Annotated in this window: 39 protein-coding genes and 3 rRNA genes (2 of these 42 cut by a window edge); 28 read left to right on the top strand and 14 right to left on the bottom strand. The window is 56.1% G+C overall.

What is annotated here, in order from left to right:
* On the top strand, nucleotides 1-285 hold the final stretch of the coding sequence (gene tatC / locus AC4ICF_RS22230) for a Sec-independent protein translocase subunit TatC (RefSeq protein WP_116343717.1). It extends 486 nt beyond the left edge of the window; the window shows 285 of its 771 coding nt (coding positions 487-771); its start codon lies beyond the left edge, outside the window; it ends in the stop codon at nucleotides 283-285.
* A 41-nt stretch (nucleotides 286-326) separates the two neighbouring features.
* Nucleotides 327-1109, top strand: coding sequence for a 3'-5' ssDNA/RNA exonuclease TatD (gene tatD, locus AC4ICF_RS22225; RefSeq protein ID WP_163330931.1), 783 nt, complete (start codon nucleotides 327-329; stop codon nucleotides 1107-1109).
* Here tatD and rfaH read toward each other — a convergent pair.
* On the bottom strand, nucleotides 1106-1597 hold the full coding sequence (gene rfaH, locus AC4ICF_RS22220) for a transcription/translation regulatory transformer protein RfaH (RefSeq protein ID WP_020882871.1): 492 nt from the start codon (nucleotides 1595-1597) through the stop codon (nucleotides 1106-1108). The genes tatD and rfaH overlap by 4 nt on opposite strands.
* A 170-nt stretch (nucleotides 1598-1767) precedes the next feature.
* Between rfaH and ubiD the strand changes: the two genes are divergently transcribed.
* Nucleotides 1768-3261, top strand: a complete 1494-nt coding sequence (gene ubiD / locus AC4ICF_RS22215; protein ID WP_166712602.1) for a 4-hydroxy-3-polyprenylbenzoate decarboxylase — start codon at nucleotides 1768-1770, stop codon at nucleotides 3259-3261.
* Nucleotides 3262-3303: 42 nt separating this feature from the next.
* Nucleotides 3304-4005, top strand: a complete 702-nt coding sequence (gene fre / locus AC4ICF_RS22210) for an NAD(P)H-flavin reductase (RefSeq protein WP_116343720.1) — start codon at nucleotides 3304-3306, stop codon at nucleotides 4003-4005.
* A gap of 125 nt (nucleotides 4006-4130) precedes the next feature.
* Here fre and fadA read toward each other — a convergent pair whose 3' ends face one another.
* Together fadA and fadB are read right to left on the bottom strand one after the other, a co-directional pair.
* The gene (gene fadA / locus AC4ICF_RS22205; RefSeq protein WP_008501515.1) at nucleotides 4131-5294 is read right to left on the bottom strand and encodes an acetyl-CoA C-acyltransferase FadA; all 1164 of its coding nucleotides are present in this window, start codon (nucleotides 5292-5294) and stop codon (nucleotides 4131-4133) included.
* Between the two features lie 9 nt (nucleotides 5295-5303).
* Entirely contained in the window at nucleotides 5304-7493 is a 2190-nt protein-coding gene (gene fadB / locus AC4ICF_RS22200; RefSeq protein WP_163330929.1) for a fatty acid oxidation complex subunit alpha FadB, read from the bottom strand.
* A 190-nt stretch (nucleotides 7494-7683) separates the two neighbouring features.
* Here fadB and pepQ point away from each other — a divergent pair, with 190 nt between their 5' ends.
* The 9 genes from pepQ (at nucleotide 7684) to birA (ending at nucleotide 18969) form a co-directional block, all read left to right on the top strand.
* Nucleotides 7684-9015 (top strand): Xaa-Pro dipeptidase, encoded by a 1332-nt coding sequence (pepQ, locus tag AC4ICF_RS22195; RefSeq protein ID WP_316380886.1) that lies wholly within the window; start codon nucleotides 7684-7686, stop codon nucleotides 9013-9015.
* Nucleotides 9015-9629 (top strand): IMPACT family protein, encoded by a 615-nt coding sequence (locus tag AC4ICF_RS22190; RefSeq protein WP_063155602.1) that lies wholly within the window; start codon nucleotides 9015-9017, stop codon nucleotides 9627-9629. Before pepQ ends, AC4ICF_RS22190 begins: the two co-directional genes overlap by 1 nt.
* A gap of 41 nt (nucleotides 9630-9670) precedes the next feature.
* Nucleotides 9671-11122: a Trk system potassium transporter TrkH gene (gene trkH / locus AC4ICF_RS22185; RefSeq protein WP_116343725.1), complete on the top strand. Its 1452-nt coding sequence runs from the start codon at nucleotides 9671-9673 to the stop codon at nucleotides 11120-11122.
* 10 nt (nucleotides 11123-11132) lie between these two features.
* Nucleotides 11133-11678, top strand: a complete 546-nt coding sequence (gene hemG, locus AC4ICF_RS22180) for a menaquinone-dependent protoporphyrinogen IX dehydrogenase (RefSeq protein ID WP_192984991.1) — start codon at nucleotides 11133-11135, stop codon at nucleotides 11676-11678.
* Nucleotides 11679-12030: 352 nt separating this feature from the next.
* Nucleotides 12031-13570, top strand: a 16S ribosomal RNA gene (locus tag AC4ICF_RS22175).
* Nucleotides 13571-13768: 198 nt separating this feature from the next.
* Nucleotides 13769-16672 (top strand): 23S ribosomal RNA (locus AC4ICF_RS22170).
* Nucleotides 16673-16741: 69 nt separating this feature from the next.
* Nucleotides 16742-16857, top strand: a 5S ribosomal RNA gene (gene rrf, locus AC4ICF_RS22165).
* Together the 16S, 23S and 5S rRNA genes form the textbook arrangement of a ribosomal RNA operon.
* Nucleotides 16858-16981: 124 nt before the next feature.
* Entirely contained in the window at nucleotides 16982-18010 is a 1029-nt protein-coding gene (gene murB / locus AC4ICF_RS22160) for a UDP-N-acetylmuramate dehydrogenase (RefSeq protein WP_316380201.1), read from the top strand.
* The gene (birA, locus tag AC4ICF_RS22155) at nucleotides 18007-18969 is read left to right on the top strand and encodes a bifunctional biotin--[acetyl-CoA-carboxylase] ligase/biotin operon repressor BirA (protein WP_116342876.1); all 963 of its coding nucleotides are present in this window, start codon (nucleotides 18007-18009) and stop codon (nucleotides 18967-18969) included. The genes murB and birA overlap by 4 nt, the downstream gene beginning before the upstream one ends.
* A 96-nt stretch (nucleotides 18970-19065) precedes the next feature.
* Here the strand turns inward: birA and bcsG are convergent, their stop codons facing one another.
* From bcsG to bcsE, 3 genes are read right to left on the bottom strand one after another with little or no spacing between them, the layout of a single operon-like run.
* Nucleotides 19066-20745: a cellulose biosynthesis protein BcsG gene (gene bcsG / locus AC4ICF_RS22150; RefSeq protein ID WP_316380202.1), complete on the bottom strand. Its 1680-nt coding sequence runs from the start codon at nucleotides 20743-20745 to the stop codon at nucleotides 19066-19068.
* On the bottom strand, nucleotides 20738-20932 hold the full coding sequence (bcsF, locus tag AC4ICF_RS22145) for a cellulose biosynthesis protein BcsF (RefSeq protein WP_014885605.1): 195 nt from the start codon (nucleotides 20930-20932) through the stop codon (nucleotides 20738-20740). The genes bcsG and bcsF overlap by 8 nt, the downstream gene beginning before the upstream one ends.
* On the bottom strand, nucleotides 20929-22491 hold the full coding sequence (gene bcsE, locus AC4ICF_RS22140; RefSeq protein ID WP_491466134.1) for a cellulose biosynthesis c-di-GMP-binding protein BcsE: 1563 nt from the start codon (nucleotides 22489-22491) through the stop codon (nucleotides 20929-20931). Before bcsE ends, bcsF begins: the two co-directional genes overlap by 4 nt.
* 174 nt (nucleotides 22492-22665) lie before the next feature.
* On the opposite strand from bcsE, the gene bcsR reads away from it, so the two are divergent.
* From bcsR to AC4ICF_RS22095, 9 genes are all read left to right on the top strand, one after another.
* The gene (bcsR, locus tag AC4ICF_RS22135; protein WP_116342870.1) at nucleotides 22666-22854 is read left to right on the top strand and encodes a cellulose biosynthesis protein BcsR; all 189 of its coding nucleotides are present in this window, start codon (nucleotides 22666-22668) and stop codon (nucleotides 22852-22854) included.
* 11 nt (nucleotides 22855-22865) lie between these two features.
* Nucleotides 22866-23618: a cellulose biosynthesis protein BcsQ gene (gene bcsQ / locus AC4ICF_RS22130; protein WP_028014760.1), complete on the top strand. Its 753-nt coding sequence runs from the start codon at nucleotides 22866-22868 to the stop codon at nucleotides 23616-23618.
* The gene (gene bcsA, locus AC4ICF_RS22125; RefSeq protein ID WP_316380204.1) at nucleotides 23615-26230 is read left to right on the top strand and encodes a UDP-forming cellulose synthase catalytic subunit; all 2616 of its coding nucleotides are present in this window, start codon (nucleotides 23615-23617) and stop codon (nucleotides 26228-26230) included. The genes bcsQ and bcsA overlap by 4 nt, the downstream gene beginning before the upstream one ends.
* 10 nt (nucleotides 26231-26240) lie before the next feature.
* Nucleotides 26241-28661 (top strand): cellulose biosynthesis cyclic di-GMP-binding regulatory protein BcsB, encoded by a 2421-nt coding sequence (bcsB, locus tag AC4ICF_RS22120; RefSeq protein ID WP_166712598.1) that lies wholly within the window; start codon nucleotides 26241-26243, stop codon nucleotides 28659-28661.
* Nucleotides 28662-28667: 6 nt separating this feature from the next.
* On the top strand, nucleotides 28668-29774 hold the full coding sequence (bcsZ, locus tag AC4ICF_RS22115) for a cellulose synthase complex periplasmic endoglucanase BcsZ (protein ID WP_316380281.1): 1107 nt from the start codon (nucleotides 28668-28670) through the stop codon (nucleotides 29772-29774).
* The gene (gene bcsC, locus AC4ICF_RS22110) at nucleotides 29756-33238 is read left to right on the top strand and encodes a cellulose synthase complex outer membrane protein BcsC (RefSeq protein WP_316380205.1); all 3483 of its coding nucleotides are present in this window, start codon (nucleotides 29756-29758) and stop codon (nucleotides 33236-33238) included. The genes bcsZ and bcsC overlap by 19 nt, the downstream gene beginning before the upstream one ends.
* A gap of 119 nt (nucleotides 33239-33357) precedes the next feature.
* Complete coding sequence (gene hmsP / locus AC4ICF_RS22105; RefSeq protein WP_316380206.1) at nucleotides 33358-35364, top strand: biofilm formation regulator HmsP; 2007 nt, start codon at nucleotides 33358-33360, stop codon at nucleotides 35362-35364.
* A 159-nt stretch (nucleotides 35365-35523) separates the two neighbouring features.
* Nucleotides 35524-36810, top strand: a complete 1287-nt coding sequence (locus AC4ICF_RS22100; protein WP_028014754.1) for a dicarboxylate/amino acid:cation symporter — start codon at nucleotides 35524-35526, stop codon at nucleotides 36808-36810.
* Nucleotides 36811-37036: 226 nt separating this feature from the next.
* Nucleotides 37037-38530 carry a M16 family metallopeptidase gene (locus AC4ICF_RS22095; protein ID WP_116342858.1) on the top strand — a complete coding sequence of 498 codons (1494 nt, stop codon included), beginning with the start codon at nucleotides 37037-37039 and terminating at the stop codon, nucleotides 38528-38530.
* 52 nt (nucleotides 38531-38582) lie between these two features.
* On the opposite strand, the gene kdgK is transcribed toward AC4ICF_RS22095, so the two are convergent.
* On the bottom strand, nucleotides 38583-39512 hold the full coding sequence (kdgK, locus tag AC4ICF_RS22090; RefSeq protein ID WP_316380207.1) for a 2-dehydro-3-deoxygluconokinase: 930 nt from the start codon (nucleotides 39510-39512) through the stop codon (nucleotides 38583-38585).
* Between the two features lie 229 nt (nucleotides 39513-39741).
* On the opposite strand from kdgK, the gene pdeH reads away from it, so the two are divergent.
* Entirely contained in the window at nucleotides 39742-40515 is a 774-nt protein-coding gene (pdeH, locus tag AC4ICF_RS22085) for a cyclic-guanylate-specific phosphodiesterase (RefSeq protein ID WP_166712593.1), read from the top strand.
* Between the two features lie 65 nt (nucleotides 40516-40580).
* Entirely contained in the window at nucleotides 40581-42623 is a 2043-nt protein-coding gene (locus AC4ICF_RS22080) for an AsmA family protein (RefSeq protein WP_316380208.1), read from the top strand.
* A 73-nt stretch (nucleotides 42624-42696) separates the two neighbouring features.
* Here AC4ICF_RS22080 and AC4ICF_RS22075 read toward each other — a convergent pair whose 3' ends face one another.
* The 3 genes from AC4ICF_RS22075 to AC4ICF_RS22065 all read right to left on the bottom strand — a co-directional run bounded on the left by AC4ICF_RS22075 (nucleotide 42697) and on the right by AC4ICF_RS22065 (nucleotide 46256).
* Nucleotides 42697-44019 carry an MFS transporter gene (locus AC4ICF_RS22075; protein WP_116342850.1) on the bottom strand — a complete coding sequence of 441 codons (1323 nt, stop codon included), beginning with the start codon at nucleotides 44017-44019 and terminating at the stop codon, nucleotides 42697-42699.
* Nucleotides 44020-44279: 260 nt separating this feature from the next.
* Complete coding sequence (yhjD, locus tag AC4ICF_RS22070) at nucleotides 44280-45305, bottom strand: inner membrane protein YhjD (RefSeq protein ID WP_116342847.1); 1026 nt, start codon at nucleotides 45303-45305, stop codon at nucleotides 44280-44282.
* A 51-nt stretch (nucleotides 45306-45356) separates the two neighbouring features.
* Nucleotides 45357-46256, bottom strand: coding sequence for a LysR family transcriptional regulator (locus tag AC4ICF_RS22065; protein ID WP_151413439.1), 900 nt, complete (start codon nucleotides 46254-46256; stop codon nucleotides 45357-45359).
* 119 nt (nucleotides 46257-46375) lie between these two features.
* Here AC4ICF_RS22065 and AC4ICF_RS22060 point away from each other — a divergent pair, with 119 nt between their 5' ends.
* Together AC4ICF_RS22060 and AC4ICF_RS22055 are read left to right on the top strand one after the other, a co-directional pair.
* The gene (locus AC4ICF_RS22060) at nucleotides 46376-47134 is read left to right on the top strand and encodes an SDR family NAD(P)-dependent oxidoreductase (protein ID WP_316380282.1); all 759 of its coding nucleotides are present in this window, start codon (nucleotides 46376-46378) and stop codon (nucleotides 47132-47134) included.
* A gap of 173 nt (nucleotides 47135-47307) precedes the next feature.
* A complete protein-coding gene (locus tag AC4ICF_RS22055; protein WP_163331100.1) occupies nucleotides 47308-47910 on the top strand; it encodes a response regulator transcription factor in 603 nt (200 codons plus the stop codon).
* Here AC4ICF_RS22055 and AC4ICF_RS22050 read toward each other — a convergent pair.
* Nucleotides 47889-48227, bottom strand: coding sequence for a glycoside hydrolase family protein (locus AC4ICF_RS22050; RefSeq protein ID WP_316380209.1), 339 nt, complete (start codon nucleotides 48225-48227; stop codon nucleotides 47889-47891). The genes AC4ICF_RS22055 and AC4ICF_RS22050 overlap by 22 nt on opposite strands.
* Nucleotides 48228-48298: 71 nt before the next feature.
* Nucleotides 48299-48838: a GNAT family N-acetyltransferase gene (locus AC4ICF_RS22045; RefSeq protein ID WP_316380210.1), complete on the bottom strand. Its 540-nt coding sequence runs from the start codon at nucleotides 48836-48838 to the stop codon at nucleotides 48299-48301.
* Nucleotides 48839-48985: 147 nt separating this feature from the next.
* On the opposite strand from AC4ICF_RS22045, the gene AC4ICF_RS22040 reads away from it, so the two are divergent.
* Nucleotides 48986-50575 (top strand): STY4199 family HEPN domain-containing protein, encoded by a 1590-nt coding sequence (locus AC4ICF_RS22040; RefSeq protein ID WP_316380211.1) that lies wholly within the window; start codon nucleotides 48986-48988, stop codon nucleotides 50573-50575.
* A gap of 122 nt (nucleotides 50576-50697) precedes the next feature.
* Here the strand turns inward: AC4ICF_RS22040 and AC4ICF_RS22035 are convergent, their stop codons facing one another.
* The gene (locus AC4ICF_RS22035) at nucleotides 50698-52347 is read right to left on the bottom strand and encodes an alpha,alpha-trehalase (RefSeq protein ID WP_116342834.1); all 1650 of its coding nucleotides are present in this window, start codon (nucleotides 52345-52347) and stop codon (nucleotides 50698-50700) included.
* A 185-nt stretch (nucleotides 52348-52532) separates the two neighbouring features.
* Entirely contained in the window at nucleotides 52533-53156 is a 624-nt protein-coding gene (locus tag AC4ICF_RS22030; protein ID WP_192983783.1) for a response regulator transcription factor, read from the bottom strand.
* Nucleotides 53157-53432: 276 nt separating this feature from the next.
* On the opposite strand from AC4ICF_RS22030, the gene AC4ICF_RS22025 reads away from it, so the two are divergent.
* Nucleotides 53433-57671 carry the 5' portion of an Ig-like domain-containing protein gene (locus AC4ICF_RS22025; protein WP_316380212.1) on the top strand. 669 nt of this gene lie beyond the right edge of the window, so only the first 4239 of its 4908 coding nucleotides appear in the window; the start codon lies at nucleotides 53433-53435; its stop codon lies beyond the right edge, outside the window.

Below are 57671 nucleotides of genomic sequence, written 5' to 3'. Positions count from 1 at the left end.
ATGGCGTTCGGCGTGGCATTTGAAGTGCCGGTGGCCATTGTGCTGCTTTGTTGGGTTGGGGTAACCACCCCTGATGACCTGCGTAAGAAGCGTCCGTATATCCTGGTAGGCGCCTTCGTAGTCGGCATGCTGCTGACGCCGCCGGACGTCTTCTCGCAAACGCTGCTGGCAATACCGATGTACTGCCTGTTTGAGGTTGGCGTCTTCTTCTCGCGTTTTTACGTGGGTAAAGGACGCCGGTCGGACGATGAAGACGACGCGTCCGAAAAGACCACTGAAGAGTAAAACCAGCCGCCCGTCAGGGCGGTTGTTCTATGGGGATTCGCATGTTTGATATCGGACTCAACCTGACCAGTTCACAGTTTGCGAAAGATCGTGACGAGGTGGTTGCACGGGCTTTTGACGCCGGCGTCAAAGGACTCCTGCTGACCGGGACCAACCTGCATGAGAGTGAGCAGGCGCAGCGGCTGGCGCAACGTTATCAACGCTGCTGGTCAACCGCAGGCGTTCACCCTCATGACAGCAGTCAGTGGACTGAGGAGGGCGCAGAAACACTGCGCGCGCTGGCGAAAACAGCAGAGGTGGTGGCTATTGGCGAGTGCGGGCTCGATTTCAACCGCAACTTCTCGACGCCTGACGAACAGGAAAAGGCATTCACTGCCCAGCTTGCGCTGGCTGCAGAGCTTGAGATGCCCGTCTTTATGCACTGTCGCGATGCGCATGAACGTTTTCTCGCACTGCTCGACCCGTGGCTGGATAAACTGCCGGGCGCAGTGCTGCACTGCTTCACCGGTTCACGGCAGGAAGCGCTAGATTGCCTGAAGCGAGGGCTTTATCTGGGCATTACCGGTTGGGTTTGCGATGAGCGTCGCGGGCTTGAGCTTCGCGAGCTGCTGCCGGCGATCCCGGCAGAACGCTTGCTTCTTGAAACCGATGCGCCATATCTGCTGCCGCGAGATATGAAGCCCAAACCGGCATCGCGGCGAAATGAGCCCGCCTGGCTGGGGCACATTGTTGAGCGCGTAGCGCACTGGCGCGGAGAGGATCCGCACTGGCTTTCCGCGCAGACGGATGACAACGTGCGTCGCCTGTTCGGGATAAACGTTTAGACTTTGCGGAAGTCGGTGTTTTTCACGCTCTGCAGCACCTGCTTGTTCAGCAGATTGAGCAACAGCATTGAGCGTGCTTCACCGTCCGGCTCGGCGAAAATCGCCTGCAGGCCTTCGAATGCGCCTTCCGTAATGACGACGCTATCGCCCGCGTAAGGGGTTTCCGGATCGGTGATCCCTTCAGGCTGTTGATAAACAGACAGCTGATGAATGACGGTCGACGGAACCGTGGCCGGGTGGGCACCAAAACGAACGAAGTGGCTGACGCCGCGCGTTGCGCTGATGGTGGTGGTGTGGATCACCTCAGGGTCGAACTCCACGAACAGATAGTTCGGGAATAGAGGCTCACTGACGGTTGTGCGCTTCCCGCGCTGCATTTTTTCAAGCGTGATCACGGGTGTCAGACAATTTACTGACTGACGTTCAAGATGTTCCTGCGCGCGCTGAAGTTGCCCGCGTTTGCAATACAGTAAATACCAGGCCTGCATAATCACTCTTTCCCTTAGTTCGGGGCGCAAGCATATCAAAACCCTGGAGGGATCGCTAAGTTGATTATAATGGGGGAAATTCGAACACAACGGATAAGTTCACGCGAATTTAACAAAATTACAGCATCGAGAAGGCTTACGCCGTATAATGAAGCGCTTACAGAGAGGCCATGACTAACTGCATGAAATACCACGATCTCCGCGACTTCCTGACGCTGCTGGAACAGCAGGGTGAATTGAAACGCATTACGCTTCCTGTTGATCCTTATCTGGAAATGACAGAAATTGCTGACCGGACTCTGCGTGCCGGTGGCCCCGCATTACTGTTTGAAAATCCCAAAGGTTACTCCATGCCGGTGCTGTGCAACCTGTTCGGCACTCCGCGTCGTGTCGCCCTGGGGATGGGGCAGGAAGACGTTACCGCGCTGCGTGAAGTGGGTAAACTGCTGGCATTTTTGAAAGAGCCAGAGCCGCCGAAAGGCTTCCGCGATCTGTTCGACAAGCTGCCGCAGTTTAAGCAGGTGCTGAACATGCCCACCAAACGACTGCGCGGCGCGCCGTGCCAGCAGAAAGTGCTGGAAGGTGAGGCGGTGGATCTCACCAAAATTCCGATTATGCAGTGCTGGCCTGAAGATGCTGCGCCGCTGATCACCTGGGGCCTCACCGTGACGCGCGGGCCGCATAAAGAGCGGCAAAACCTCGGTATTTATCGCCAGCAGCTGATTGGCAAAAATAAGCTCATCATGCGCTGGCTGTCGCATCGCGGCGGCGCGCTGGATTTCCAGGAGTGGTGTGCTGCGCATCCGGGTGAACGTTTCCCGGTGTCTGTCGCCTTAGGCGCCGATCCGGCCACCATTCTGGGGGCGGTCACGCCCGTCCCGGATACGCTCTCTGAATATGCCTTTGCCGGCCTGCTGCGCGGGACCAAAACCGAGGTCGTGAAGTGTATCTCTAACGATCTCGAAGTACCGGCCAGTGCAGAAATTGTGCTGGAAGGTTACATTGAGCAGGGTGAAATGGCGCCAGAAGGCCCTTACGGCGACCATACCGGCTATTACAACGAAGTGGATAACTTCCCGGTGTTTACCGTCACGCACATTACCCAGCGTGAAGATGCGATTTATCACTCCACCTATACTGGCCGTCCACCGGATGAACCGGCGGTGCTGGGCGTGGCGCTGAACGAAGTATTTGTGCCGATCCTGCAAAAGCAGTTCCCGGAAATCGTTGATTTTTATCTGCCGCCTGAAGGATGCTCGTATCGCATGGCGGTGGTCACGATGAAGAAACAGTACCCAGGTCATGCTAAACGCGTGATGATGGGCGTATGGTCTTTCCTGCGCCAGTTTATGTATACCAAATTTGTTATTGTCTGCGATGATGACGTTAACGCCCGCGACTGGAATGACGTCATCTGGGCAATCACCACGCGAATGGATCCTGCGCGTGATACGGTGTTAGTCGAAAACACGCCGATAGATTATCTGGATTTTGCCTCGCCGGTTTCCGGTCTTGGCTCAAAGATGGGACTGGATGCCACAAATAAATGGCCTGGCGAAACCGACCGTGAATGGGGTCGCCCGATCAAAAAAGATCCTGCCGTGACCGCGCGAATTGACGCGATCTGGGACGAACTGGCCATAATGAATAACGGTAAACTCTGAGCTGACCGTTAAGCCCTATAGACTTCCCGACAGAGAGAGCGAATGACAACCTTAAGCTGTAAAGTGACGTCGGTAGATGCTATTACCGACACCGTATATCGCGTCCGCCTGGTTCCTGAAGCGGCATTCTCATTCCGTGCTGGCCAGTACCTGATGGTCGTGATGGATGAGCGTGATAAGCGTCCTTTCTCTATGGCCTCTACGCCAGCAGAGCAGGAATTTATTGAGCTGCATATTGGTGCGTCTGAGCTTAACCTGTACGCGATGGCCGTGATGGACCGCATCCTGAAAGAGCGTGAGATTGTGGTCGATATTCCTCACGGCGAGGCATGGTTACGTGATGACGAAGACCGTCCACTGATCCTGATCGCTGGTGGTACAGGCTTCTCATATGTGCGCTCTATTCTGTTGACCGCACTGGCGCGTAACCCGGAACGTGATATCACCATCTACTGGGGCGGCCGCGAAGAGAAGCACCTGTATGACCTGTCTGAACTGGAAGCGCTGAGCATCAACCATCCAAATCTGCGCATCGAGCCAGTGGTCGAGCAGCCTGAAGAGGGCTGGCGTGGACGTAGTGGGACGGTGCTGACGGCGGTACTGCAGGATCACGGTACGCTGGCGGGACATGATATCTACATTGCAGGCCGTTTCGAGATGGCGAAAATTGCCCGCGACCTGTTCTGTAATGAACGTGACGCGCGTGAAGACCGTCTGTTCGGCGATGCGTTTGCCTTCATTTAAATAAAAAACCCGCCCCTGACAGGCGGGAAGAACGGCAACTAAACTGTCTCTCTTCGCCAATGACGCCATAACTGCGTTAGCTGCGCTCGTTTTGACGCCATTGGCTTTGAGATACTTTTCCTGATTTACACTCTTTCAAACACCGTCGCGATACCCTGACCCAAACCAATACACATCGTTGCCAGACCAAACTGGGCATCTTTGCGTTCCATCAGGTTGATAAGCGTGGTGCTGATACGCGCCCCGGAGCAGCCCAGCGGGTGACCGAGAGCGATCGCGCCACCGTTGAGGTTGATCTTCTCGTCGATCTGCTCCATCAGCCCCAGATCTTTAATGCACGGCAGGATCTGCGCGGCGAAGGCTTCGTTCATTTCGAACAGATCGATATCGCTGGCGGTTAACCCCGCTTTTTTCAGCGCCAGCTTCGAGGCCGGAACCGGTCCGTAACCCATGATCGAAGGATCGCAGCCCACCACCGCCATCGAACGTACCCGAGCACGAGGGGTTAAGCCCAGCTCGCGGGCGCGGCTTTCGCTCATTACCAGCATCGCGGCGGCGCCGTCGGACAGCGCTGACGAAGTACCCGCCGTTACCGTACCGGTGACCGGATCAAACGCAGGGCGCAGGGTAGAAAGTGCTTCTACGGTGGTTTCCGGGCGGATGACTTCGTCGTAACTGAACTGCTTCAGTACGCCGTCCGCGTCGTGGCCGCCGGTCGGGATGATCTCATTCTTAAAGGCGCCGGACTGCGTCGCCGCCCATGCGCGAGCGTGAGAGCGCGCGGCAAAGGCATCCTGCATTTCACGGCTGATGCCGTGCAGACGAGAGAGCATCTCGGCGGTCAAACCCATCATCCCCGCGGCTTTCGCCACGTTGCGGCTCATGCCCGGGTGGAAATCGACCCCGTGGCTCATCGGTACGTGACCCATGTGCTCAACGCCGCCGACCAGGCAGGCCTGGGCATCGCCGGTCATGATCATACGCGCCGCGTCGTGCAGCGCCTGCATGGACGAACCGCACAGACGGTTGACGGTGACCGCCGGAACCGAGTGTGGGATCTCCGCAAGCAGCGACGCGTTACGGGCGATGTTGAAACCTTGCTCCAGGGTCTGCTGTACGCAGCCCCAGTAAATATCGTCGAGCGCAGCAGGATCCAGCGCCGGGTTACGCGCCAGCAGGCTACGCATCAGGTGCGCGGAGAGGTCTTCCGCACGCACGTTACGGAACGCGCCGCCTTTTGAACGGCCCATCGGGGTGCGAATCGCATCAACAATGACAACCTTTTCCATTGTGACTCCTTAAGCCGTTTTCAGCTCGCCAACCGGACGGGCTGGCTCAACTGCTGGATAGTAGGGTTCGTTATGGCGCGCTTTGTTACGCAGCCCTTCCGGCACCTCATAAAGCGGGCCGAGGTGCTGGTACTGCTGGGCCATATCGAGATAGCGGGCGCTGCCGAGCGTGTCCAGCCAGCGGAACGCGCCGCCGTGGAACGGAGGGAAGCCGAGGCCGTATACCAGCGCCATGTCGGCTTCTGCCGGGCTGGCGATAATGCCTTCTTCAAGGCAACGCACCACTTCGTTGATCATTGGAATCATCATCCGGGCGATGATCTCATCGTCCGTGAAGTCGCGCTTCGGCTGGCTAACGTCGGCCAGCAGGCCATCGACCACGGCATCTTCTTCTTTCTTCGGTTTACCTTTGCTGTCTTCTTTATAGCGCCAGAAGCCCAGGCCGTTCTTCTGGCCGAAGCGGTTGGCGTCGAACAGCGCGTCAATGGCGTCGCGATAATCTTTCTGCATGCGCTGCGGGAAGCCTGCCGCCATCACCGCCTGGGCGTGGTGGGCGGTATCAATGCCCACCACGTCCAGCAGATATGCCGGGCCCATTGGCCAGCCGAACTGTTTTTCCATTACTTTGTCGATTTTGCGGAAGTCCGCGCCGTCGCGCAGCAATTGGCTAAAACCGGCGAAGTACGGGAACAGCACGCGGTTAACAAAGAAGCCCGGGCAGTCGTTAACGACGATCGGTGTTTTACCCATCTTGCTTGCCCACGCCACCACTTTAGCAATGGTTTCGTCAGAGGTTTTTTCCCCACGGATCACTTCGACCAGCGGCATACGGTGTACCGGGTTGAAGAAGTGCATCCCGCAGAAGTTTTCCGGACGCTTCAGCACGCTCGCCAGCTCGCTGATTGGAATGGTGGAGGTGTTAGAGGCCAGTACGGTCTCAGGACGAACCTTGTCTTCCGTTTCCGCCAGCACCGCTTTTTTGACTTTCGGGTTCTCGACGACGGCTTCGACCACCACGTCGACACGGTCGAAACCGCTGTATTCCAGCACAGGCTGAATGGTGGAGATCACGCCTGCAAGCTTCAGCCCGTCAATTTTTCCGCGTTCCAGCTGCTTATTCAGCAGCTTGGCCGCTTCGGTCATGCCCAGCGTCAGAGATTTCTCGTTGATGTCTTTCATCACTACCGGTACGCCTTTCCAGGCCGACTGGTAAGCGATGCCGCCGCCCATAATACCGGCGCCGAGCACTGCCGCATGTTTTGGCGTCTCAACGTTTTTGGTCAGCTGTTTGGCTTTGCCCTTCACGAACTGATCGTTGAGGAAGATGCCAACCAGCGCGCGGGCTTCATTGGTGTGCGCCAGCGGAACAAAGCTTTGATTTTCGAGCTTCAGGGCTTCGTCGCGGCCAAATCGGGCTGCCGCTTCAATGGTTTTCACCGCCGTAATTGGCGCCGGGTAGTGTTTACCCGCCGTCTGCATCACCATGCCTTTGGCCATGGTGAAGCTCATGGTGGCTTCAATCTTGCTGAGCTTTAACGGCTCCAGCTTCGGCTGGCGCTTGGCCTTCCAGTCGAGATCGCCGTTAATCGCCTGACGCAGTATGGCAAGTGCGCCTTCAACCAGCTTCTCTGGCTTCACGACGCCGTCGACCAGGCCGATTTTCTGCGCCTGTTCCGCGCCTACGTCTTTACCAGCGGCAATGATTTCCAGGGCGCTGTCTGCACCCAGCATGCGCGGCATGCGCACGGATCCGCCAAAGCCCGGCATAATGCCCAGCTTGGTTTCCGGCAGGCCGATGCGCAGGTCCGGCGTCGCCAAACGGTAGTCGGTCGCCAGCACGCACTCGCACCCGCCGCCCAGCGCGTAGCCGTTCACGGCAGAGATCGTTGGAACAGGCAGATCTTCCAGGCGATTAAAGACGCTGTTGGCAAAGTGCAGCCACTGGCTCAGCTGTTCTTCCGGAACCTGGAACAGCGAAAGGAATTCGGTGATATCGGCACCGACAATAAAGGCCGCTTTGTTAGAGCGCAGCAGCAGCCCTTTTAATTCAGATTGCTTTTCAAGCACTTCCAGCGCCTGGCCAAGACTGGCCACCGTCGCGGTATCAAGCTTATTCACTGAGCCGGGGGCATCGAACACCAGTTCGGCAATGCCGTCTTCCAGCCAGTTGAGGTACAGGGTGTCGCCTTTGTAAAGCATGTCAGTCTCCTGAATCCAGCAAGTGGATCTGGTCATACCAGATGAAACGGAGTGTGGAATTTATGTTAATAAAATGCAAATTACTCATTAAGAAAATGCTGCATTGATCACGGTCGGTGGAAATCACGCAGCCGGAGTGAGGTGTGCTAAGATGCGATGACTTGAGGTCAAAAAAACGAAAGGAAGAATGATGGACTCACTGGCTTCGCTTTATAAAAATCATATCGTTACCCTACAGGAACGTACCCGCGATGTACTGGCCCGCTTCAAGCTGGATGCCCTGCTGATCCACTCCGGCGAGCTGATGAATACTTTTCTTGATGATCACGCCTACCCGTTTAAGGTCAACCCGCAGTTTAAAGCCTGGGTGCCGGTGACTCAGGTTCCAAATTGCTGGCTGCTGGTGGATGGCGTGAACAAGCCGAAACTGTGGTTCTACCTGCCGGTCGATTACTGGCACAACGTTGAACCATTGCCGACCTCTTTCTGGACGGAAGAAATTGAGGTTATTGCTCTGCCGAAAGCGGACGGTATTGGCAGCCAGCTGCCAGCGGCGCGCGGCAACATCGGCTACATCGGCCCCGTACCTGAACGTGCGCTCGGTCTGGATATTCCGGCAGATAAACTCAACCCGAAAGGCGTGCTGGATTACCTTCATTACTATCGCGCGTATAAGACTGACTACGAACTTTACTGCATGCGTGAAGCGCAAAAAACGGCGGTGAATGGCCACCGTGCCGCGCACGAGGCGTTCCAGTCAGGCATGAGCGAGTTCGACATTAACCAGGCCTACCTGACCGCAACCGGTCACCGCGACACCGACGTGCCGTACAGCAACATCGTCGCGCTGAACGAGCATGCGTCTGTTCTCCACTACACCAAACTGGATCACCAGGTTCCGTCTGAGATGCGCAGCTTCCTGCTGGATGCAGGCGCAGAGTACAACGGCTATGCGGCCGACCTGACCCGTACCTGGGCGGCAAATGCGGACACCGATTTCGCGCAGCTGATTAAAGACGTGAACGATGAACAGCTGGCGCTGATTGGCACCATGAAAGCCGGAACCAGCTACGTGGATTACCACATCCAGTTCCATCAGCGCATCGCCAAACTGCTGCGTAAGCATCAGGTTGTGAAAGACATGAGCGAAGAGGCGATGGTCGAGAACGATCTGACCGGGCCATTTATGCCGCACGGTATCGGCCACCCGCTGGGCCTGCAGGTTCACGACGTTGCGGGCTTTATGCAGGATGATACCGGCACGCACCTGGCGGCACCGTCTAAATATCCTTACCTGCGTTGCACCCGTATTCTTGAGCCGCGTATGGTACTGACGATTGAACCAGGGATCTACTTTATCGAATCCCTGCTGGCGCCGTGGCGTGAAGGTCAGTTCAGCAAACACTTCAACTGGGAAAAAATCGACGCGCTGAAGCCGTTTGGCGGCATTCGTATCGAAGATAACGTGGTGGTTCACGAAAACGGTATCGAGAATATGACGCGAGACCTGAAGCTGGCCTGATGGAAAGTTGGTTGATACCGGCTGAACCGGTCACCTTTGTCGAGGAAATCAAGAAAAGCCGCTTTATTACGCTGCTGGCGCATACCGATGGCGTAGAGGCGGCAAAGGCGTTTGTCGAGTCCGTCCGGGCCGAGCATCCTGACGCACGTCACCACTGCGTGGCGTGGGTGGCAGGGCCGCCTGACGATTCACAACAACTGGGGTTTTCCGACGATGGTGAACCGGCGGGCACGGCCGGTAAACCCATGCTTTCACAGCTGATGGGCAGCGGCGTGGGTGAAATTACCGCCGTGGTGGTGCGCTACTACGGCGGCATTCTGTTAGGTACGGGCGGGCTGGTTAAAGCGTATGGTGGCGGAGTTCAGCAGGCACTGAATATCCTGACGACCATCCGCAAAACGCCGCTCACCGAATATACTTTGTTGTGCGATTACGCTCAGCTATCGGGCATTGAAACGCTGCTCAAACAATTTAACGGCGTGATTGCGCACAGTGATTACCAGGCAATGGTGCAATTACGCGTGGCGCTTCCTCAGGCGGAACTGGCTGCTTTTTCAGCAAAACTGGCTGATTTCAGTCGCGGTTCGTTGCAATTGCTGCCGATTGAAGAATAATCCCCACCTCACTTTTTTGAATACCAAAGGAAACGGCAGAGATGCATTTTCGTGCCATAACCCGAATCGTTGGACTGCTGGTCATACTCTTTTCGGGGACGATGATTCTCCCTGGACTGGTGGCGCTTATCTACCGGGACGGCGCGGGGCGGGCATTTACCCAGACCTTCTTTGTCGCGCTGGCGATCGGCTCGCTGCTGTGGTGGCCGAACCGTCGTCAGAAAGGTGAGCTGAAATCTCGCGAAGGATTTCTGATTGTGGTCCTGTTCTGGACGGTGCTGGGAAGCGTCGGTTCGCTGCCCTTTATCTTCTCTGAACAGCCTAATCTCAGCATCACGGACGCCTTTTTTGAATCCTTCTCCGGATTAACGACCACCGGGGCGACGACGCTGGTGGGGCTGGATTCGTTACCGCACGCTATTCTCTTTTATCGCCAGATGCTGCAGTGGTTCGGGGGGATGGGGATCATCGTCCTGGCGGTGGCTATTCTCCCGATTCTGGGCGTCGGGGGGATGCAGCTGTACAGGGCTGAAATGCCGGGACCGCTGAAAGACAACAAGATGCGCCCGCGTATTGCCGAGACGGCGAAAACCCTGTGGCTGATTTATGTTCTGTTGACGGTAGCCTGCGCGCTGGCGCTCTGGTTTGCCGGGATGCCTGCTTTCGATGCTATCGGACACAGCTTTGCGACAATTGCTATCGGCGGGTTCTCCACCCACGACGCCAGCGTGGGCTACTTCGACAGTCCAACGATAAACACCATCATTGCCATTTTCCTGCTGATCTCCGGTTGTAACTACGGTCTGCACTTCTCGTTACTCAGCGGGCGTAGCCTGAAGGTGTACTCGCGCGATCCTGAGTTCCGCATGTTCATTGGCGTCCAGCTTACACTGGTCGTCATCTGCACCCTGGTGCTGTGGTTCCATGATGTTTACAACTCTGCGCTAACCACGCTTAATCAGGCGTTCTTCCAGGTGGTGTCGATGGCGACGACCGCTGGGTTTACCACGGACAGCATCGCGCGCTGGCCGCTGTTCCTGCCGGTACTGCTGCTGTGCTCTGCCTTTATCGGCGGCTGCGCCGGGTCTACGGGCGGTGGCCTGAAGGTGATTCGTATTCTGCTGCTGTTCAAGCAGGGGAACCGTGAGCTGAAGCGTCTGGTTCACCCGAATGCGGTCTACAGCATCAAGCTGGGTAACCGCGCGCTGCCGGAACGTATCCTCGAGGCGGTGTGGGGGTTCTTCTCGGCGTATGCGCTGGTCTTTATCGTCAGCATGCTGGCGATCATCGCGACGGGGGTGGATGATTTTTCCGCCTTTGCGTCCGTCGTCGCAACATTGAACAACCTCGGGCCTGGCCTGGGGGTTGTGGCGGATAACTTTGCCAGTATGAACCCGGTCGCGAAATGGATCCTCATTGCCAATATGCTGTTTGGTCGTCTTGAGGTCTTTACCCTGCTGGTGCTGTTCACCCCAACATTCTGGCGCGAATAAGGAGCCGTTGATGAAAACACTGATTCTTTTCTCTACGCGAGACGGGCAAACGCGTGAGATTGCCGCGTATCTGGCGTCGGAATTAAAAGAGCTGGGCATTTACTCGGATGTGGTGAACCTGAATCGCGCGGAGCAGATTGCCTGGCAGGAGTACGATCGCGTGGTGATTGGCGCCTCCATTCGTTACGGGCATTTCCATCCGGCGCTGGATCGCTTCGTGAAAAAGCACACGGCGGTACTCAACAAATTGCCGGGCGCGTTTTACTCGGTCAATCTGGTTGCCCGTAAAGCCGAGAAGCGTACGCCGCAGACCAACAGCTACACGCGCAAGTTTTTGCTCAGCTCGCCGTGGCAGCCAGACCTGTGTGCCGTTTTTGCCGGCGCGCTGCGCTACCCTCGCTACCGCTGGTATGACCGCTTTATGATCCGCCTGATTATGAAGATGACCGGGGGGGAAACCGATACGCGTAAAGAAGTGGTTTATACCGACTGGTCTCAGGTAGCCGGTTTTGCACGGGAAATTGCGCATTTAGCGGGCGATTCGCGACTTAAATAAGCGTTAAGTTTGAAAAGTGAGCGAACGAAAAGTTTTTTGTATTTTGTGCTTGTCACTGAAGAATAACTCCCTATAATGCGCCTCCACTGACACGGAACAACGGCACACACGCCGCCGGGTCAGCAGAGAAAGGCAAAATAAACGCTTGACTCTGAAGCGGGAAAGCGTAGTATGCACACCCCGCGCCGCAGCGAAAACGAAGCGGCACTGCTCTTTAACAATTTATCAGACAATCTGTGTGGGCACTCAAAGTGACATGGATTCTTAACGTCGCAAGACGAAAAATGAATACCAAGTCTCTGAGTGAACATACGTAATTCATTACGAAGTTTAATTCACGAGCATCAAACTTAAATTGAAGAGTTTGATCATGGCTCAGATTGAACGCTGGCGGCAGGCCTAACACATGCAAGTCGAACGGTAGCACAGAGAGCTTGCTCTCGGGTGACGAGTGGCGGACGGGTGAGTAATGTCTGGGAAACTGCCTGATGGAGGGGGATAACTACTGGAAACGGTAGCTAATACCGCATAACGTCGCAAGACCAAAGAGGGGGACCTTCGGGCCTCTTGCCATCAGATGTGCCCAGATGGGATTAGCTAGTAGGTGGGGTAACGGCTCACCTAGGCGACGATCCCTAGCTGGTCTGAGAGGATGACCAGCCACACTGGAACTGAGACACGGTCCAGACTCCTACGGGAGGCAGCAGTGGGGAATATTGCACAATGGGCGCAAGCCTGATGCAGCCATGCCGCGTGTATGAAGAAGGCCTTCGGGTTGTAAAGTACTTTCAGCGGGGAGGAAGGCGATAAGGTTAATAACCTTGTCGATTGACGTTACCCGCAGAAGAAGCACCGGCTAACTCCGTGCCAGCAGCCGCGGTAATACGGAGGGTGCAAGCGTTAATCGGAATTACTGGGCGTAAAGCGCACGCAGGCGGTCTGTCAAGTCGGATGTGAAATCCCCGGGCTCAACCTGGGAACTGCATTCGAAACTGGCAGGCTAGAGTCTTGTAGAGGGGGGTAGAATTCCAGGTGTAGCGGTGAAATGCGTAGAGATCTGGAGGAATACCGGTGGCGAAGGCGGCCCCCTGGACAAAGACTGACGCTCAGGTGCGAAAGCGTGGGGAGCAAACAGGATTAGATACCCTGGTAGTCCACGCCGTAAACGATGTCGACTTGGAGGTTGTGCCCTTGAGGCGTGGCTTCCGGAGCTAACGCGTTAAGTCGACCGCCTGGGGAGTACGGCCGCAAGGTTAAAACTCAAATGAATTGACGGGGGCCCGCACAAGCGGTGGAGCATGTGGTTTAATTCGATGCAACGCGAAGAACCTTACCTACTCTTGACATCCAGAGAACTTTCCAGAGATGGATTGGTGCCTTCGGGAACTCTGAGACAGGTGCTGCATGGCTGTCGTCAGCTCGTGTTGTGAAATGTTGGGTTAAGTCCCGCAACGAGCGCAACCCTTATCCTTTGTTGCCAGCGGTTAGGCCGGGAACTCAAAGGAGACTGCCAGTGATAAACTGGAGGAAGGTGGGGATGACGTCAAGTCATCATGGCCCTTACGAGTAGGGCTACACACGTGCTACAATGGCGCATACAAAGAGAAGCGACCTCGCGAGAGCAAGCGGACCTCATAAAGTGCGTCGTAGTCCGGATTGGAGTCTGCAACTCGACTCCATGAAGTCGGAATCGCTAGTAATCGTGGATCAGAATGCCACGGTGAATACGTTCCCGGGCCTTGTACACACCGCCCGTCACACCATGGGAGTGGGTTGCAAAAGAAGTAGGTAGCTTAACCTTCGGGAGGGCGCTTACCACTTTGTGATTCATGACTGGGGTGAAGTCGTAACAAGGTAACCGTAGGGGAACCTGCGGTTGGATCACCTCCTTACCTTAAAGAACCTGCCTTTGCAGTGCTCACACAGATTGTCTGATGAATGATGAACTTCTGAATGTACTTTTGAGTGCATTAAGAAGTTTTGCTCTTTAAAAATCTGGATCAAGCTGAAAATTGAAACGACACACATGTTATGTGTGTTCGAGTCTCTCAAATTTTCGCAATCAGAAGTGAAACATCTTCGGGTTGTGAGGTTAAGCGACTAAGCGTACACGGTGGATGCCCTGGCAGTCAGAGGCGATGAAGGACGTGCTAATCTGCGAAAAGCGCCGGCGAGGTGATATGAACCTTTGACCCGGCGATGTCCGAATGGGGAAACCCAGTGTGATTCGTCACACTATCGTTAACTGAATACATAGGTTAACGAGGCGAACCGGGGGAACTGAAACATCTAAGTACCCCGAGGAAAAGAAATCAACCGAGATTCCCCCAGTAGCGGCGAGCGAACGGGGAGCAGCCCGGAGTCTGAATCAGCTTGTGTGTTAGTGGAAGCGTCTGGAAAGTCGCACGGTACAGGGTGACAGTCCCGTACACGAAAGCACACAGGCTGTGAACTCGAAGAGTAGGGCGGGACACGTGGTATCCTGTCTGAATATGGGGGGACCATCCTCCAAGGCTAAATACTCCTGACTGACCGATAGTGAACCAGTACCGTGAGGGAAAGGCGAAAAGAACCCCGGCGAGGGGAGTGAAAAAGAACCTGAAACCGTGTACGTACAAGCAGTGGGAGCACCTTCGTGGTGTGACTGCGTACCTTTTGTATAATGGGTCAGCGACTTATATTCTGTAGCAAGGTTAACCGTATAGGGGAGCCGTAGGGAAACCGAGTCTTAACTGGGCGTTAAGTTGCAGGGTATAGACCCGAAACCCGGTGATCTAGCCATGGGCAGGTTGAAGGTTGGGTAACACTAACTGGAGGACCGAACCGACTAATGTTGAAAAATTAGCGGATGACCTGTGGCTGGGGGTGAAAGGCCAATCAAACCGGGAGATAGCTGGTTCTCCCCGAAAGCTATTTAGGTAGCGCCTCGTGAACTCATCTTCGGGGGTAGAGCACTGTTTCGGCTAGGGGGCCATCCCGGCTTACCAACCCGATGCAAACTACGAATACCGAAGAATGTTATCACGGGAGACACACGGCGGGTGCTAACGTCCGTCGTGAAGAGGGAAACAACCCAGACCGCCAGCTAAGGTCCCAAAGTCATGGTTAAGTGGGAAACGATGTGGGAAGGCACAGACAGCCAGGATGTTGGCTTAGAAGCAGCCATCATTTAAAGAAAGCGTAATAGCTCACTGGTCGAGTCGGCCTGCGCGGAAGATGTAACGGGGCTAAACCATGCACCGAAGCTGCGGCAGCGACACTATGTGTTGTTGGGTAGGGGAGCGTTCTGTAAGCCGTCGAAGGTGGCCTGTGAGGGCTGCTGGAGGTATCAGAAGTGCGAATGCTGACATAAGTAACGATAAAGCGGGTGAAAAGCCCGCTCGCCGGAAGACCAAGGGTTCCTGTCCAACGTTAATCGGGGCAGGGTGAGTCGACCCCTAAGGCGAGGCCGAAAGGCGTAGTCGATGGGAAACAGGTTAATATTCCTGTACTTGGTGTTACTGCGAAGGGGGGACGGAGAAGGCTATGTCAGCCGGGCGACGGTTGTCCCGGTTTAAGCGTGTAGGTGTGTGTTCCAGGCAAATCCGGTTCACTTTAACACTGAGGCGTGATGACGAGGCACTACGGTGCTGAAGTGATAAATGCCCTGCTTCCAGGAAAAGCCTCTAAGCATCAGGTAACACGAAATCGTACCCCAAACCGACACAGGTGGTCAGGTAGAGAATACCAAGGCGCTTGAGAGAACTCGGGTGAAGGAACTAGGCAAAATGGTGCCGTAACTTCGGGAGAAGGCACGCTGATATGTAGGTGAAGCCCCTGCGGGCGGAGCTGAAATCAGTCGAAGATACCAGCTGGCTGCAACTGTTTATTAAAAACACAGCACTGTGCAAACACGAAAGTGGACGTATACGGTGTGACGCCTGCCCGGTGCCGGAAGGTTAATTGATGGGGTTAGCGGCAACGCGAAGCTCTTGATCGAAGCCCCGGTAAACGGCGGCCGTAACTATAACGGTCCTAAGGTAGCGAAATTCCTTGTCGGGTAAGTTCCGACCTGCACGAATGGCGTAATGATGGCCAGGCTGTCTCCACCCGAGACTCAGTGAAATTGAACTCGCTGTGAAGATGCAGTGTACCCGCGGCAAGACGGAAAGACCCCGTGAACCTTTACTATAGCTTGACACTGAACACTGGTCCTTGATGTGTAGGATAGGTGGGAGGCTTTGAAGCGTGGACGCCAGTCTGCGTGGAGCCGTCCTTGAAATACCACCCTTTAATGGCTGGTGTTCTAACGTGGACCCGTGATCCGGGTTGCGGACAGTGTCTGGTGGGTAGTTTGACTGGGGCGGTCTCCTCCCAAAGAGTAACGGAGGAGCACGAAGGTTAGCTAATCCTGGTCGGACATCAGGAGGTTAGTGCAATGGCATAAGCTAGCTTGACTGCGAGAGTGACGGCTCGAGCAGGTGCGAAAGCAGGTCATAGTGATCCGGTGGTTCTGAATGGAAGGGCCATCGCTCAACGGATAAAAGGTACTCCGGGGATAACAGGCTGATACCGCCCAAGAGTTCATATCGACGGCGGTGTTTGGCACCTCGATGTCGGCTCATCACATCCTGGGGCTGAAGTAGGTCCCAAGGGTATGGCTGTTCGCCATTTAAAGTGGTACGCGAGCTGGGTTTAGAACGTCGTGAGACAGTTCGGTCCCTATCTGCCGTGGGCGCTGGAGAATTGAGGGGGGCTGCTCCTAGTACGAGAGGACCGGAGTGGACGCATCACTGGTGTTCGGGTTGTCATGCCAATGGCACTGCCCGGTAGCTAAATGCGGAAGAGATAAGTGCTGAAAGCATCTAAGCACGAAACTTGCCCCGAGATGAGTTCTCCCTGAGACTTTAAGTCTCCTGAAGGAACGTTGAAGACGACGACGTTGATAGGTCGGGTGTGTAAGCGCAGCGATGCGTTGAGCTAACCGATACTAATGAACCGTGAGGCTTAACCTTACAACGCCGAAGATGTTTTGGCGGAAGAGACAGAAGATTTTCAGCCTTGATACAGATTAACAGAATTTGCCTGGCGGCTTTAGCGCGGTGGTCCCACCTGACCCCATGCCGAACTCAGAAGTGAAACGCCGTAGCGCCGATGGTAGTGTGGGGTCTCCCCATGTGAGAGTAGGGAACTGCCAGGCATCAATTAAGTAAAGAGGCCATCCGCAAGGATGGCCTTTTTGCGTTTCTGCGCTGCACAAACTAATCCCCCAACGCTCTGCTTATACGGTAAACTACCTGCGTTTTTGCATCAGGATAGCGTCTATGAACCACTCCCTTAAGCCCTGGAATACCTTTGGCATTCAACGTAATGCTAATCAAATTGTACGTGCCGATACAGCACAGCAGCTGCTGGATGCATGGCAAAGCGCAACAGAAAATAACGAACCCGTACTGATTCTGGGCGAAGGAAGCAATGTCCTGTTTCTCGACGATTTCGCGGGCACGGTAATTGTTAACCGCATCATGGGTATTGGTGTGGAAGAGCGCACTGATAGCTGGCATCTGCACGTGGGTGCCGGAGAAAACTGGCATCACCTGGTGCAATTTACCCTCGAAAAAGGGATGCCGGGTCTGGAAAACCTGGCGCTTATACCAGGCTGTGCCGGATCGTCACCCATTCAAAACATCGGCGCCTACGGCATCGAACTGAAACATGTCTGTGAGTATGTCGACTGCATCGAACTGGCGACCGGAACGGCTAAGCGCTTAACGGCAGAGCAGTGCCGTTTCGGCTACCGTGACAGTATCTTCAAGCATGAATATCAGGATCGCTACGTGATTATCGCCGTGGGCCTGTGCCTGTCGAAAAACTGGCAGCCCGTACTCACCTACGGTGATTTAACGCGGCTCGATCCGGCTACCGTCACCCCCCGCGACGTATTTGACTCAGTTTGCCATATGCGGATGACTAAACTTCCCGATCCGAAAGTAAACGGAAATGCTGGAAGCTTCTTCAAAAACCCGGTTATCAGCAGCGAAAATGCAAAAGCCTTCCTTGAAGGATGGCCCACTGCGCCACATTACCCTCAGACCGATGGCAGCGTGAAGCTGGCTGCAGGCTGGCTGATCGATCAATGCCAGTTAAAAGGCGCTTCAGTAGGTGGCGCTGCCGTTCACCAGCAGCAGGCTCTGGTACTGATTAATCAATGCGATGCGACCAGCGATGATGTTGTGCAGCTGGCTCATTATGTTCGTCAGCGTGTGGGCGAAAAGTTTAACGTCTGGCTGGAGCCAGAAGTCCGCTTCATTGGTTGCACAGGTGAAGTGAATGCCGTGGAGACCATTGCGTGAAGGACAATACCATTCCGTTAACCCTGATTAGCATCCTTGCAGACGGGGAGTTCCACTCTGGCGAGCAACTGGGCGAGCAGCTTGGCATGAGCCGTGCCGGCATTAACAAGCATATTCAGACCCTCCGCGACTGGGGTGTTGATGTGTTCACGGTACCCGGAAAAGGCTACAGCCTGCCGGAGCCAATTCAATTGCTGAATGAAGACGTCATCCGCAGCCAGCTTGGACACGGCAATGTTGCGGTGCTGCCGGTGATTGATTCGACGAACCAGTACCTTATGGATCGGCTGAGCGAACTCTCATCCGGCGATGCCTGTGTTGCCGAGTATCAGCAGGCCGGTCGTGGCCGTCGCGGTCGCAAATGGTTCTCGCCATTTGGCGCTAATCTCTATCTGTCCATGTACTGGCGTCTGGAGCAGGGGCCTGCCGCAGCCATTGGCCTGAGTCTGGTCATTGGTATTGTCATGGCGGAAGTACTGCACGATCTGGGTGCCGATCGGGTCCGTGTTAAATGGCCAAACGATCTGTACCTCAACGATCGTAAACTTGCCGGGATCCTGGTCGAACTGACGGGCAAGACCGGTGATGCGGCGCAAATTGTCATTGGTGCGGGCCTCAATATGGTGATGCGTACTGTCCAGAATGACGTGGTGAATCAGGCCTGGACCAACCTCCAGGAGGCGGGGATCGTTATCGATCGTAACACTCTTGCCGTGCGCATGATTAAAGAGCTACGTAGCTCACTCACGCTTTTTGAACAGGAAGGTCTGGCACCGTTCCTGTCTCGTTGGGAAAAGCTGGATAACTTTATTAACCGCCCGGTGAAACTGCTGATTGGTGATAAAGAAATCTACGGGGTTTCCCGCGGTATTGACGCACAGGGCGCGCTGCTTCTGGAGCAGGATGGCGCGATCAAGCCCTGGGTGGGTGGTGAAATTTCCTTGCGAAGCGCCGAATAACCGGAAGGAGTGAACGATGCGAAACTCTGTCTGCAATAACCCACTGACTATCCCCTCTCCCCTATGGGGAGAGGGTTAGGGTGAGGGGTAAATCAGTTACTGCGGATACGGTACCCAATCCCCGCCGTTCAGACGAACGTACGGCTTGTTCTGATACTGAATCACCACCGCGTTGGCATTCTCGGAGACTTCTGCCGTTTGCGGCAGGTTACTGGTGAGCTGATCCCAGTTCACGCTATCTTCCACAAACAGCTTACCGTCAACGGCGCGGGCCACCAGTTCTGAGATCGCCAGATAGCTGGTTGGCTGAGCGATCTCAATCGGTGCACCCTGGTGCGGTGCCTTCATGCCAAAGAATTTAATGCCTGCTGGCACGTTGGTGATGGACGGGCTTGGGATATCACGGAGACCTGACACCTGCATTCTGTCGCCCTTCAGCGCGCCACCGTGCTCAGGTACCACTACCACCATTACTTTACGGCCGGATTTTTCCAGCTCCGTGAAGAACGCATCCAGCTCGTCAAAAAATTTCTGCGCACGCACTTTATAATCCGCCGTTTTGCTCACGCCCGGGAAGTGGTTACCGTCGTGAAGCGGCAGGGTGTTATAGAACGTCGCACTGCGCGGATTACTGTCCTTTTCGATGGTCTGCAGCCAGCGCTGCAGCACGGCGGTATCGTCATAAACCGGCGAACCGTCGAAGCCCAGCAGCGTAACGGGAAGACCGGTCTGATCCATCAGCGGCGCCTGCATGCCACCCTGTTCACGCACCTCTTTCAGGAAGTTACCGAACTGGCCGTTATGCCCCAGCATCAGGTGCTGCGTAAAGCCTAGCTTCGCGAGGTTATCGAACAGATAACACTGGTTACCAGCGGGTTGATAGAGGTTTTTATGCGAAGTCTGACCGCAGCTTGCGCGCAGCAGGCGTATAGCCGCCGGGCCGCTGTACGAGGTGGCAGAGTTAAAATCTTTAAACTGGATGTCAAAGTGGGACCACAGCGGGTGAGACATCAAACCGGCGGCATCCACATCGGCCCAGGAGAGGGAACAGATGTTAATCAGCAGCAGCTCAAACGGCTGAGCATCTGCCGGCAGCGCGTCGGGGAATTTCGTCTGTCGCTTGTCTTCTGCGGTATAGAAGCTGGAAAGCCACGCATTGAGATTGGTGGAGGTTGGCGGTGCGGTCTGCGTTGGAATATCGCCCACCACCGGCGTATCGCCTGCCGTTGTAACGGTAGCCGCTGCGCTTCCTCCCGTCGTAGTCACCGTTGTCGTCGGCTGGCCGGCAGGCCAAAGAGAAAAGCTTGGTCCCGCCAGCGTCAGCACGTTAAGCCAGATCATAATGGCGACGACAAACACCGTGACGCGGATCCACTGTGACAGGAACAGCCAGGCAACCAGCAGGACAAAGACGGCGCCAATCATCTGCCAGTTAATGAAACGTTCAACCAGGTCAAGCATATAGTCTGCACTGAATCCCGCGACCTGCGATCCCTGGCTCATTATGCTCTCCGGTCCGGGAAGCCAGGTATCGTGCCAGAACAGCGCAAAGCCGACGGGGATGGCAACCCAGTGACGTAAACGATGCAGCCTGATGTTCGGCAGAGGCATCAGCAGGAAGGCCATAAACACCAGGTTAAGCAGGGGATGGAAATTCAGATAGCCTGCCCACAGCAGACCAAACTTCACCAGAAAGTAGAAGTTCCAGCCGGAAAGGCCGCGCCAGTATTGCCAGAGCGGCGAGGGTGACGAAGCGGTATAGGTAGAATTAGTCATGTTTACGGTCTGCCTTGACGTGTGATGCCCGTGTCAGTGTTCCGGCTGGTTTTACATAGCGAGGTTTTATAAACATCACTCTGGCCGTATCACGGATACGGCGTATGGAATGGCGCGCATAGTAGCCAAGCGGGAAAAAGATCAGCGCACAGAATACGACCAGTTGAATGATATCGCTGATATTCATGATGGTGCGTTCTCCCCATTCTCAGTTAATAAGCGAAGGGGCTCCGGAACCCGACGCCAAACATGTCCGTCATGTCTGGCATTAAGGATCGGTTTTACATCGCTCGTGATTGCGAGCGGTTTAACCCATTGTTCAGGCTGAAGTGCGCGCATCTGCACCAGCTCCGCGCTAATAGCATTATCTTCGAACCAAATCATACGGTTCGAGAAGATGTCCCCGGTAGGCAGGGGGAAGATGTGGTTAAGCGCGGTATCAAGATCGTTTACCCGGCAGAAGGATAAAAATAACACCAGGCGATTATCGCCAATGGTCATAATGTCCCCTGTACGGTTCGGGCGGCATAAGGTGAGCGCCTGCTCAACGCGAATACCCGGTACCGGGCGCAGGGCAACCATGACCCCTTTACCGTCCGCGGGGAGTAACGTGTTGCTCATCATGTTGCCGATGGCATCGCAGAACGTATCCCATTTCTGGTAGCCGCGCAGCTTCATCGGCTGGGTCATGGAGAGCAGCGTGGAGATGTCTTCCGGTACATGGCGGCTGAACTGCTGGCCCTGAACGCTTTCAATGAGCGTCAGGCAGCGTGACAGTGGTGCATTCCATGGAATAACCATATTTGCCCCACAGCCCAGAAGCAGACGCTCATCAGTTGCGCGCAGGCTGGTATTATTTTCGCGCACCACAATTTTTAACGCGCTGCCGCGCTGGCGGCGCAGGGTGTGAATTTGTCTCGCCAGCGTCTCAATCTGGTTATTCTGCATCAACGAGAAAACAAGGGTGGCTGCCTGGGTGGTGCGCGCTTCATGAAAAAGCGCTTCGTTAGACTCAAACAGCGACCAGTTTTCCGAAAGCGCGGGCGCACCTTCTAAAACTGCAATATGGCTCAGGATGCGTTTTTCGTCACTTCGCGGCTGCACCACGGTTTCTTCCTGCTGTGCCAGGTGCCATTTCCCCTCAACAGGTTTAAGGGTCAGCTGTTGCCTGGCGCTCACGCCCTTTTCATTGCACCAGAAGGCAATATCGTAGAGATAGCTTCCTGCCTGGTCACGAAGACTTGCCAGTCCGAACAGGGAGCGATATTCGCCCATTAAAAGTGAGAATAGCTTGTCATTATTACTGCCGGGGTTGACGACCAATAGCGTGCAATTTTGAAATTTTGCCCATTTATTGATTTTTTCCAGCCACGACAGCAGTTTTTCGGCAGGAATATTTTGCAGTGTGTTATTTGCGCATTTAAGAATCACTAAATAGTGATCCGGATCAATAGAGCACTGAACGTCGCGGGGCAAACAGTATAGACTATCCGCTTCCGCTGACATGGAAAATAAACGTACTTTTTGAGGTCCGCAGTCACTTTCCAGCGTGATAATTTTCTTCGGCTCTTCGCCCATGCTAATGACGGCCACGCGGGAATCCTTACCCTGAGCGGCAATTGTCTGGTTTACCAGGCTGATAGCATCTTCATTACGATCCGTATTAATCCACCAGACTCCACCGACTGGCATGTGGCTCAATTCGTCCCATAATGACTGGATGCCAATAGAAAATATGGAGTCCACGATGTCCCTCTTTTCGTCTAATTTGTCTGTATCTCAGTTTACTAGCGAAAGCGTAGAAATAAACCTAACATTGAAATTAAAGAACATCAGATTTAGCATGTAAATGAAATTTGTCAGGGCAGGATGCCCTGCAACTTCCGAGCGTGCGATTTTCCTCAAAGGGATGGAATAAGAATGGATAATAACGAACCTGGAACCCCAGTCGATTCGACTCTGGGTTACACATTCCAAAACGATTTTCTGGCGCTGGCGCAGGCCTTTTCTCTACCTGAAATAGATTATACCGATATTTCCCAGCGGGAACAGTTGGCCGCGGCTATTAAACGCTGGCCGTTATTAGCTGAATTCGCCCATCAACAATAAGGGAGCCATTGATGGCCATACTCGGATTACAGGGCGTCCGTGGCGGTGTGGGTACCACATCTGTTACCGCGGCGCTGGCGTGGTCATTACAGCTTTTAGGTGAATCGGTGCTGGTGATTGACGCCTGCGCCGATAATTTGCTGCGTATGTCGTTCAACGTCGACTTTACTCGCGAAGAGGGCTGGGCCCGCGCGCTGCTTGATGACAAAGACTGGCGGGATGCGGGTCTGCGCTATACCTCCCAGCTTGATTTGCTGCCTTTTGGCCAACTGACCACCACGGAACGCGAGAATGAGGCCGCCTATCAGCGTCTGTTTTCGCAGTTCACGCTTGCGCTGCAGAGTCTGAAAGAAAAGGGGCACTACCAGTGGATCCTGCTGGATCTGCCGCACGGCGCCGGGACGCTGACCCGACAGCTCATCGCCCAGTGCGACCATGTACTTTCCGTGGTGAACGTGGATGCGAACTGCCATATTCGACTGCATCAGCAGGGTCTGCCTCAAAACGCGCATCTTCTGATTAACGATTTACGTATCGGTAGCCAAATTCAGGACGATCTCTATCAGGTGTGGCTGCAAAGCCAGCGCCGCCTGCTGCCCATTGTGATTCATCGCGATGAGGGGATGGCGGAATGCCTCGCCTCCAAGCAGCCGCTCGGCGAATACCGCAGCGACTCGCTGGCAGCAGAAGAGATCCTGACGCTGGCTAACTGGTGTCTGCTGAACTTCGCCAGCAAGGCGGAGCCGGCAGGGAGTTCGGTATGAGTCGACTCGCCAGCTGGCTTCTTATCCCACCGGTCAGTTCGCGTTTGAGCGACCATTACCGGCACTTTCGCCGGCATGGTGCCCCGGCATTCAGCGCCGCGCTCGGCTGTTTTTGGATGATTCTGGCCTGGACGTTCATTCCACTCGAACACCCGCGCTGGCAGCGCATACGTGCACGCCACGGCGAATTATATCCACATATTAACCCCGACCGGCCACGGCCTTTGGATCCGGCGCGCTATCTTATTCAGACCATTTGGCTGGCGGTCACGTCATCCCGTGCGGAGAAAATAACGCCGCACTGGCGCAGCTATTCCCGCGTACAGCAGTTACGTGAACGCTATCACCAGTGGCTGGATAAACTGCCCGATAGCGTCAGCGATAAGACCAGCCATCTGGATAACCATAAAGAGCTCGGGCACCTCCATCCGGGCTTGCGGCGTTTTATCCTTGGCGTGATTGTCGTGTTCTCGCTCATTCTGGCGCTGGTCTGTATCACGCAACCCTTCAATCCCCTGGCGCAGTTCACCTTCCTGATCCTGTTGTGGGGCGTGGCGTTGCTGGTTCGCCGTATTCCGGGCCGCTTCTCGGCGCTGATGCTGATTGTGCTGTCGCTGACGGTTTCCTGCCGCTACATCTGGTGGCGTTACACCTCAACGCTGAACTGGGACGATCCGGTCAGCCTGGTGTGCGGTCTGGTGCTGCTGTTTGCTGAGACCTATGCCTGGATTGTGCTGGTTCTGGGCTATTTCCAGGTGATCTGGCCGCTCAACCGCCAGCCGGTTCCGCTGCCAAAGGACACCACGCAGTGGCCGACTGTCGATCTCTTCGTTCCGACCTACAACGAAGATCTGAGCGTGGTGAAAAACACCATCTATGCCGCGCTGGGCATCGACTGGCCGAAAGATAAGCTCAAAGTCTGGATCCTGGATGACGGCAATCGTCCGGCGTTCCGCCAGTTTGCAGAAGAGGTCGGCGTCGAGTATATCGCCCGTCCGACTCACGAGCATGCGAAGGCCGGTAATATCAACAACGCCCTGAAGTATGCCACCGGGGAGTTCGTCTCGATCTTTGACTGCGACCACGTGCCGACGCGCTCGTTCCTGCAGATGACCATGGGCTGGTTCCTGAAAGAGAAAGAGCTGGCGATGATGCAGACGCCGCACCATTTCTTCTCGCCGGACCCGTTTGAACGTAACCTTGGCCGCTTCCGCAAAACCCCGAACGAAGGCACGCTGTTCTATGGGCTGGTGCAGGACGGGAACGACATGTGGGATGCCACCTTCTTCTGCGGCTCCTGCGCGGTTATCCGCCGTAAGCCGCTGGATGAAATCGGCGGAATTGCCGTTGAGACGGTGACCGAAGATGCGCACACCTCTCTGCGCCTGCACCGTCGGGGCTATACCTCTGCCTATATGCGTATCCCCCAGGCCGCCGGTCTGGCGACGGAATCACTCTCGGCGCACATTGGCCAGCGTATTCGCTGGGCGCGCGGCATGGTGCAGATTTTCCGTCTCGATAACCCGCTGATAGGGAAAGGCCTCAAGCTGGCGCAGCGTCTTTGCTACGTCAACGCTATGTTCCACTTCTTGTCCGGCATCCCGCGGCTTATCTTCCTGACCGCGCCGCTGGCGTTCCTGCTCCTTCACGCCTATATCATCTACGCCCCCGCGCTGATGATTGCGCTGTTCGTTCTGCCGCACATGATCCACGCGAGCCTGACGAACTCGAAGATCCAGGGCAAATACCGCCACTCCTTCTGGAGTGAAATCTACGAAACGGTGCTGGCGTGGTACATCGCGCCGCCGACGATGGTCGCGCTGATTAACCCGCATAAAGGTAAATTCAACGTCACCGCGAAGGGCGGTCTGGTGGAAGAGGAGTACGTCGACTGGGTGATCTCCCGCCCGTACATCTTCCTCGTGCTGCTGAATATTGTCGGCGTTATCGCCGGCATCTGGCGCTACTTCTACGGCCCGGAAAACGAAATCCTGACCGTGTTTGTGAGTATGGCCTGGGTGTTCTACAACCTGATAATCCTCGGCGGCGCGGTGGCGGTGTCGGTGGAGAGTAAACAGGTTCGTCGCGCGCATCGCGTTGAAATCTGTATGCCTGCGGCGATTGCCCGTGAAGATGGCCACCTCTTCTCCTGTACGGTGCACGATTTCTCTGACGGTGGTCTGGGGATCAAAATCAACGGCCAGGCGAAAGTGCTGGAAGGGCAGAAGGTTAACCTGCTGCTCAAGCGCGGCCAGCAAGAGTATGTCTTCCCGACGCAGGTGGTGCGTGTGGCAGGCAGTGAGGTGGGTCTGCAGCTGATGCCGTTGACCAAAAAGCAACACATTGATTTTGTGCAGTGTACGTTTGCCCGTGCGGATACATGGGCTCTCTGGCAGGACAGCTTCCCGGAAGATAAACCTCTGGAAAGCCTGCTGGATATTCTGAAGCTGGGGTTCCGTGGCTATCGTCACCTTGCAGAATTTGCCCCGTCGTCGGTGAAATTAATTTTCCGGTCACTTACTTCGCTGGTTTCCTGGGTCGTGTCGTTTGTTCCTCGTCGTCCTGAGCGGGATGAGGCGAAGCAGGCGGACCCGGTTATGGCTCAACAATGATGATAACGCGATGAAAACAAAACTTTCCTGGTTATGTGCAGTGGCAATGGGAGTGAGTGCACTCCCCGCAACAATGGCTAACGCAGCACCTGGTAACGCAGCGGCTACGCCTGCGCCGACGGTACCTGTCGTCGCGCAGGCAACCGATCCGGTTATCACGGCGGCACCCGGTCAAACAGAAAACATCATTCCGAACCAGCCAACGGAGGGGAACACCCTCCCGGCCGAGAACCCGGTCATCGGGCAGGTGATGCCGGGCGTGCGGGGGGCTAACGCGCCCGTTGTCGCGGAGAACACACCGTCGCGGGACGTGAAGCTGACCTTCGCGCAAATCGCGCCGCCGCCGGGCAGCATGGTGCTGCGCGGCGTCAATCCTAACGGCAGCATTGAATTTGGTATGCGCAGCGATGAGGTTGTTTCGAATGCGGTACTGAACCTTGAATATACGCCGTCGCCATCCCTTCTGCCGACGCAGTCTCAGCTTAAGGTCTACCTCAATGATGAGCTGATGGACGTTCTGCCGGTGACCAAAGAGCAGCTGGGTAAGAAAACCCAGGCGCAGGTGCCGATTAACCCGCTGTTCATCACCGACTTTAACCGTATCCGTCTGGAGTTTGTTGGTCACTACCGCGATGTCTGCGAAAACCCCGCCAGCAACACGCTGTGGCTGGACGTCGGGCGCAACTCCTCGCTGCAGATGACCTACCAGCCGCTGGCGCTGAAAAACGATCTTTCGGCATTCCCGGTTCCGTTCTTCGATCCGCGTGATAACCGTCCGCTCACGCTGCCAATGGTGTTTGCGTCATCCCCTGACGTGACCGAGCAGCTGGCGGCGACCATTGTGGCCTCCTGGTTTGGCTCCCGCTCCGGCTGGCGCGGTCAGAACTTCCCGGTGATGTATGACAAAATGCCGGACAGAAACGCGATTGTCTTTGCAACTAACGCCAAGCGTCCGGCCTTCCTGCGCGACCACCCGGAAGTCAAAGCGCCAACTATTGAGATGGTAAGCCACCCGGATAACCCGTATGTGAAGCTGCTGGTGGTCTTTGGTCGTGACGATAAAGATCTGGTTCAGGCGGCAAAAGCAATTGCCCAGGGCAACGTCCTGTTCCGCGGTAACAGCGTGGTGGTGGACGAGGTTAAGCCGCTGCTGGCACGTAAACCTTATGACGCGCCAAACTGGGTGCGTACCGATCGTGCCGTGACGTTTGGTGAACTGAAAACCTATGAAGAGCAGCTGCAGGCGTCCGGGCTGGAACCATCGTCGATTAACCTGTCACTGAACCTGCCGCCGGATCTGTACCTGCTGCGCACCAACGGCATTGATATCAATCTCAACTATCGCTATACCGCGCCGGCGACGAAAGACAGCTCGCGCATGGATATCAGCCTGAACAACCAGTTCCTGCAATCGTTCAGCCTGCAAAGCACCCAGGACACTAACCGGCTGATGCTCCGCCTGCCGGTGCTGCAGGGGCTGCTGGACGGCAAAACGGACGTCTCTATTCCTGCACTGAAGCTTGGCGCGATTAACCAGCTGCGTTTTGATTTCCAGTACATGAACCCGATGCCTGGCGGTTCGGTGGAGAACTGCATCACCTTCCAGCCGGTACAGAACCACGTCGTGATCGGCGATGAGTCGACCATAGACTTCTCGAAGTACTACCATTTCCTGGCGATGCCGGATCTGCGTGCCTTTGCTAACGCGGGCTTCCCGTTCAGCCGCATGGCCGATCTCTCTGAATCCATTGTGGTGATGCCAAAAGCACCAAACGAAGGTCAGGTGACGACCCTGCTCGATACCATGGCGACCGTAGGCGCGCAAACTGGATTACCGGCAATTAACGTCACGTTGACGGATGATGGCAGCCAGATCCAGAACAAAGATGCGGATATTATGGTGATCGGCACCATCCCGGATAAGCTGAAGGATGAAAAACGTATCGATCTGCTGGTAAAAGCCACTGAGTCCTGGGTTAACACGCCGCTGCGTCAGACCGAGTTCCCGAGCATTATGCCGGATGTGAACGATCGCAAGGCCAGCGCGCAGACGGCCGTAACCTCTCAGGGAGCGATGGCTGCAGTGGTGGGCTTCCAGTCCCCTTACAACGATCAGCGTAGCGTGATAGCTCTGCTGGCGGACAGCCCCCGTGGCTATGAGCTGCTGAATACCGCGATGAACGACAGCGGTAAGCGCGCCGCGATGTTTGGCTCGGTGTCGGTGATCCGCGAGTCCGGCGTCAACAGCCTGCGCGTGGGTGATGTGTACTACGTCGGCCATCTGCCGTGGTTCGAACGTCTGTGGTATGCGCTGTCTAACCATCCGGTTCTGCTCGCCATCCTGGCTGCGGTTAGCGTGGTATTGCTGGCATGGGTGCTGTGGCGTCTGCTGCGTATCATCAGCCGTCGTCGCCTTAACCCCGATGAGTAAGACGTGATGAAAGCCATTCGCTGGTGTGTAGTTGTAGCGTTGATGCTGGCGGCGCTCCCGCTTCGCGCCGCCTGTACCTGGCCTGCCTGGGAGCAGTTTAAAAAGGATTACATCAGCGAGGGCGGGCGCGTCATTGATCCCAGTGACACGCGCAAAATTACGACGTCAGAAGGGCAAAGCTATGCGTTGTTCTTTGCCCTGGCCGCTAACGATCGCAACGCGTTTGACCTGCTGCTGACCTGGACGCGCGATAACCTTGCCAGCGGCAATCTCAACGATCGTCTGCCCGCCTGGCTCTGGGGGCAGAAAGACAAAGAAAACTGGGGGGTGATTGATACTAATTCCGCCTCAGATGCCGATGTCTGGATTGCCTGGTCGCTGCTCGAAGCGGGCCGGTTATGGAAACACCCGGACTATACCCAAACGGGCAAGGCGCTGCTAAAACGCATTGCCAGCGAGGAAGTGTTGAAAGTGCCGGGGCTCGGCTCAATGCTGCTTCCCGGTAAAGTCGGCTTTGCCGATGAAAACGCCTGGCGCTTTAACCCCAGCTACCTTCCTCCACAGCTAGCGAGCTATTTCACCCGCTACGGAGCCCCGTGGACCACGCTGCGTGAAACCAATCTGCGGCTGCTGCTGGAAAGCGCGCCGAAGGGGTTCTCGCCGGACTGGGTGCAGTATCAGAAAAACAGAGGCTGGCAGTTACAGCAGGATAAGACGCTGGTGGGGGGCTATGACGCCATACGTGTCTATCTTTGGGTGGGCATGATGAGCGATAAAGATCCTCAAAAAGCCCGGCTGCTGACGCGCTTCCAGCCGATGGCGGCAACGACAATCAAACAGGGCGTGCCGCCGGAGAAAGTGGATGTGGCGACGGGGAAACGCACCGGCAATGGCCCGGTCGGGTTCTCTGCCGCCATGCTGCCGTTTTTACAACAGCGCGATGCCCTGGCGGTTCAGCGCCAGCGCGTGGCAGACCATTTTCCCGATAATAATGCCTACTACAGCTATGTATTGACTCTCTTTGGTCAGGGATGGGATCAGCATCGTTTTCGCTTCACCGCTAAGGGTGAATTAATACCGGATTGGGGCCAGGAATGCGCAAGTTCACAGTAAATCTACTCACTCTATCGCTTGGGCTGGCACTGATGCCGCTGGCGCAGGCCGTCAACTCTCCGCAGCAGAAACAGCTGCTGGAGCAGGTTCGGCTGGGCGAATCGACCCATCGTGAGGATTTGGTTCGGCAGTCGCTCTACCGTCTTGAGCTGATCGATCCGAACAACCCTGACGTCATTGCCGCCCGCTTTCGCTACCTGCTGCGCCAGGGCGATAACGCCGGAGCGCAAAAAGAGCTGGATCGCCTGAAAGGGATCGCCCCGGGCTCCAGCGCCTACCAGTCCTCACGCAACACGATGCTGCTTTCCACGCCGGATGGCCGCCAGCAGCTTCAGCAGGCGCGCTTACTCGCCACAACAGGGCACACGCAGGAGGCGATAGCCGCCTATGACAAGCTCTTTGACGGCAACCCGCCGGGCGGCGACGTGGCGACGGAATACTGGAATGTGGTGGCGAAAGATCCTGCCCGTCGCGCTTCGGCCATTAACCAACTAAAAAAAATTAACAGCAGCAGCCCCGGTAATACGCAGCTGCAGACGACGCTGGCTCAGCTTCTGTTCCAGAGCGGACGCCGTGATGAAGGCTTTGCGGTCCTGCAGGAGATGGCTAAATCTACCGGCGGTCGCAGTCAGGCGTCTGACATGTGGTATGAGCAGATTAAAGACCAGCCCGCCAGCAGCGCCAGCGTTACCGCGCTGCAAAAATACCTGACCGTATTCAGCGACGGGGATAGCGTCGCGGCGGCGCGCGCCCAGCTTGAGGCGCAGCAAAAACAGCTCGCTGACCCGGCGTTCCGCGCGAAAGCGGAAGGGCTGGCGGCGGTGGATGCCGGGCAGGGGAGTAAGGCGGTGGCGGAGCTGCAAAAAGCCGTTAGTGCCAACCATGCCGACAGTGAAGCGGTGGGTGCCCTTGGACAAGCCTATTCCCAGAAAGGCGACCGCGCCCGCGCGGTGGCACAGTTTGAAAAGGCGATTGCCCTCGATCCGCAGAGCGATAACCGCGGTAAATGGGACAGTTTACTGAAGGTTAACCGCTACTGGCTGCTGATCCAGCAGGGGGATGCGGCGCTGAAGGCGAATAACCCGGCGCAGGCGGAACGATACTTTCAGCAGGCGCGTAACATCGACAATACCGACAGCTACGCGGTGCTGGGGCTGGGAGATGCCGCCGCGGCGCGTAAAGATAACGACGCGGCAGAACGTTATTACCGTCAGGCACTGCGTATGGACAGCGGCAACAGCAATGCGGTTCGCGGCCTTGCCAATATTTACCGCGCGCAGTCCCCGGAGAAAGCCTCGCAGTTTATCCAGTCGCTCTCTGCCAGCCAGCGCCGGAGCATTGATGATATTGAGCGTAGCCTGACTAACGAGCAGCTGTCTGCCCAGGCAGAACAGCTGGAGAGTCAGGGGAAATACGCTCAGGCGGCAGAAATCCAGCGTCGTCGTCTGGCGCTCTCGCCCGGTGACGTCTGGATAACGTATCGTCTCTCGCGCGATCTCTACAGCGCGGGTCAGCGCAGCCAGGCAGATACCCTGATGCGCCAGCTTGCCAGCCAGAAGCCGTCTGACCCGGATCAGGTCTATGCCAACGGGCTCTATCTTTCCGGAAACGACCAGGACCGAGCCGCGCTGGCGCATCTGGATACCCTGCCGCGCAGCCAGTGGAACGGCAATATTCAGGAACTTGCCGACCGCCTGCAAAGCAACCAGGTGCTGGAAACCGCTAACCGTCTGCGCGACAGCGGCAAAGAGCAGGAGGCGGAAAACCTTCTGCGCCAGCAGCCGACCTCCACCCGCATCGACCTGACGCTGGCGGACTGGGCGCAGCAGCGTGGCGATCTGGCGTCGGCGAAAACCACCTACAACGCCGTCCTGCAGCGTGAGCCGCAGAACGAGGACGCGATCCTCGGTTTGACCGAGATTTACAGCGCGGAAGGTAACAAAGATGCCGCCCGTGCCGAGCTCGCGAAACTGCCCGCCGGGCAAAATGACCAGCCACTCTCGCTCAATATGCAGCGCCGGATCGCGATGGCGCAGGCGGGCCTGGGCGATTCCGCTGCCGCAGAACAGACCTTCAGCAAAATCATTCCTCAGGCCAAATCGCAGCCCGCCTCCATGGAAAGCGCGCTGGTGCTGCGTGATGCTGCCCGCTTCCAGACGCAAAACGGCCAGCCGCAGCAGGCGCTGGAGACGTATAAAGATGCGATGGTGTCGTCCGGCATCACCACGACGCGTCCGGTGGACAACGACAGTTTCACTCGTCTGACGCGTAACGATGAAAAAGATGACTGGCTGAAGCGCGGCGTGCGCAGTGACGCTGGTGATTTGTACCGTCAGCAGGATGTTAACGTCACGCTCCAGCACGACTACTGGGGCTCCAGCGGCACGGGCGGCTATTCCGACCTGAAAGCGCATACCACCATGCTCCAGGTGGACGCACCGCTCTCTGACGGGCGCATGTTCTTCAGAAGCGATCTGGTCAACATGGATGCCGGTACTTTTGATAACAATAACGGGACTTACGATCCTAAATGGGGGACCTGCTACGACACGCCGTGTAGCGGCAACACCAGCCAGAGCGACAGCGGCGCCAGCGTCGCCGTCGGCTGGCAAAATAAAACCTGGGCGATGGATATTGGCACCACGCCAATGGGCTTTGACGTCGTCGACGTGGTGGGCGGCATCAGCTACAGCAGTGATTTAGGTCCCATCGGCTATACCGTCAACGCCCATCGTCGGCCTATCTCCAGTTCGCTGCTGGCCTTCGCCGGGCAAAAAGATACCAATACCGGCACCACCTGGGGCGGCGTACGCGCAACCGGCGGTGGCGTGAGCATCAGCTATGACAAAGGTGAGGCGAACGGCGTCTGGTCCAGCCTGAACGCGGAAACGCTGACGGGTAAAAATGTGGAAGATAACTGGCGCGTCCGCTGGATGACGGGTTACTACTACAAGCTCATCAATAAAAACAACGAGCGCCTGACGGTCGGCGTGTCCAATATGCTCTGGCACTACGACAAAGATCTGAGCGGCTATTCCCTCGGGCAGGGCGGCTACTACAGCCCGCAGGAGTATGTCTCCTTCGCGCTGCCTGTAACCTGGCGTAAGCGCACGGAAAACTGGTCCTGGGAGCTGGGAGGCTCGGTGTCCTGGTCTCACTCCAAAACCAAAGACGAGTTGCGCTACCCGATCCAGAGCCTGATCCCGACCGATGAGCCAGGCCGCTATACTGACCGGGGCGCGATGGAAACCGGCAGCAGCTCCTCCGGGACGGGTTATACCGCGCGGGCGATTATCGAACGCCGGGTCACGTCCAACTGGTTTGTGGGCATGGGCGTGGATATTCAGGAAGCGAAAGACTATACCCCAAGCCATGCGCTGATTTATGTGCGTTACTCTGCTGCAGGCTGGCAGGGTGATATGGACTTACCGCCGCAGCCGCTTATTCCTTACGCGGACTGGTAATCGGATTTTCCTTAATCCATTTGTAAGTCTCTCTTAATAGCGCGGCAATCGGGTATACTCAGGCGCGCCAGGTTTACACCCTGGCGCGCCCTGCGCTTCGAGTTTTGTGGAGAGTCATTTTGCGTGTCAGCCGTTCCTTAACGATCAAACAGATGGCGATGGTCTCTGCCGTCACTATGCTGTTTGTACTGCTCTTCTGCGTAATTTTGCTGTTTCATTCCGTACAGCAGAATCGCTATAACACGGCTTCGCAGTTAGAAAGTATCGCCCGCTCGGTGCGCGGCCCGCTCTCCGCCTCGATCCTGAAAGGAGATATTCCCGAAGCGGAAACCATCTTAAAACGCATTCAGCCTGCCGGCGTCGTTAGCCGCGCCGATGTCGTCTTGCCCAACCAGTTCCAGGCGCTGCGGATGAGCTTTATCCCGGAGCGTCCCGTCCCGATGATGGTGATGCGCCTGTTTGAGCTGCCGGTGCAAATTTCTCTGCCTGTCTATTCGCTTGAGCGCCCTGCCAATCCGCAGCCGCTGGCCTACCTGGTTCTGCAGGCGGACTCGTACCGGATGTATAAATTCGTCATGAGCTGGGTGGTTACGTTAGTGACCACTTGCTTACTTATGACCCTTATCCTCAGCGTGGCGCTGACCTGGTGCATTAACCGGCTGATTGTTCACCCGCTGCGCCGTATCGCCCGCGAGCTGAATTCGCTTGCGCCGCAGGATCAGCTGGGGCACCAGCTTGAGCTGCCGCGCCTGCATCATGACGATGAGATCGGGATGCTGGTGCGCAGCTACAACCTCAACCAGCAGCGCATCCAGCGCCAGCAGGATGAGTTAAACAACAGCGCTACGCGCTTCCCGGTGTCGGAGCTTCCCAACAAAGCGTTTCTGATGGCGATGCTGGAGCAGACCGTTGCGCGGCAGCAAACCACGGCGCTGATGGTGATCGCCTGTGAAACCCTGCAGGATACGGCCGGCGTGCTAAAGGAGAGCCAGCGTGAAATGCTCTTGCTGACGCTGGTGGAAAAGGTGAAGTCCGTCCTTGCCCCTCGTATGGTGCTGACCCAGGTCAGCGGTTACGACCTGGTGGTGATTGCCAACGGCGTGAAAGAGCCGTGGCACGCCATTACATTAGGTCAGCAAGTACTCACTGTCATAAATGAGCGGCTGCCCGTTCAGGGTATCCAGCTTCGTCCGAGCGCCAGCATCGGTATCGCCATGTACTACGGTGATTTAACGGCGGAGCAGCTGTACCGCCGCGCGTTCTCCGCGGCGTTTACCGCCCGGCGTAAAGGGAAAAATCAGATCCAGTTCTTCGACCCGGAGCAGATGGAAAAAGCGCAGCAGCGCCTGACGGAAGAGAGCGACATCCTGACCGCGCTTGATAACCGTCAGTTTGCCCTCTGGCTGCAGCCGCAGGTGAATTTACAGACGGGTGAAGTGAAAAGTGCCGAGGCGCTGCTCCGCATGCAGCAGCCGGATGGCTCATGGGAGCTGCCGGAAGGGCTGATTGAGCGCATCGAATCATGTGGTCTGATGGTCACCGTTGGCTATTGGGTGCTGGAGGAGTCCTGCCGCCAGCTTGCCGCCTGGCAGGAGCGCGGCGTTACGCTGCCGCTGTCGGTCAATCTGTCAGCGCTGCAGCTTATGCATCCGACGATGGTCTCCGAGATGCTGGAGCTGATCCATCGTTACCGGATCAAGCCCGATACGCTGACGCTGGAAGTGACGGAGAGCCGACGCATTGACGATCCTAACGACGCGGTTGCCATCCTGAAGCCGCTGCGCAATGCCGGCATTCGCATCGCGCTGGACGATTTTGGTATGGGATACGCCGGGCTGCGTCAGCTTCAGCACATGAAAACCCTGCCGGTGGACGTGCTCAAAATCGATAAATCGTTTGTCGACGGGCTGCCGGAGGACAGCAGCATGGTGCAGGCCATCGTGCAGATGGCGCGCAGTCTCAACCTGCATCTTATTGCCGAGGGGATTGAAACCGAAGCGCAACGCGCCTGGCTTGCAGAGGCGGGCGTCGAGAGCGGCCAGGGCTACCTTTTTGCCCCCGCGGTGCCGCCGGATGTCTTCGAACAGCGATACCTTTCCGGCGCCGACCATAGCGCAAAAGTGTAATTTTGTTGCTGGCTTGTGCGAGCCAGTTCAAAGTTCTTAACATTTGTGTTTCAAATTTGAACTGAGTTTATTTCTGTCCTGTTATACGGGTGTTATTTTAGAGCCGCAGGTTAACCATAACCTTACAAAGCCTGTGGTTTTTCTTCCCAAGGACACCCTATGAAAACCTCACTCTTCAAAAGTCTTTATTTCCAGGTCCTGACAGCCATCGCCATCGGTATTCTGCTGGGGCACTATTACCCTGAACTGGGCGCGCAAATGAAACCGCTTGGCGACGCGTTCGTTAAGCTCATTAAAATGGTCATCGCCCCGGTGATCTTCTGTACGGTGGTAACGGGCATCGCTGGCATGGAAAGCATGAAGGCGGTTGGCCGTACCGGTGCAGTGGCGCTTCTCTATTTTGAAGTGGTCAGTACCCTTGCGCTGATTATTGGTCTGGTCATCGTCAACGTGGTGCAGCCTGGTGCGGGTATGAACGTTGATCCCTCTACGCTGGATGCCAAAGCCGTCGCGGTCTATGCCGAACAGGCGAAGGATCAGGGCGTGGTGGCCTTCCTGCTGGACGTTATCCCAGGCAGCGTCATCGGCGCCTTCGCCAGCGGAAACATTCTGCAGGTGCTGCTGTTTGCCGTGATGTTTGGCTTCGCCCTGCACCGTCTGGGCAGCAAAGGCCAGCTTATCTTCAACGTGATTGAAAGCTTCTCGCAGGTCATCTTTGGCATTATCAATATGATCATGCGCCTGGCGCCGATTGGTGCCTTCGGTGCGATGGCCTTCACCATCGGTAAGTATGGCGTCGGCACGCTGGTGCAGCTGGGTCAGCTGATTATCTGCTTCTACATCACCTGTATTCTTTTCGTGGTGGTGGTGCTGGGCTCCATCGCTCGTGCTACTGGTTTCAGCATTTTCAAATTCATTCGCTACATCCGCGAAGAGCTGCTGATTGTTCTGGGAACCTCCTCTTCAGAATCGGCGCTGCCGCGTATGCTCGATAAGATGGAAAAGCTCGGGTGCCGTAAATCGGTGGTCGGCCTGGTGATCCCGACGGGGTACTCCTTCAACCTTGACGGTACCTCGATATACCTGACGATGGCGGCCGTGTTTATCGCCCAGGCGACCAACAGCCATATGGATATTTTCCATCAGATTACCCTGCTGGTGGTGCTCCTGCTGTCGTCTAAAGGGGCTGCGGGCGTTACGGGTAGTGGCTTTATCGTGCTGGCGGCCACCATTTCCGCGGTGGGGCATCTGCCGGTGGCGGGTCTGGCGCTGATTCTTGGTATTGACCGCTTTATGTCTGAGGCGCGTGCCCTTACCAACCTGGTGGGTAACGGCGTGGCAACGGTGGTGGTCGCGAAATGGGTGAAAGAGCTGGATCACAAGAAGCTTAACGACACGCTGAATAATCGCGCGTCTGATAGCAAAAATCCTGGTTTAACCTCCTAATCTTGTCACAATTGCCCGCATTCCCTTGTCGGGATGCGGGCTCCTGCGCATAATAACTGTTCATACCTGTCATAATTCGACAAGATTTTTTTTGGGTATATTTCACTTCGGACCGTGACGTTTTGCCGAACGCGCGGTCTAATCGACGTGTTTTCATCGTCATCTTTTAGAGTGCAGCGCGTCGCGAGACACTCTTTTTAACCAGGAATGTTGATCAGGGGTTCACATGCAGGGCACAAAAATTCGACTCTTAACCGGCGGTTTGCTGATGATGGCAGCAGCCAGTTATGTGCAGGCAGATGCGCTCCAGCCAGACCCGGCCTGGCAACAAGGCACGTTAGCGAACGGTTTTCAGTGGCAGGTGTTATCCACCCCGCAGCGGCCCAGCGATCGTATTGAAATCCGTCTGTCCGTTAATACCGGCTCCCTTACGGAAAGCACTCAGCAAACCGGTTTTAGCCATTTTATTCCCCGTCTGGCGCTCACGCAGAGCGGCAGCCTGCAAGCGGTTCAGGTGCGTTCGCTGTGGCAACAGGCCATCGATCCGAAACGCCCCCTTCCTCCGGCCGTGGTCTCCTATGACTACACCATGTTTAACCTGAGCCTGCCAAATAACCGTAACGACCTGCTTAAAGAAGCCCTTACGTATCTCTCTGATGCCTCTGGCAACCTGGCGATTACGCCGGACACCGTGAACTATGCGTTGAGCAACGGCGACATGGTGGCGACCTGGCCTGCGGATACCAAAGAGGGCTGGTGGCGCTACCGTCTGAAAGGCTCAACGCTGCTGGGGCACGACCCGGCGGAGCCGCTGAAGCAGCCGGTGGACGTTGAGCAGGTGAAATCGTTCTACCAGAAATGGTACACCCCGGACGCGATGACGCTGATCGTCGTCGGCAATGTGGATAGCCGCGCGGTGGTTGAGCAGATCAACAAAGCGTTTGGCGATCTGAAGGGCAAACGCGAAACGCCAGCCCCTGTCCCGACGCTCTCTCCGCTGCGCGCCGAGCCTGTCAGCATTATGACGGACACCGTGCGTCAGGACCGACTCTCCGTGATGTGGGATAACGCCTGGCAGCCTATTCGCGAGTCCGCAGCGCTGCTGCGCTACTGGCGTGCCGATCTGGCGCGTGAAGCGCTGTTCTGGCACGTTCAGCAGACGCTCAGCAAAAACAACGTGAAGAACATTGGCCTTGGCTTTGACTGCCGCGTGCTGTTCCAGCGTGCGCAATGTGCCATTAACGTTGAATCGCCGGGCGATAAGCTGAATGCCAATCTCGGTGTGGTGGCGAAAGAGCTGGCAAAAGTGCGTAAAGAGGGGCTCTCTGAAGAGGAGTTCAACGCGCTGGTTGCCCAGAAAAAACTGGAGCTGCAGAAGCTGTTTGCCACCTACGCTCGTGCCGATACTGACATTCTGATTAGCCAGCGTATTCGCTCCCTGCAGAACCAGGTTGTCGACATTGCGCCTGAGCAGTACCAGAAGCTTCGTCAGGACTTCCTGAACGGTCTGACCGTGAATATGTTGAATCAGGATTTACGTCAGCAGCTGTCGCAGGATATGGCGTTGATCCTTCTGCAGCCGAAGGGCGAGCCGGAATATGACATGAAGGAACTTCAGAAGACCTGGGATTCCATTATGGCTACCGCGCCGCAGCCGGCGCAGGCGGCCACGGCTGATGATCTCCACCAGGACGCGACGGATATTCCGCAGGGGCAGTAACCCCTCACCCTAACCCTCTCCCCTATGGGGAGAGGGCCGGGGTGAGGGGAGCCTAAACAGGCATCGCCTCGCGCGGAATAATCGCCCCGCGATACTGAATCACGGTGCTGGCCGTCAGGTGCCCACGCTGTGCCGCCGCTTCCGGCGTTCCCCCCGTCAGGCGTACCGCCAGGTAACCCGCGCTGAAGGAATCCCCCGCTGCGGTGGTATCAATCACTTTCTCTTTGGGCAGCTTCACCGCAGGGACCTCAACCACCGTTTCACCCGCAATCGCGACCAGGCACGACTCCGCACCACGCTTAATCACCACTTCGCTCACGCCTGCTGCGTGCGTACGGGCAATCACGTCATCGACCGGCTTCTCACCCCACAGGGCGTCTTCATCGTCGAGCGTCAGGAAGGCGATGTCCGTGCACTGAAGCATCTGCTGATAAACCTGCTGCGTCTCTTCGCGGCTGGCCCACAGGCGCGGGCGGTAGTTGTTATCGAAAATCACCTTCCCGCCGTTGGCGCGGCATTCGCGCAGCAGCGAGAGAAGCTTTTCGCGGCTGGCCGGGCTTAAAATCGCCAGGCTGATCCCGCTCAGATAGAGATAGTCAAACGTCGCCAGCTCTTCGCAGATGGCAGCGGCAGCATCGCTATCCAGCCAGAATTTGGCCGCGGCTTCGTTACGCCAGTAATAAAAAGTGCGTTCGCCGGTGCTGTCGGTTTCGATGTAATACAGCCCAGGCAGGCGGTTTTCCATACGCTGGATCAGCGACGTTTCAACATGTTCACTCTGCCAGGCTTCCAGCATCTGCTGGCTGAAGCTGTCCGTACCAAGAGCGGTGACGTAGTTCACGGCGAGTGCTTCAGGCGCAACCTGACGGGCAATGTAAACGGACGTGTTTAACGTATCGCCACCAAATCCGCGGCTGACTTCCGCGCCTTTTTGGGACAGCTCAATCATACATTCGCCAATCACGGCAATTTTTTTGGACATAGTCATGAACCTGAACAGAAGAATTTTCAGCAGTGTGCGCTGAGTGAATTAGATGGTCAACTATATTAAAACGACGTTCCATTATTTTATTTGAGCCAGCGCGTGTTCCGGCAAATTTCTGTCATCTTAATTTCATTTTCACGGTGAATTGAACATAAAGTTCTCAATTATCGCGCCGATAACCCAGTGACGAGTCCAGAAAGGCCATCCCAACAACAGGACATCTGAAATGAAGTCAGAGCAGGTTATCCAGCGGCTGAGCACTACGCCTGAGGCAAGTATTGAGAACTTGCAGGAGCATCGCTACTGGCTGCAATGCGAGCGTGCGTACACGTATCAGCCGATCTACCGAACGGACGGTCGACTGATGGCAATTGAAGTTTTGACCGTCGTCACGCACCCGTCAAACCCTTCCCAGCGTATCGCGCCGGATCGCTATTTTGCCGAAGTTGCCGTTCGCCAGCGTCTGGACGTGCTGGAAGAGCAGCTCCGTATGCTGGCGACAAAACAGGCCTTTTTCGAGCAGCATACTATCCTCGCCTCGGTTAACGTGGACGGCCCGACCCTGCTGGCGCTGCGTCAGAATGCGAAACTGCAGGAGCTGATCGCCACTCTGCCGTGGCTGCGCTTTGAGCTGGTGGAGCATGTTCGCCTGCCGCAGGATTCCTCTTTTGCTTCGATGTGTGAATTTGGTCCGCTGTGGCTGGATGACTTTGGCACCGGTATGGCGAACTTCTCGGCCCTCAGCGAAGTGCGTTATGACTACATCAAGGTGGCCCGAGATCTGTTTATCATGCTGCGTCAGACCCCGGAAGGACGGAATCTGTTTACGCTGTTATTGCAACTGATGAACCGCTATTGCCAGGGCGTGATCGTTGAAGGCGTGGAAACACTGGAAGAGTGGCGTGACGTGCAAAACTCTCCCGCAGCGGCGGCGCAAGGCTATTTCCTCTCTCGCCCCGTGCCGATGGATCTCCTCGAAAGCGTCAGAACGACCCTCTGATAACCCCGCTTCCCTTTGTCTGGACTATAGTTTTACAGGACAGGTCATCAGGAAAGGGGATAACAATGACAAAAACAACCAGGGTCATTTCCTGGACTACAGGGATTTTCTTGTTGTTGATCGCAATCGTCGTCGTCATTATCGCGACGTTTGACTGGAACCGCCTTAAGCCGACCATCAACCAGAAAGTCTCCGCTGAGCTGAACCGTCCCTTCGCCATCCGAGGCGATCTGGGTGTGGTATGGGAGCGTCAGAAAGAGGAGACCGGCTGGCGAAGCTGGATCCCCTGGCCCCACATCCACGCCGACGACATCATTCTCGGCAACCCGCCGGATATCCCCGAAGTAACCATGATCCATCTGCCGCGCGTGGAGGCCACGCTGGCACCGTTAGCGCTGCTGACCAAAACCGTCTATCTGCCGTGGATCAAGCTCCAGCAGCCCGATGCGCGCCTGATCCGCCTCTCTGAAAAAAACAATAACTGGACATTTAACCTTGCCAGCGACGGTGAAAAGGATCCAAATGCTCAACCCTCATCATGGTCATTCCGTCTCGACAATATTCTTTTCGATCGCGGGCGGATCGCCATCGACGATAAGGTCAGCAAGGCGGACGTGGAGATCCTGGTCGATCCGCTGGGCAAACCGCTGCCATTTAGCGAAGTCACGGGCAACAAAGCGAAAGACGATAGCGCCAAAGCGGGTGACTATGTCTTCGGCCTGACGGCAAAAGGGCGCTATAACGGCCAGCCGCTGACCGGGAAAGGGAAAATCGGCGGCATGCTGGCGCTCCGGAGCGAAGGCACGCCGTTCCCGGTGCAGGCGGATTTCCGCTCGGGGAACACGCGCGTGGCGTTCGTGGGCACGGTTAACGACCCGATGAACATGGGGGGCGTCGACCTCCAGCTCAAGTTTGCCGGTGACTCGCTGGGTGAATTGTATGAACTGACCGGCGTACTGTTGCCGGATACCCCGCCGTTCGAAACGGACGGGCATCTGGTTGCCAAAATCGACACCGAAAAATCGTCCGTTTTTGACTACCGGGATTTCAACGGCCGCATCGGCGACAGCGATATCCACGGCACGCTGACCTACACCACCGGAAAACCACGGCCGAAACTGGAAGGGGATGTCGAATCTCGCCAGCTTCGTCTGGCCGATCTTGGCCCGCTGATTGGCGTGGATTCCGGAAAAGGCACCAAATCAAAAGAGGTCAAAAAGGACGTTCAGCCTGCGGGTAAAGTGCTGCCTTACGATCGCTTTGAAACCGACAAATGGGACGTGATGGATGCGGATGTGCGCTTCAAAGGGCGTAAAATTGAGCATGGCAGCACGCTGCCGCTGAGCGATCTGTCGACGCATATCATCCTGAAAAATGCCGATCTGCGCCTGCAGCCGCTGAAGTTTGGCATGGCGGGCGGGACGATTTCCTCCAACATTCACCTGGAAGGCGATAAGAAGCCGATGCAGGGACGGGCGGAGATCCAGGCGCGTCGATTGAAGCTGAAAGAGCTGATGCCGAACGTGGAGCTGATGCAGAAAACCCTCGGTGAAATGAACGGCGATGCGGACATTCGCGGGGTGGGGAATTCCGTGGCGGCGCTGCTGGGCAGCGGCAACGGTAACCTGAAACTGTTGATGAACGACGGGCTGGTCAGCCGCAACCTGATGGAGATCCTGGGGCTAAACGTCGGTAACTTTATCATCGGGCAAATCTTTGGCGATGACGAGGTGCGGGTAAACTGCGCAGCAGCGAATGTGGATCTGGTTAACGGCGTGGCGCGTCCGCAGATTTTTGCCTTCGACACGGAAAACGCGGTGATTAACGTGACCGGTACTGCCAGCATGGCCTCGGAGCAGCTGGATTTGACCATTGACCCGGAAAGTAAGGGGATTCGTATTATTACCCTGCGCTCGCCGCTTTACGTGCGCGGGACCTTTAAAAATCCGCAGGCGGGCGTCAAGCCCGGACCGCTGATTGCGCGTGGCGCGGTGGCCGCAGCCCTCGCGACGCTGGTCACCCCGGCCGCCGCGCTGCTGGCGTTGATCTCGCCGTCAGAAGGCGAAGCGAATCAGTGCCGGACGATTTTGTCGCAGATGAAGAAGTAAGGTGCGGCCTGTTTTTGCTTTCTCCCTCTCCCTGTGGGAGAGGGGCGGGGTGAGGGCATCAGGCCGCAATAAATTACAGCGCCTGATGCTTAGTCTCGTGCGTCAGCAGCAGGGCAATCAGCGTCAGCGCCGCCATGGCCGCCAGATACACCCCCACGTAGAACAGACCATAATTTGCCTGCAGCCAGGTGGCGATATACGGCGCCACGGACGCGCCCAGAATGGAGGAGACGTTATAGGAGAACGACGCGCCGGTATAACGCACTTCCGTCGGGAACAGCTCCGGCAGCAGCGCGCCCATCGGGCCGAAGGTCAGTCCCATCAGGCTCAGGCCAATCAGCAGGTACGCCATCACCAGCGCCGGGTTACCTGAACTCAACAGCGGCGGGAAGACGAACAGAGCAAACAGAATGATCAGCGTGGTGATCGTAATCATACTCGCACGACGGCCGAATTTATCCGCCAGCAGGCCGGCAATCGGTACCATCACGCCAAACCCAATCACCGCCATCATCAGCATCCACAGCACTTCGTTACGCGGCAGGCCCAGCCCTACCGGCGCGGCGGCGGTGCTGTAGGTCATGGAGTACACCGTCATGATGTAGAACAGCGTGTAGGTCGCCAGCATGATAAACGTGCCAAGCACGGTTACGCGGAGGTGTTTGGTCAGCAGGGTACCCAGCGGCACTTTTACCTGTTTTTTCGCCGCAGCCACTTTCGCAAACACCGGCGTCTCATGCAGGGAAACGCGGACGTACAGGCCAATCAGCACCAGTACCGCCGAGAAGACAAACGGAATACGCCAGCCCCAGCTCATGAACTGTTCGTCCGTCAGCAGCCAGGAGAGCAGCAGGAAGGTCCCGTTGGCAAAGAAGAAGCCAATCGGCGCGCCAAGCTGCGGAAATGAACCGTACAGCGCGCGTTTACGCGGCGGGGCGTTCTCGGTCGCCAGCAGCGCCGCGCCACCCCATTCACCGCCCAGCCCCAGACCCTGACCAAAGCGCGCCAGCGCCAGCAGCACCGGCGCCAGAATGCCGATGGTTTCGTAGGTCGGCAGCAGGCCAATCGCCACGGTGGAGATCCCCATCGTCAGCAGCGAGGCCACCAGGGTGACCTTACGACCAATGCGGTCGCCAAAATGTCCAAACAGCGCAGAGCCAATCGGACGCGCCACAAACGCGATAGCAAAGGTCGCCAGAGACTGTAGCGTTGCCGCCGTCGGGTCTCCCTGCGGGAAGAAAATATGCGGGAAAACGATGACCGCCGCGGTGGCGTAAATGTAAAAGTCGAAGAACTCAATGGCAGTGCCAATTAGCGAGGCGACGACAACTTTATTGCGCGAGTTTACCGGGACGTGTTCCGAACCAGAGTCGAGTGTTGTGGCTGTTGATTGCATAATATTTTCTTATTTTTGTCGAACGAAAGGCCATATTACGCACAGCAAAAGCGACATTTCAATCTGTAACAAAGCCGCGTTCTGGTGATAAAAGCAACAAAAAGCGGATAATGTTCAGGCCAGCCAAAATGCTTCCATGAAATGCTTCACAGTTTTTAAATATTGGTGGATAAAACTGGTTTTCAGTTAAATAAAAGTTACGGACTGGATTTATATGCTGAAATGATGAGTCGGGCTGAAATATCAGCCCGAGAGCGGAGTTAGCGGTGTGTTTTTCCGGGCATCCGCGTGTCGCCTTTGTACTCGGCGGTGGCAATCCACGCCGCGCAGAACAGGGTCAGGCGGGCGAAGAAGTAGAAGAAGGCCATCAGTCCGAGCACAGAGCCAAACGCCGCGCCGGAGGGGGATTTCACCAGCGACGGGAGGGTATAGGTCATCACGATCTTAATCACCTCAAAGCCGATTGCCGCGATCAACGTGCCCCGGAGCAGCGCCTTCTTGCGCGGACGATGGCGAGGCAAGCGCCAGAAAATCCAGAAGAACAGCAGGTAGTTGGCGAAGATAGAAATCGCCAGCCCGATGCCGCGCCAGGCGGGCTTCAGCCATTCGATGTAATCAAGATAGAGCGCAGAGATAATCATCTGCTGTGCTGAACCGGCAACAGAGGTGATCGAGAGCGTCACGACCAGCGCGACGAGCAGACCAATCAGCGAAATAAAATCGCGGAAATACTTAATCCAAATTTTCTCCTGATCCTGAGGCGTGCGCTCCCACACGTCGCGCGACTGGGCGCGAATGGCCTCGCGGAGGTTGCCCATCCAGTTAACGCCGGAATATAGGGCGATCAGCAAACCGACGATGCCGACGGTAGTGCGCTGCTGAACGGCGGTGTTAATCGTGCTTTTCAGCGTGGTGGCGAGGGTCGGATCACTGACGTTATTCAGGATCTTATTGAAGATATCCTGCAGCAGCGTCGGGTGCGACGCGAGCACAAAACCGGCCGCTGCAAACGACACCATCAGGATGGGGATCATCGACAGGAACGAAAAATAGGTGATCGCGGCACCGAACTGGTTCCCCATGCGGTCATTAAAACGTTCGGCCGCACGTATCAGATGCGCAACCATGGGAAACTGCTGAATTCTCTCCGCCAGGCTGGTGACGGTGCCCAGCGCCTTGCTGGCGGTACCGGGGGCTTTAGCCTCTTCTGGCTCGGTTTCCATCTTCTTGATGGGTTCATAATCTAAATGTTGGGTGGGTCGTTGCGGGTTATTTTCCGGCGTCACGCGTCTTTTCCTTTTTCGTTTGGCTGGATGTTACTGAATTATAGCTTGCGACTAATCCACGTAAGCTTTTGTGAGTTCGGTTAGCCACTCCATAAACAGATGAACCCGGCGAGAGAGGTTGCGCCGGTGGGGGTAAATCAGGGAGACAGGCATCGGTTCCGCGCGATACTGCGGGAGGATCTCAATCAGTTTCTTCGCGCGCAGCAGGTCGCGTACCCCAACGCGCGGGGCCTGAATGATCCCCAGCCCGGCAAGGCAGGCGGCCTGGTAAGTTTCCGTGCTGTTTACGGTTAGCACCCCGCCTGTTTTTATCCACTGCGTCGTGCTGCCGTTATAAAATTCAAAGCCCTGAGGGCGACTTCCCAGCATCGCGGCGTAATGAATCACGGCGTGCGAGCCTAAATCGTCCAGCGTGTCGGGGTAGCCAAAACGCGCCAGATAATCCGGGCTGGCACAGTTGATCACCGACAGCTTGCCCAGCGGACGGGCAATCAGCCCTGAGTCCTTCAGGGAACCCACGCGGACGACGCAATCAAACCCTTCGCGGATCACATCCACCAGGCGATCGCTGCTGCTGAGCTCCAGTTCGATACCCGGATACTGCTGTAAAAAAGCAGGCAGTTTGGGGATGACGACATTTCGAGCAACACCGACGGGCATATCCACGCGGAGCCTTCCGCTGATGCTGGAGGGATCGTGCTGAAACATACCGTCGAGTTCATCCAGGTTCGCCAGCAGATCTTTTGCCCGTTCGTAATAGACCATGCCGTCCTGCGTCAGGCTGACGCGGCGCGTGGTGCGGTGCAGTAGCTGGGTGCCAAGCCGGTTTTCCAGAGCCTGGATTTGCCGGGAAACGCTGCCTTTCGGAAGCGTTAATGTCTCTGCCGCGCGGGAAAAACTCTCCAGTTCCGCGACGCGAACAAACAGCTGCATTGCGTGAATTTTATCCATAGATGAAGCTCATTGTTGTTTGCATTGAAACAGTGAAGCGTTATTACCCATCTTTATTGATCTTCTATCACCTAATAAGCTCTTTCTCAATCTCCATAACAGCCAAAACGAGGTTTATGATGACTGAACGTATCGCATTAGTGACGGGTGGTAGCCGTGGATTGGGTAAAAACGCTGCGTTAAAGCTGGCGGCAGACGGCACGGGAATTATCCTGACCTACAATCGCAGCCAGCAGGAAGCGCTGGACGTGGTGCGCGAAATTCAGGGAAAAGGCGTCAAGGCGGCGGCATTACAGCTCAACGTCGGTGATATTGCCAGTTTCGAAAGTTTTGCTCACCAGCTTCAGGAGATCCTGAGCAGCGTCTGGCAGCGTGAAACCTTTGATTATTTATTGAACAACGCCGGGACGGGTTTATACGCACCCTACACCGACACGACGGAAGCCCAGTTTGATGAAGCGCTGAACATTCACTTCAAAGGGCCTTTCTTCCTGACGCAGCGCCTGCTGCCCCTGCTTAACGACGGGGGGCGGATCCTCAACGTCTCCAGCGGACTGGCCCGCTTTACCCAGCCAGGTTCAGGAACTTATGCGGCCATGAAAGGGGCGATGGAAGTGCTCACCCGCTATCAGGCGAAGGAGCTTGGGGCGCGCGGAATCTCCGTCAATATTATCGCGCCAGGCGCGATCGAAACCGACTTTGGCGAGGGACGCGTGCGCGACAACGCGCAGCTTAACCAGATGCTGGCGTCACAGACGGCGCTGGGACGGGTGGGGCTGCCGGACGATATCGGCGATGCTATTGCGGCCCTGCTCAGCGACAGGCTGGGCTGGATGAATGCGCAACGTATTGAAGTGTCAGGCGGTATGTTCCTGTGATGTCTGATGTTAAGGGGAGGGAACCCCTTAAGGAAATCCTTAATATGGATGTGTCAAAATACGGGTAAATATAAAAACCACTGGCGGATTTGTAACCTCTGCATTCATTGAGTTTTTTCTTAAATTGCGCCTCTGTAGAATCCCCCTTCGCTATTCTCAGAGGGAGAAATACGATGCGAGTAATCATGTTTGACAGGCAGTCGATATTTATTCATGGAGCGATACACGGTTTGCGGAAATTAATTCCTGAAATAAATATAACGGGGACTTGTCAGGCAGACGATTTATGGGCGCAAATATCCGCGTCACCGTCTGCTATCGTCATGATTGACGGCAATTTAATTCAGGATGAGGAGAGTTCTTTCCTGGACGAAATCATGCATCGCTTCCCGTCGGTACGGGTGATGATGGTTCTGGCAAAAAAAGAGACCAGATGGGTTGAGCAACTCATGCAGCGAAACGTGATGGCTATTATCCCCCGTAACGCCAACCCTGAGCGGTTTGCCGCCGTGCTGGATTCCGTGTCGAGAGGGATGGTCTGCTTTCCCGGCGAGTGGGTCAGCCAGCAATCGTCAGCGCAGGCGTTACTCTCGTTGAGCGAGCGTCAGCGAGAGGTTCTGAAGCTGCTGGCGGCGGGTGAATCAAACAAAGAGATTGGCCGCAATCTCAACATCAGTGCGGCCACGGTAAAAGCACATCTGGAAGCGCTTTTTCGCCGGCTGGAGGTGAAAAACCGAACCCAGGCCGCCATGTACTATACCCGGGCGACGGCCTGAAGCACCGCTTTCGAGAGCGCGGATGCCGCGCCGAAACTCAATATCATCAGTACTACAGTGTCATGCTGCTGCTGGGTTAATGGCCCAACCCCCTTTTCCTGCAGCAGCATCTCAACCCGCTGAATATCTTCGTAGAGTAAATATTCAGCCTGAAGAGGCGTAATAAGGCCGCGAAAATGTTCCCCTTCGCGGATCGCATGTCCGTAGCCGATAACCCATAAACCCTTTTCATCACGATATTTCTCCAGTGAAAGCCCTTGATGTTTCTTTATTAATTCAATGGCGGTGGAAGAAATATTCAGCGCATGACCTTTCATATTCGTTTCCTCTTAGTGGCGATACTGTAGAGGAATCGAGGCAGGAGAAATATCCGCCAAATGGCTGTTGTTCAGGAATTTTTGTTCAGGTATTCCTGCCGCAATAACCCAAATAACCAGTCATTTTGCCAGCGACCGGAAAGGTAATAGCTCTCGCGTAGCTCGCCTTCCAGCCGGAAGCGGGCTTTTTCCAGCAGGCGCCTGGAGGCGACATTTCCTGCAGTGACGGTGGCGGTGAGCCGACGTATACCGCCCTGATGAAAAGCGTAATCGCAAAGCGCCTGCAGGGATTCGAAGCCGTAACCTTTTCCCTGTGCCTCGGGGGCAAAAAGAAAGCCCACTTCGGCGCAATCCTCCTCCCGATGAATATACCCGGTAAGGCCCAGCGGGGTCTGTGAGAGGGCGTCACGAACGACGAGGCACAGCCAGTGCGCGCTCCCCGGCGTCCAGGGCGTCAGGCGCGAATCAAACGCCTCGCGGATCGCCGCGACGGGGCGGTCCTCCGCCACAAAGCGCATGACGTCGGGATGCTGCTGCAGCGCCAGGAAAAAGGGCCAGTCTTGTTCCTGCACGGGGGTGCAGGTCAGGCGCGAGGTCATTAAAACTGGCATTGAGATTCTCCTGAAGCTTTTTAAATGATTTTAGGGTTGTCACTTTATTTCAACAGAAAGTCAGGTATGGTTAAGCGCGTATAAATAAAAAGAAAAACGGCCGTTAGTGCCTATTCCGGATGTCTTCGTTGTCGCTTAAGGAAAACAATGACTCTCAGCACATCACATCATATCCGCGAACAGTTTGAACACTGTCTGGCGGTCATTCGCCAGGCGTCGGTGGAAATCTTGCTTCTTCTGAATGTACATGTTTCTGAGGGAAAAGATCCACGCTGGTTTCTGGAACAGCTGGACAGCGCGCGTTTAGGCCTCGGGGGATGGGCTGCGGTTGCGAAGAAGCTCAACCTGAATGATGCCGAGATGTCGGAATTTACGCTGCAGCTGCGCCTGCTGCAGCAGCGCGTCCCGCAGTATGAAAGCGGGCAGGATGTCAGCGAAAACCAGCTTATTGCGGCGATGCGGTTTGTGACTACGCTGGAACATCTTCGTCTGCAGCAGCCGCTTCTGACCTACAGCACCGAGCTGGTGCCGGGTAGCGAGCTTCAGCAGCAGCAGGCGCACAAGCAGGTACGCGCAATTGAGTTAATGATTAAAGGCCTCATTCAGCAGGCCTGGCCCGATCAGGTGCGGCTCAATAATCATCTTAAAACCTTATTCAACGCTGACCGCGTACGACGCTGGCTGAAGCATGGCGAAATCAACGACGTCCTGAGCGGCATGATGTTCAGCGAACTGGCGCAGATGCTGGTGGATAAAAAAGAGTTCAGTCGCTACTACGCCTCGCTGTTTAGCGACCCGTCCATGCTGACGCTCCTGGTAGAGCCGCGCAAAACGCTGCAAACATTTCTCGACGACATCCGGCAAATCCGCAACAACATCACGGTGCAGAAAACGTTAAGTTCGGCGCAAATTCAGCTGCTGGATAACTACTACATGCAGATCTCCCGGCCGGTTCAACGCGCGTTTGAAGAGGGAAGAACGCGCGTCAACCCGGCTGGATTTATGGCGGTGGATGCCAGCGAGCTGCACGCTTTCTGGGAAAAGGCGCAAAAAATGGATCGGGTCACCGGTGGGGATCTGTTTGAAGTTCGCGACACGATTGAAAAGCCGACCCAGCGCGCGCCGCGCACGCCCGAACAGCGTGAGCAGCTTATCTCCGGTGCGTTATGGGGGGCGGTTGGCGTGATGGTGATTGCCATCGTGGTAGGCGGCTTCTGGCTGGTGACCAGCAGCAAGAAGCCGCCTGCGGCGGAAAATACGGCGCAAGCGGCTCCGCCGCAGGAGATGCGTGAAACCCCTTCCTCGCGCGAGACGCTGACGCGCATGGGGGTGACCTGGGACGACAATAATTTCCGTTCGGCGATTAACCGCAACGATACCCGCGTGGCGTTGCTCTTCTTACAGGGTGGGATGGACTGGAAGCTGTCATGGACCGAAGAGGCGATGTCGGCCGGCTATGACGACGTTCTGGAGCTTATGCTGCGCTACCGGCAGAACATGGCGGAAGAGAAGCCGTGTCGTCGTTTCATCAATACGCTCAGCCATGCCATGTCGAACGGCGAGTCTCTGACCTCAATACGTAAAGAGTATTTGAAAGCGTTCTGCACCGTGCCGGCCGTGGTGAAGCGCCAGAAGCACGATCTTGAGATGGCAACGCGACGCGCGCAGTCACAGCCGGATGCCACCACAAAAAAATGGCAGTCCATTCAGACCGCCATTTATGAGGTGATTCGTTAAAGTTATTCGACCCCTCACCCTTGCCCTCTCCCCAGAGGGGAGAGGGGGAAAAGACCGCACCGCGCAGTTCCCTCGCCCCTCTGGAGAGAGGGTTAGGGTGAGGGGGCCAGACCGCACCCCTCTCAAGGCTCCCCATACAACCCAATCAACCGCCGCACCACGCCGTTCGTCCAGCCGAAGCCGTCCTGCAGCGGATACTCCCCGCCGCCCCCTTCGCGCGGCGTACTGCTGGCGATATGGTACTTCTCGATCAGCTTGTGGTGCGTCTTGTAGAAGTGGTTCACCGTATGCAGCCAGCTCCAGGCGATTTCATCCCCCAACGAGTCGTTGCCGTACTGTTTGAACCCCTGAATCGCCATCCACTGCAGCGGCGCCCAGCCGTTGGGTTTATCCCACTGCTCGCCGGTTTCGTATTCGGTTGCCAGAATCCCGCCCGGTGTCAGCAGGCGCGCTTTTACCGCATCAGACAGGCGCTCGGCCTGCTCATGGGTGGCCATGCCCACGTACAGCGGCACAATGCTCGCCGCGGAGAACAGCGCCATCACCTCGCGGCGCCAGTCGTAGTCGCGGTAGCAGCCGTTCTCTTCATCCCACAGGTAGCGGTTCACCGCCGCGCGGCGATCGCTGGCCTTCTGGCGGAACAGCTCGGCGGTCTCTTTATCCCCTTTCGACGCCGAAATATTGGCGATCGCGCTCTCCAGCTTGAACAGGAAGGCGTTCAAGTCAATCGGGATAAACTGCGTCGTGCGGATGCTGGCTAATCGGCCCGGCTCGCGCAGCCAGCGAGAGGAATAATCCCAGCCGGAGGCCGCACCGGCGCGCAGATCGCGATACACCTCATTCGGCGGACGACCCGAGTGGCGGGCTGTTTCCACGTCCTCAATCCACGATTCGTCGCGTGGGGTATCACGGTCGTCCCAGTAGCGGTTCAGCAATGAACCGTCCGGCATGCGTACCGCGCTGCGGTAGGCCTGATTAAGCAGCAACGACTCCGCGCCGTCCATCCAGAAGGCGTGCTCCATTTTAAGGTGCTCAAGGTAGCGTTTCGCGCCGCGCACGCCGTCCTCTTCAAACAGCTCCACCATCAGGGCAAAGACCGGCGGCTGGGAGCGGCTGAGGTAGTAGGTGCGGTTACCGTTCGGAATATGGCCGTAGCGTTCGATCAGCCACGCGAAATTATCCGCCATGCATTTGAGCAGATCGTTACGGCCGCTCTCCGCCAGCCCCAGCATGGAGAAGTATGAATCCCAGTAGTAGGTCTCGCTGAACCGCCCGCCGGGGACGATATAGGCCTGCGGCAACGCCAGCAGGGAGGACCAGGGAATGTGATCCTGCGGTTCGCGCGTCAGGACGGGCCACAGGCTATCAATGTGCTCTTTCAGCGACAGGCCAGGGTCGGAGACATATTCCGTGCTGTAGGTTTCCGGCAGCCAGAAGTGGTTCTCCACGAACTGGCGCAGGTCAAAATCCCGGTGGCGTCTGACCTTGCGGTAGCGGATCAGGATATCCAGCGGATCCATCTTCGGCGCGCAGTCGGGGAAGGTTTTGCTGTCCGCAAACAGCCGCGTCGACTGTACGTGTTCGAACAGTTCAAGATAGCGGTCTGCGGGCGTCAACGCATCGGAGGCGGGTAGCCCCTCGATCATTTCGGGTTCCGGCTCCGCCTCAATCATCTCATCCAGTTTCAACTCGCAGGGATCGGTCTCGTAGCGCAGCTCTTCTGCAATCTCGAATTCGATGTTCTCGGTAGCCTGTAGTTTCTGGTTGAACATGGTGATAAGGACCTCCGGTTGTGTGTTCTAAAGACAGATTTTTCCGGGCGTCTTATAAGCGTAGACATTCGCTTCGGTAGATGTGGAGGGATATGTGCGGTAGATCACTCTTTTCGGAGCATTCGTTTTGCAACGATTTATGTCATCAAGCCCGAACAAACCGTCATCCGGGCATCTTCCGGTGCTCAGTACAGATAATTCCGTTTTGCCAGATCGACCAGGTCCGCCAGACGGGTAATGTTAAATTTTGCCATGATACGCTGCTTATACGCGCTCACCTTTTTATTATTCATGTCCAGCATCGAGGCAATAATCTGGTTGCTATAGCCGGCAGAAATGTAGCGCAAAATACAAATATCAATATGGGACAAAGATAATAATAACGAGGCATCCCGCGGATATCTGGCATGATGATGCCAAAGCTCAGAACCGTAGCAATACTGGCCGGAGAGTACGTTATTGATGGTAGTGATTATTTTATCTAACGAGCTATTTTTATTGATGTAACCGGCCGCGCCAGCTCGCCTGCTTAGCTGGATGTGAAAATCGCTGAAAGACGAGGACAAGATGAGAATCCGAATATCCGGGTACGTTTTTCTTATTTTCGCCAGGTAAGAAAATACCTCAGCGCTTTGTTGCAGATGTTCCATGATAATCAGGTCCGCGCTTAACGCAGGTAATGCGCTATGCAATTCCTCGATTGTAGGAAATTGTGCCACAACCTCATAATCTTGTTCTGTTAATAAGCCCTTGATACCTGCACGCAGCAGTGGGCTGGAATCCATGAGAATGACTTTTCTACCTGACATTCCTGTCTGTCCTGAGTGGGTAACAAAAACATTATTTTCTCTCCGTCTCTAAAAAAGTGAACCAAGACTTGTCTTTATCTTTGCCATTATTTTCTTCACGCCATCTCTACCGAACCTTTCCCTTAAATGACTTATAAGACCGGTTTGCGACAGGTCTTATTAAGCCAACACTTGCCAGCCGGGAAGATAGCGCCAGCCAGGGAATGTATCCCGTATGGAAGTGCGTCTGGCGCGTTGCGCGGACACAGATCGATTATTTACACGAGAATTTAAAAAATGACTCTCAAGCCAGTAAATATTGCAGTCGTAGAGAAAGATACGATTGTCAAAGCTGACGTTCTGCGCAGTGAAAAGGTTGGCAGTGCTGTCAAAATTAAGGCCATCCCGAATGCAAAATATATTCTTGCTGAAGGGGAAAATGGCGTCGCGCCAGAAAACATTACGCTGAAACGCGTAGGCAAAGACCTGTTCGTCATGCTGGAAGGCACTGACGAGGATCAGCCACAGCTGATCATTGAAGACTATTTCGATAACCCAGGTGAGCTGGTCGGTAAAGGCGAAGACGGTCAATGGCATGAGTACATCGCCACCGATGGCGACGACGACCACAAAGCCGCGTTCCTGCTGGACGGTGAATCTTCCGCCCAGGCGCTGGGTGCGGGCGCGATTGCAGGTCTCGATGGTCTGGCCGTTGCGGGCACCGCATTTTCTCCTGCTCTGCTGGCGCTGGGTGCGTTAGCCGGGATTGGTGCGCTGGTAGGCCTGGGCGCCATTATTCGTCATAACCGTGACGATGGCGGTGACAAAAAAGGCACCGTTGCACCTGTTGCTACCCCTGAACTGACCGACGTGCACGACGATTACGGCACCAAAACCGGCTCGATCCCGCAAAACGGCGTGACTGATGACGCCACGCCAACGTTTAGCGGTACAGGCAAAGCGGGCGATATTGTTGAGTTCTGGGAAAACAACGTCAAGCTCGGCGAAACCCGTGTCGGCGCTGACGGAACCTGGACCTGGACGCCGGAAACCCCGCTGGCGCACGGCGACCACAGCATTGTGCTGATCGGTAAAGACCCGGATGGCCGCACCAGCGCGCCGAGCGATTCTTTTGATTTCACCGTCGATCTGGAAGCCCCTGTTAAGCCGATTATTGGCGAAGTGGAAGACGATGTTGGCGCGAAAACAGGCCCAATCCAAAACGGCGATGCGACTGATGATAAACAGCCGGTCTTCCGCGGTGAAGGTGCCACGCCTGGCGATACCGTGCGCCTGATCGTTGACGACGAAGTGGTCGGCACGGCGATCGTCGGTGAAGACGGTAAATGGGAAGTGACGCCGGAAAACCCTCTGCCGGAAGGCAGCCATACCGGTAAGGTGATCATCACCGATCCGGCCGGGAACGACAGCGAACCGTCTGATGACTTTAAATTTATCGTTACGCCAGAAAAACCGGTCATCGGCGAAGTAGAAGATGACGCGGGTACCGTTGTGGGGCCAATCCAGAACGGCGGTGCAACTGACGACACGCAGCCGACGTTCCGCGGTGAAAACGGCACGCCTGGCGATACCGTCAGACTGATCGTGGACGATGAACTGGTGGGAACGGCGATCGTCGGTGACGACGGCAAGTGGGCAGTGATCCCTGAGAAACCGTTGCCGGAAGGCAGCCACACCGGGAAAGTGGTGATTACCGATCCAGAAGGCAACGCCAGCGAACCGTCTGATGATTTCGAATTTATCGTTGATCTGCAAGGTCCTGACAAGCCGGTCATTGGTGACGTTGAAGACGACCAGGGACCGTCCGTAGGGCCAATTCATGATGGTGACACCACTGACGATACCCAGCCGGTGTTCAGTGGCGACAAGGGTACGCCTGGCGACACCGTGCGTCTGATTATTGACGACGAAGTTGTGGGTACCGCAATTGTTGGTGATGACGGCAAGTGGGAAGTAACTCCGGAGAAACCGCTGCCGGAAGGGAATCATGAAGCTGTCGTCGTCATCGTTGATCCGGTCGGTAACGCCAGCGATCCGTCCGATCCGATCGGCTTCATCGTAGACACCACGCCGCCGTTAAAACCGACGATTGATAGCGTGTTTGATGATGCTGGCCTGAAAACAGGCAACCTGACCAGCGGCGAGGTCACCGATGACAGCTCCCCGGCCTTTACCGGTACCGCTGAGAAAAATAGCCTGGTGCACATCATTGTTAACGGTAAGGAAGTGGATTCCGTTACCGCTGACCCGACAGGTAAGTGGACCTGGACGCCGTCTCCGGCGCTGACGAACGGCCACTACGATGTGAAAGTGGTTGCCGAAGACAAAGCGGGTCTGCGTTCCGAACCATCCGATGCGTTCTCGTTTGAGCTGGTAGCAGGCGGCATTCCTCCGGCACCGGCAATCACGGACGTAATCGATGATGTTGATGCCCATGTTGGCACCGTACAGCAGGGTGGCATCACGAACGATGACAAACCGACCATCACCGGTACGGGTCAGGACGGGACGACCATTTACCTGTATGACGGCACTAACCCGACGCCAATCGGTAGCGCTGTGGTTACGGGTGGCACCTGGACCATTGATTTCGACACTGCACTTTCGCAGGGCGAGCACCGCTTCCGCGCGGTGGCGGAAAACGCCGTGGGCAACCGCAGCCCGGAAACCGGCGAGTGGATGATTATTGTGGACTCCGTTAAACCGCTGGCACCTACGGACATTGAACTGTGGGACGACTTCGGCACGCCGGGAATTATTGCGGATAACGGTACCACCGACGATAACACCCCAACCTACCGTGGTAAGGGTGACGCGAACGGTACCGCGATCATCGATCTGGGTAATGGCACCATCGTGCGCGTGCCGGTAGATGGCAGCGGTAACTGGAGCTACACCCCGGCACCGGCCCTGGCGGATGGTGACTACACCTGGAAAGTCTCGATTGAAGACAAAGCGGGTAACGTTGGACCAGAGTCTGCGCCGATCCACTTCACCGTGGACACCAGCCACAACGGTGTGTCTATCAGCCACGTGGAAGACGATGAAGGCGAACTGAAGAGCAATCTGGCCAGCGGCAGCCATACCGATGACACGACACCAACCGTTGTGGGCCGCGCGACGCCTGGTGCCGAAGTGAAAGTGTATCTGGACGGCAACTTTGTCGACACCGTGATCGCTGACCCGGCGACCGGTGCGTGGAAATACACCTTCAACCCGGCGCTGACCACTGACAAGACGTACCAGATCACCGCCAGTGAAAATACCGGCACCGGTGATAGCGCGCAGACGGCGCCGTTTGAACTGACGCTGGATACCCGCGTACCGGTTGGCTCATTCGATAGCGTATCGGATGACGTCGGTCTGGTGCAGGACGACCTGGTGAACCCGGCAGTGACCGATGACACCACGCCAACTCTGCACGGGACCGGCGTCGCGGGTGATGTCGTGTTTATTTATGACGGTGACACGCTGATCGACTCCGTGACCGTAGGCCCGGGCAACACCTGGAACTTTACACTGCCTGCACAGAACAACGGCACGGAACTGGCCCTGAAGACGGTGTTCCAGAGTCCGACCGGCGTGAGAAGCGCCCCGTCCGCGGAGTGGAAAATCACCATTGATACCGACGCGCCGACAAGCAGTGCGGTGGTGGATGCGATGACCCAGGACTCCGGCGTCAGCGGCAGCGACTTCATCACTAACAGTGGTAAAGCCGGTAGCCTGGTCAGCGGTCATCTCTCAGCTCCGCTGGAAGCGGGCGGGAAAGTACTGGTCTCCACTGACGGCGGGAACACCTGGCTTGAAGCGATGGTCGACGGCGACAAATGGGCGTTTGTTGATGGGCAGGGACACAGCGCGAACTGGACTGTCCTGACGCGTGTGGTCGATATCGCCGGGAACTACACCGAATCCTCGCAGAAAGTGGTGCTGGATCAGGTGGCACCTGATGCACCGACCGACGTGGTGCGCAGCGGTAATGACGTGACGGTAACGCTGCCGGGCAGCGGGATTGTCGAGGGCGACACCGTGCTGGTGAAGAACGGCGACGTTACCGTCACCCATACGCTAACGGCTGCCGACATTGCTAACGGCAACGTGACCCTGACCATGCCTGCGGGTGGCTACACCGATATTCCGGTGGGCGCGGCGATTGTTGACGCGGCGGGTAACAGCTCCAGCTACCGCACCAGCGCGTTTACCAGTACCAACAACTTCGAAGACGACACGGAGTTCGCGGACATTAACGCGGGAGCGTGGGTACACGGGATGCGTTTCTCCCACACACCAGGTACCGGCCCGACGGATTATGAGTTCAACAAACAGGTCATTGGCACGGGTAGCACCAACAGTCTGTATCTCTACAGTAGCTCAGGAGATAACGGGATGGCAGGCAGCATGTTCGTTGATTTCCAGTATGGCGCTAAAACGATCGATTTCGTTTTCAACCCGCGCCTTGCTGGCCCATCGACGGTGGTGACGTTCTACGACATCAACGGCAATGAGATTAGTTCG

The sequence above is a fragment of the Enterobacter sp. ECC_219_Taxon_10 genome (assembly GCF_058354905.1).
The sequence above is the reverse complement of the archived record's forward strand: the minus strand, read 5'-3'. Positions and strand labels throughout refer to the sequence as shown.

Bases quoted from the DNA above. Each gene is read 5' to 3' on its own strand.
- AC4ICF_RS22190 (WP_063155602.1), top strand. From the start codon at position 9,015: ATGGAAAGTTGGTTGATACCGGCTGAACCGGTCACCTTTGTCGAGGAA.
- kdgK (WP_316380207.1), bottom strand. From the start codon at position 39,512: ATGTCCAAAAAAATTGCCGTGATTGGCGAATGTATGATTGAGCTGTCC.
- AC4ICF_RS22095 (WP_116342858.1), top strand. From the start codon at position 37,037: ATGCAGGGCACAAAAATTCGACTCTTAACCGGCGGTTTGCTGATGATG.
- bcsQ (WP_028014760.1), top strand. From the start codon at position 22,866: ATGGCCATACTCGGATTACAGGGCGTCCGTGGCGGTGTGGGTACCACA.
- bcsR (WP_116342870.1), top strand. From the start codon at position 22,666: ATGGATAATAACGAACCTGGAACCCCAGTCGATTCGACTCTGGGTTAC.
- AC4ICF_RS22075 (WP_116342850.1), bottom strand. From the start codon at position 44,019: ATGCAATCAACAGCCACAACACTCGACTCTGGTTCGGAACACGTCCCG.
- bcsF (WP_014885605.1), bottom strand. From the start codon at position 20,932: ATGAATATCAGCGATATCATTCAACTGGTCGTATTCTGTGCGCTGATC.
- AC4ICF_RS22080 (WP_316380208.1), top strand. From the start codon at position 40,581: ATGACAAAAACAACCAGGGTCATTTCCTGGACTACAGGGATTTTCTTG.
- trkH (WP_116343725.1), top strand. From the start codon at position 9,671: ATGCATTTTCGTGCCATAACCCGAATCGTTGGACTGCTGGTCATACTC.
- bcsA (WP_316380204.1), top strand. From the start codon at position 23,615: ATGAGTCGACTCGCCAGCTGGCTTCTTATCCCACCGGTCAGTTCGCGT.
- bcsC (WP_316380205.1), top strand. From the start codon at position 29,756: ATGCGCAAGTTCACAGTAAATCTACTCACTCTATCGCTTGGGCTGGCA.
- pepQ (WP_316380886.1), top strand. From the start codon at position 7,684: ATGGACTCACTGGCTTCGCTTTATAAAAATCATATCGTTACCCTACAG.
- AC4ICF_RS22050 (WP_316380209.1), bottom strand. From the start codon at position 48,227: ATGAAAGGTCATGCGCTGAATATTTCTTCCACCGCCATTGAATTAATA.
- murB (WP_316380201.1), top strand. From the start codon at position 16,982: ATGAACCACTCCCTTAAGCCCTGGAATACCTTTGGCATTCAACGTAAT.
- AC4ICF_RS22040 (WP_316380211.1), top strand. From the start codon at position 48,986: ATGACTCTCAGCACATCACATCATATCCGCGAACAGTTTGAACACTGT.
- pdeH (WP_166712593.1), top strand. From the start codon at position 39,742: ATGAAGTCAGAGCAGGTTATCCAGCGGCTGAGCACTACGCCTGAGGCA.
- ubiD (WP_166712602.1), top strand. From the start codon at position 1,768: ATGACTAACTGCATGAAATACCACGATCTCCGCGACTTCCTGACGCTG.
- AC4ICF_RS22030 (WP_192983783.1), bottom strand. From the start codon at position 53,156: ATGTCAGGTAGAAAAGTCATTCTCATGGATTCCAGCCCACTGCTGCGT.
- AC4ICF_RS22035 (WP_116342834.1), bottom strand. From the start codon at position 52,347: ATGTTCAACCAGAAACTACAGGCTACCGAGAACATCGAATTCGAGATT.
- bcsG (WP_316380202.1), bottom strand. From the start codon at position 20,745: ATGACTAATTCTACCTATACCGCTTCGTCACCCTCGCCGCTCTGGCAA.
- fre (WP_116343720.1), top strand. From the start codon at position 3,304: ATGACAACCTTAAGCTGTAAAGTGACGTCGGTAGATGCTATTACCGAC.
- bcsZ (WP_316380281.1), top strand. From the start codon at position 28,668: ATGAAAGCCATTCGCTGGTGTGTAGTTGTAGCGTTGATGCTGGCGGCG.
- tatD (WP_163330931.1), top strand. From the start codon at position 327: ATGTTTGATATCGGACTCAACCTGACCAGTTCACAGTTTGCGAAAGAT.
- AC4ICF_RS22045 (WP_316380210.1), bottom strand. From the start codon at position 48,838: ATGCCAGTTTTAATGACCTCGCGCCTGACCTGCACCCCCGTGCAGGAA.
- bcsB (WP_166712598.1), top strand. From the start codon at position 26,241: ATGAAAACAAAACTTTCCTGGTTATGTGCAGTGGCAATGGGAGTGAGT.
- AC4ICF_RS22065 (WP_151413439.1), bottom strand. From the start codon at position 46,256: ATGGATAAAATTCACGCAATGCAGCTGTTTGTTCGCGTCGCGGAACTG.
- rfaH (WP_020882871.1), bottom strand. From the start codon at position 1,597: ATGCAGGCCTGGTATTTACTGTATTGCAAACGCGGGCAACTTCAGCGC.
- AC4ICF_RS22060 (WP_316380282.1), top strand. From the start codon at position 46,376: ATGACTGAACGTATCGCATTAGTGACGGGTGGTAGCCGTGGATTGGGT.
- AC4ICF_RS22100 (WP_028014754.1), top strand. From the start codon at position 35,524: ATGAAAACCTCACTCTTCAAAAGTCTTTATTTCCAGGTCCTGACAGCC.
- hemG (WP_192984991.1), top strand. From the start codon at position 11,133: ATGAAAACACTGATTCTTTTCTCTACGCGAGACGGGCAAACGCGTGAG.
- fadB (WP_163330929.1), bottom strand. From the start codon at position 7,493: ATGCTTTACAAAGGCGACACCCTGTACCTCAACTGGCTGGAAGACGGC.
- fadA (WP_008501515.1), bottom strand. From the start codon at position 5,294: ATGGAAAAGGTTGTCATTGTTGATGCGATTCGCACCCCGATGGGCCGT.
- AC4ICF_RS22055 (WP_163331100.1), top strand. From the start codon at position 47,308: ATGCGAGTAATCATGTTTGACAGGCAGTCGATATTTATTCATGGAGCG.